Raw genomic sequence first — 54,484 nt, 5'->3', positions numbered from 1 at the left:
TGTTTGCCGGATAGCCGGGGTGCAGGGGCGGGGCGACTGCCGCCCCTGCTCGGGCTGCCTTCAGGCAGAACGAAATGGCCCTTGACCTGGCCTTATGCGGCGCACCGCCGCCACGTTCCTAAGCGGCGCACCGCCGCCATCCCCAATCCCCTGGTATTCTTCACTCTAAATGATTACTATTCTCAAAAAAGTCGTTATTTGTTCTCTTTCACGCGGTTGCAATGGAGTTAGTTAATGAGCAGCGCTGCAATCCCGCAGCGGCTTTTGCCATGGAGAAGTTATGAACGCTGTGCAAAAAACAGCTCAGTGGGCGCTACGTCCGCTGGTGCTCGCTTCCTTATTACTGTCGACGGCCGCGTTAGCGCAGCCCGGTGAAACCCTGAATCAGCCGGTGGCGAAGGGCGCTTACGAGCTCGCTTTTAGCGGCAGCGACAATGCGCTGTTCCTGGCGACGTCGCAAAGTCGCAGCCTCGATAAAGGCGGCGTGGTCTATCGCCTTGATCCACAAACGCTGGCGATTACCCAGATTATCCACAACGATCTTAAACCCTTTGGCGCCGCCATCAATCCGCAGACCAACACGCTGTATGTCGGTAACTCGGTAGAAGGTGCGGTGACCGCGATCGATGCCAGCAGCGGTGAAGTGCGCGGTCGGCTGGTGCTGGATGCGCGTAAACGATCCAAAGAGGTTAAGCCGCTGCAGCCGCGTGAGCTGGTGGTCGATGCGGCTACCGACCGCGTCTATATCAGCGGCGTCGGTGCGCCGAGCGTGGTGTGGGTGGTGGAGGGTAAAACCATGCAGCTGATCAGCACCGTGCCAGATACCGGCAAAGGCGGCACGGGTCTGGCGCTGGATGCAGCGGCGCAGAAGCTTTACGTCACCAACGGTGAGGGTGAACTGATCACCATCAACACGCGCACCAACGCGGTTGAGAAACGGCAGAAGCTGGAGGAAGGCCAGGAGCATTTCTTCCTGAATATCAGTCTGGATACCGCGACCCATCGTGCCTTTATCACCGATTCAAAACAGGCGGCGGTGTGGGTAGTGGACACCCGCAGCGGCAAGGTCGTACACAAAATTGCCGTGCCTGAATCGCTGGCGGTACTGTTTAATCCGCAACGTCAGGAGCTTTATGTCACGCACCGCAAAGCGGGCACGGTCAGCATTATTAATGCGCGTAACTACAACGTATTGCAGACCATTACCGCACCGGGTATGCCTAACAGCCTGGCGCTGTCGGCCGATGGTCAGGCGCTCTATGTCAGCGTGAAACAGGCCAGCTCGCCGAAAAAAGAAGCCACCGCGCCTGACAGCGTGATGCGCATCGCCCTCAAATAAACCCTGGCCGGGACGGCACGCCGTCCCGCATTTGCGCACTCATCCATCACTTTACCTCGCACGATCAACTACATTTAACCCTTTCTGCCGCCATTTCTGGCGCGCTCAACACCATCGGAGAGGATGTTATGAGCCAGTTTTTTTTCAACGATAAACAGCACGTGGTTAATGAAGCGATCGAAGGCGCACTGCTGAGCACGCCGTGGGCCAACCTCAGTCGGCTTGAGGTGGGCGAAGAGATTCGCGTTGTGGTACGCAATGACTGGGATAAGAACAAGGTCGCGCTGATTTCTGGCGGCGGATCCGGTCATGAGCCCGCGCACGTTGGTTTTGTCGGTAAAGGCATGCTGACGGCGGCGGTGTGCGGCGATATTTTCGCTTCGCCCAGCGTCGATGCGGTACTCAGCGCGATCATTAACGTCACCGGTGAAGCTGGCTGCCTGCTGATTGTGAAAAACTACACCGGCGACCGCCTCAACTTTGGCCTGGCGGCCGAAAAAGCGAAAAACCTCGGTTACAAGGTCGAGCTGGTCATGGTGAAAGATGATATCGCGCTGCCGGATAATCCGCAGCCGCGTGGCCTTGCCGGTACGGCGCTGATTCACAAAATCGCCGGTGCCGCCGCAGAAGCGGGCAAATCGCTGACCGACGTTACGGCGATCGCCAATCGCGCCATCAACGCCACGTCGAGCATCGGGCTGGCATTTGCCACCTGCCATCTGCCGGGCGAAGACCGTGATGAGCGGGTGAAGGCGGGCGAAAGCGAGTTAGGCATGGGCATTCACGGCGAGCCTGGTGTCAGCACGCTACCGACGCAGAACAGCCGTGAGATTGTCGACACCATGACCGGCAAACTGCTGGAAAACCTGCCAGCAGAGAAAAAGGTGCTGTTGCTGATCAATAACCTCGGCGGCTTCTCCATGCTGGAGATGGGCGTGCTAACGCGCGAGGTGATGGCCTCTGCGCTCGGCGACCGCATTACTCATCTGGTCGGCCCGGCGACGCTGGTCAGCGCGCTGGATATGAAAGGCTTTTCGCTGACCACGCTGCAGCTGGAAGCGGACTTTCTCGATGCGCTGCAGGCGCCGGTAGAAACCAGTGGCTGGCAGCCGCTGCGTGTCGCTGGCGCGGCGCAGACGATTAAAGGTGAGCGCGTGGCGCGCCTGCCGGACGCCACGCCATCAGAAAACGCGGCGGTGGGCGCGGTGGTGAGCAGCGTCAGCCAGACATTGGTGGATCTGGAAAAGGCGCTTAACGATCTCGATGCCAAAGTGGGTGACGGTGATACCGGCTCCACGTTTGCGGCGGGTGCGCGCAAGGTGCAGCAGGAACTGAAGGCGAACCGTTTGCCGCTGAACCAACCGGCAGCGCTGCTGGCGCTGGTGGGCGAACAGCTGGCCACGGTAATGGGCGGCTCAAGCGGCGTGTTGATGTCGATTCTGTTTACCGCTGCCGGACAACAGCTTGAGCAGGGCGAAAAGTTACCGCAGGCGCTGCTGGCCGGGCTGGAGCAGATGAAACATTACGGTGGCGCACAGCCGGGCGATCGCACGCTGGTCGACGCGTTGCAGCCTGCACTGGAAGCGTTGGTCGCAGGGAAAAGCCTGAAAGAAGCGGCAGAGGCGGCGAAGCAGGGCGCTGATGCCACGACGCAGATGAACGCAGCGAAAGCGGGTCGCTCATCCTATCTTAATCAGGAGAGCCTGCACGGGGTGAAAGATCCGGGGGCGTACGCGGTAGAACAGGTTTTTGCTAACCTCGTCTGATCGTAGTGGCTTCCGCCCTTAAGCGGGCGGAAGCTGCACAACTACTTTGAATCCAGCAGCTTTTCGTGGTGCGGCACATCGTCAAGAATCTGCTCAAAACTGCGCAGACGCTTGTAGATCGACATCAGTTCAATCAGCGTCGACCACGAGTTGATCAGATACTGGAAGGAACTGCGCACCTGGTCAAACACGTTGCTGATTTGGCTGAGCAATCCCAGCGTAATAGTGCCAGCAATGATCGACGGAAACAGCACAAACAGCCCGAACAGGCTATCCACCTGCAGGTAGAGGATGCGCGTCATATTGAAGTAGAGATAGTGAAAGTAGAGACGAAAATAGTTACGACGCACACGGCTGAACAGCTCAGCCACCGTGGGCGGCGTGGCACGATTAGGATCATCTTCGCCATACACCAGCTCTTTACGGTAGGCCGCTTCCACCCGCTGATTACGAAATTCCAGCCCCGGTAATTTTATCCCCACTATCGCCAGCAGCGAGGTACCAAACAACGACCAGGCCACGGCAATAATCACCAGTGCGTAGGGCATTGAGCCAAGCAGAGGCACCGTGGGCACATGTTTTGATAAAACAATCAGCACCGGCAAAAATGCCACCAGCGTCATCACGGCGCGAATTAAGTTAACGCCCCAGCTCTCCAGCGTGGTGGAAAAGCGCATGGTGTCTTCCTGCACACGCTGCGAGGCGCCTTCCACATGGCGCAGGCGCTGCCAGTGCGCCATATAGAAGTTATTCATCGCCGTACGCCAACGGAAAATCCAGTGACTGATAAAAAAAGCGTTAAAGATGCCAATGATCACGGCGACCAGCGCAATGCCCAAAAATCCCCACATTTGGTGATAGAGATCTTCAATTGGGACAGAGCCCGTTTTATTGAGCGCTTTTTGAATCAGATCGTAAAAGGGGGCATACCAGGCGTTAATCGCCACATTCACCTGCACATCAAACCAGGTAAAGAAGATGATCAGCGCGGAGCCAAGCACCGACCAGCGCTGCCATGGATGTGGGCTGCACACCGACCAGACGCCAGCGAACAGCGCTACCGCCATGACAAAATAGGCATAAAACCAGAGCTGTGACGGCTGCACAAAACGCAGCACGCTATTCGGCAGCGGCTTGTTGGCGTACTCCGCCAGCGCAGGCAGGTGAAAAATGATCTCATTACCACCGGCGAACCAGAATAAGATAACCAGCAAACTCCAGATAGCGGCGGAGCTGAAAAACAGGCCCGGACGCGGAAAAAAAGACGTAAACATAAGCACTCCACAGTTGTGACTGCACTGTTATAACGTCAAACCGCGTTGCCGTCTTCAGAAGGTTATGAAAGAAGGTTACAAACCCAGCGTAGGCCTCTGTGCTAATGTGCTCATTATGTTAATGAATTTGTGCGATTTTGAAAAAGTCGTCCTATTTTTGCGAAAAAAGAGTGTTACAATCGCGCTTTGTTACCAGTAACATTTGCGATTACCCTATAATTTACCCCTCATAACAAAGATAAATCGCTAACACCCAATTTTGTGCCGCTTCGCAGTGGTGCTAAGGCAATGTCATGTCAAAAGAGAAACAGGGCCATTCGCGTCGGGATTTCCTGCTGCGTACCATCACGCTGGCGCCCGCTATGGCGATCGGCAGTTCCGCCGTGGGCTCGCTGGCCATTACGCCAGCCGTTGCGGCCGACGTACGTCCGGTTGAGGATCAGGAAGCGCGGGCGTATCAGCCGAGCTGGTTTACTCCCGAAGAGTATGCCTTTGTTGCCGCCGCGGTTGGCCGTTTAATCCCGAAAGACGATCGGGGGCCAGGCGCCGTGGAAGCGGGCGTGCCGGAGTTTATCGATCGCCAGATGAATACGCCGTGGGGCACCGGCTCGAACTGGTATATGCAGGGACCCTTCCATCCCGATTCGATCAAAGAGCTGGGTTATCAGCTGCCGCTGGTGCCGCAACAGCTCTATCGGCTGGGCATTGCCGATACCGATGAAGCAGCCAAAGCGCAGTACGGCAAAATTTTTGCGCAGCTCGACGCCAGCCAGCAGGATGCGCTGCTACAGGCGATGGAAGCGGGCAAAGTTGAATTTAAACAGGTGCCTGCCGCAACATTTTTTACCTATCTGCTGCAAAACACCCGCGAAGGCTTTTTCTGCGATCCGGTACACGGTGGCAATCAAAATATGGTCGGCTGGAAGCTGGTCGGTTTTCCAGGCGCACGCGCTGATTTCATGGACTGGGTTGAACGGGACGTTAGCTATCCTCTGCCGCCAGTTTCCATTCGCGGAGAGAGAGCATAATCATGGCAAACGTAATGAAAAAAGTAGACGCGGTGGTGGTTGGCTTCGGCTGGGCTGGCGCGATCATGGCCAAAGAGCTGACCGAAGCGGGCCTCAACGTGGTGGCGCTGGAGCGCGGCCCACGTCGCGATACGTATCCTGATGGATCCTATCCACAGGTGATTGACGAGCTGACCTACAACATCCGCAAAAAGCTGTTTCAGGATCTCTCTAAAAGTACCGTAACCATTCGTCATAACGCCTCGCAAACCGCTCAGCCTTATCGCCAGCTGGCGGCATTTCTACCGGGCAACGGCACCGGCGGCGCCGGTTTGCACTGGTCTGGGGTGCATTTTCGCGTCGATCCGATTGAGCTGAAAATGCGCAGTCACTATGAAGAGCGCTACGGCAAGCAGTTCATCCCGGAAGGCATGACCATTCAGGATTTCGGCGTCAGCTATGACGAACTGGAGCCGTTTTTCGACAAGGCGGAAAAAGTGTTTGGCACCTCCGGCACGCCGTACACCGTGAAGGGCAAGCTGGTCGGCGACGGCAAGTTTGGCAACCGCTTTGCGCCCGATCGCTCCAGTCCGTTTCCGCTGCCCGCACAGAAGCGCACTTATTCCGGCCAGTTGTTCGCCAAAGCGGCGGAATCACTGGGCTACCATCCTTACGATCTGCCTTCCGCCAACACCTCGGGCCGCTACACCAACCCCTATGGCGCGCAGATGGGCCCGTGCAACTTCTGCGGTTACTGCAGCGGCTATGTCTGCTACATGTATTCCAAGGCATCGCCAAACGTTAATATCTGGCCAGCGCTGCGCCAGGAGCCGAAGTTTGAGCTGCGCGACAACGCTTACGTGTTGCGGGTTAACCTCAACGATGAGAAAAATCGCGCCACCGGCGTGACCTACGTTGATTCGCAGGGCCGTGAAGTGGAACAGCCCGCGGATATCGTTATCCTCTCAGCGTTCCAGTTCCACAACGTGCACCTGATGCTGCTTTCCGGCATCGGCAAACCGTACAACCCGATCACCAACGAAGGCACCGTTGGCCGTAACTTCGCCTACCAGAATATCTCTACGCTGAAGGTGCTGTTAAAAGGCGACGAGCACACCAATAACTTTATCGGTGCCGGCGGCGCGGGCATCGCCATCGATGAATTCAACGCCGATAACTTCGACCACTCGAAGGTTGGCTTTGTTGGTGGTTCACCGATCTGGGTGAATCAGGGCGGTACCAAGCCGATCTCCGGCATGCCGACGCCAACCGGTACGCCAGCCTGGGGGAGCAAGTGGAAAGCTGCGGTGGCCGATCACTATACGCACCACGTTTCCATGGATGCGCACGGTGCGCACCAGTCGTATCGCGCCAACTATCTCGATCTCGATCCCAACTACAAAGATTCGCACGGTCAGCCGCTGCTGCGTATGACCTTTGACTGGCAGCCAAACGACATCAAGATGTCGCAGTTTATGTTTGCGCGTCAGCAGGAGTTAGGGCGGGCGATGAATCCGGTCGGCATGACCGGCTCGGCCAAAAATGCCAACAGCCATTTCGACACCACGTCCTATCAGACCACGCACCTTAACGGCGGCGCGATCATGGGAGAAGATCCAAAAACCAGTGCGCTGAACCGTTATCTGCAGAGCTGGGATGTGCACAACGTCTTTGTGCCTGGCGCGTCCGCCTTCCCGCAGGGGCTGGGCTACAACCCAACCGGCATGGTGGCGGCACTGACTTACTGGGCGGCGAAAGCGATCCGTGAGCAGTACCTGAAAAACCCCGGTCCGATGGTGCAGGCATAAGGAAAATGGTGATGAAAAAAAGCGTAATGGCTCTGCTGCTGAGCACCGTTGCCTTCACGGCGCTGGCCGAAGACAACAGCGGTGCCGAGCAGATTAAACGCGGTGAATACCTGGCGCGCGCCGGGGATTGCATCGCCTGTCATACCACCACCGGCGGCAAGCCGTTTGCCGGTGGTCTGTCGATGGACACGCCAATCGGCACCATTTACACCACCAACATCACGCCGGATAAGAAAACCGGCATTGGTGATTACAGCTATGACGACTTCCAGCAGGCGGTGCGGCATGGCGTGGCGAAAAATGGCGATACGCTCTATCCGGCGATGCCTTATCCGTCGTATGCCGTGGTCAACGATGAGGACATGAAGGCGCTGTACGCCTATTTCATGCACGGCGTGCAGCCGGTGGAGCAGGACAATCGCAAAAATGCTATTCCCTGGCCGCTCTCAATGCGCTGGCCGCTGGCGGTCTGGCGCGGCATCTTTGCACCGGACGTGAAGGCGTTCCAGCCTGCTGCGCAGCAGGATGCAGTGGTGGCTCGCGGCCAGTATCTGGTGGAAGGATTGGGGCACTGTGGCGCGTGTCATACGCCACGCAGTATCACCATGCAGGAAAAAGCGCTGAACAATGGCGAAGGCACCGACTTCCTGGCGGGCAGTAACGCACCGATTGATGGCTGGACCGCCACCAGTTTGCGCGGCGACAACCGTGATGGCCTTGGACGCTGGAGCGAAAGCGATCTGGCGCAGTTCCTGCGCTATGGCCGCAACGATCACACTGCGGTGTTTGGCGGCATGACCAACGTGGTTGAGCACAGCCTGCAATACCTGACCGATGAAGATATCACGGCGATTGCCCGTTATCTGAAGACGCTGGGCGCGAAAGATCCGAACCAGGTGGCCTTCAGCAAGGATGACACCGTGGCACGGGCGTTGTGGAACGGTGACGACAGCAAACCGGGCGCGTCGGTGTATATCGACAACTGTAACGCCTGTCACCGCTCAGACGGCATCGGCTATAAGCGCGTATTCCCGGCCCTGCAGGGCAATTCGGTGGTACTGGCGGATGATGCAACCTCGCTGATCCACATCGTGCTGACCGGTTCCACGCTGCCAGGCTTGCAAGGTGCGCCTTCAGATATCGTGATGCCCGGCTTTGGCTGGCGCCTGAACGATCAGCAGGTGGCGGATGTGGTGAACTTCATTCGTACCAGCTGGGGCAATACGGCGAAAACCAGCGTGACGGCGAAGGATGTTGCCAAAGTGCGCAAGCTCGAGTACGTGAAAGAGAACCAGGGGAACAGGAACCTGGAGAAGCTGCCGCAGCTGCATTAATAAATCAACCGGCGCAGGACGCGCCGGTTTTTTTGCTCAGAGAAAATCTTCCCGTTGCGGGGTAAACGTATCCAGCAGCGTGCCCGCCTCAAGACAGACACAGCCATGCACCACGTCGGGACGCTTATACAGCGTATCGCCCGCGCTGACCTCTTTGGTCTCACCATCAATCGTAAAGGCAAAGCGACCGGATAACACATAGGTAAGCTGCTCATGCGGATGATGATGCAGCGGACCCACCGCACCCTGTTCAAAGCTGACTTCCACCGCCATCATGGTGCCGCCGTGCGCCAGAATGCGTCGGGTCACGCCGTTGCCCAGATCGTCTGTTTGCGTCGTTTCTCTATAGATGAACATCGCTACCTCGCCTGTTATCCGATGAATTTGTGAAGGCATTCACATCTTTTAGTGCCTGGAAACCATGCACAATACAACTTTTTCGTTAAAATGAAACAACGTTTCAATTAAAAAGTGACAGGTGTGATATGAAAATTGCCTTAATGATGGAAAACAGCCAGGCCGCTAAAAATGCAGTGGTGCTGAAAGAGTTGCAGGGCGTTGCGGATCAGCAGGGTCACGCGGTGTTTAACGTCGGCATGAGCGACGAACAGGATCACCACCTTACCTACATTCACCTTGGCATCATCGCCAGCCTGCTGCTGAACAGCAAGGCGGTGGATTTCATTGTCGCGGGCTGCGGCACCGGGCAGGGCGCGCTGATGTCGTTGAACATCCATCCGGGCGTCAACTGCGGCTACTGTATCGATCCCGCCGACGCCTATCTGTTTGCGCAGATCAACAACGGCAATGCGCTGGCGCTGCCGTTTGCCAAAGGCTTTGGCTGGGGTGCGGAGCTGAACCTGCGCTTTATCTTTGAAAAAGCCTTTACCGGTGAAAAAGGCCAGGGCTATCCGCCGGAGCGTAAAGAGCCGCAGGTGCGCAACGCCGGGCTGCTCAATCAGGTGAAAGCCGCGGTGATCAAAGATAACTATCTTGATACGCTGCGCGCCATCGATCCTGAGCTGGTGAAAACCGCGGTCAGCGGTCAGCGGTTTCAGCAGTGCTTCTTTGAACAGTGTCAGGATAAAAACATCGAAGCCTTTGTGCGTGAGGTGCTGGCGGCCTGATGCTAACCGATGCGGGCGGTGCGCTGCCGCTCGCGCTTTTCCACATTCTGTTCCCCTGTTCTCAGCCTTGCCCATTCTCCTTCATTGCCCGTTTCTCTGCTGGCGATCTGACGCGTAATGCCATTCACATCTTGTTGCGAAGTGGGCTGAAAAATAAGCAATAGTGCGGCTTTTTGCGCTGTTTTGCCCGTCTGAAAGCAGCGGTTTCGGTTCATGGTCTACACTCTGTGCGAGACAAACAATTAACACAACCCACGTACGGAGGTGGCGATGAAAGTCAGTCCTTATCTGTTTTTATATGGTCGTTGTGAAGAGGCGATCGAATTTTATCTGCAGGCGACCGGCGGTGAGCAGCTGGAAAAAGTGACCTTTGGCGAGATGCCGGATCAGGACGAGCAGATTGGTGATAACGATGCGACGCCGCAGCCACCAGAAAAGATCATGCATGCTCGTCTGCGCATTGGCGAAGGCGAAATTATGCTGAGCGATGGCAACACCGATAAAGGCCCGGCTTCGTCACATGCTGGCTACGCAGTGAGCCTGGCGACACAAGATGAAGCGCAGGGTAAAGCCTGGTTTGAGAAACTGTCGGCCGGTGGTGAAGTGACCACGACCTGGCAGAAAACCTTCTGGGCCGAAGGTGGCTTTGCCATGTTTATCGATAAGTTCGGTATTCCATGGCGCATTAACGTACTGAAACCAGAGTAAGACGTGGTTTTCCTCACCCGCTTCCGCACTGGAAAGGGTGAGGAGTCTGAATCATCAACGCCGCTTTATCAGAAGTTGTATCCCACCACCAGGTAGTAACCCCAGCCGGTTGATTTCACTTCACGATTGTTGGCAAAGGCCAGTTCGCTGCCGTCTGCCCACTGTCCGCCATTGTGGAAATAACGTGCCACCGCCGAATAGTGCCAGTGATCGTATGCCAGCGAGAGAATGTGGCTGGAAGCGATAGAGTTGCTGGTGCGCGTCGAGTTGCCGTTGTCGTTGAGGTCAGAACCCCAGTCGAAGTTGGTAAAGCCAACGTAGCCAAGATTGCCGCCCCAGAGTTGGGTAATCGGCACAAAGTATTTCACCTTGAAGCGATAGCCATCCCAGCTGTTCTCGTTTGGCGCACCGTAGTTTTCCCACTGGTATTTGGCGTAGACGTTCAGGGAGAGGCCAATGTCGCTGTGGGTGTCGATATCGGTGCCGAGGCCCATAAACCAGGTGTTCTGGCGGTTATCGCTGTTGCGACCCATATCGTAAATATAGTTGTTGGCAAAGTACCACTCTTTGAACGGACCAAAGGCCAGGTTGGTGCCGGTCAGCTTGTCGATCGAGAAGCGCGGCTCAATCTCCATAAACATCGGCGAGCCGTGGTCAAATACGCCGTTGGCGTTGCTGTTGCCCGCGCCAAAGAAGTTGGTCAGATCGAGATAGCCGTAAAAATCGAACCAGTCTTTGTGAGCGAAGGCTTCATATTCCAGATAAACGTCGTTATTAAACTGCGGTCCAAAACGCGTGTGATAGCTGCCCACCACGTTGGCGCTCTGATGCCACCAGTCGGAAACATACTGCGGGTCAGAAGGCCCGGCAGCCAGAGAAACGCCGCTGTATGACATGCTCAACAGCGCGCCTGCAATCATCAGTTTATTTTTCATGAAAGTGACCACTTGCTATCGCTCTCGCTTATGGGTGCGGGAGTCAGTTTTAAAAGAAATCCCAGGGAGTTGGGAGGAGGCTGCTGCCATTTCCGCTGGCCGCGAGGGGGAGTTACGCCAGCGCTGACGTAGGGTGCCCCTATCCAGACGATAGAAAATAGATTTTGATCACGATTGTCAAAGTTTGTTTCATGATGATTTCGTTCAAATGTGACTCAACTCACAAAACTAACGCAAACGTTTCCCTTTTTGCATCCAAAGCCAAATTGCAGGCGAAAAAAAAGGGGCGAATCATCGCCCCTTATTACCGTTGGAAAGGTTACTTATTGTCTGGCAGTGCGTAGGCGATAATGTGGTCGCCCATGGTGGTACCAAACGAACCGTGACCGCCAGCAGAGATAACAACGTACTGCTTGCCATCCACTTCATAGGTCATCGGCGTTGCCTGGCCGCCTGCTGGCAGACGTCCCTGCCACAGCAGTTCACCGGTGTTGGTGCTGAATGCGCGCAGGTAATTATCGGCGGTAGCCGCGATAAAGAAGACGTTACCGGCGGTAGTTACCGGGCCACCCAGCATTGGCATGCCGAGTTTAAACGGCATCGGCACAGGTGCGCTGTCGCGAACGGTACCGATACGTTTTTTCCAGACAACCTGATTGGTTTTCAGGTCAACCGCAGAGACATAGCCCCAGGCAGGTTGCTTACACGGCAGGCCAAACGGCGACAGGAACGGGTTCAGTTCAACGCCAAACGGCACGCCGTACTGTGGCTGAATACCTGACTCGGTACCGGAACCGCCTTTACTGCCTTCTGGTGGCTCAATCGGATTGCCCGGACCACGTGGAATCAGCTTGGAGACGAACGGCAGCGCCATTGGGTTAGCAATTGCGATCTGACGATCGGTATCTACGGCAATACCGCCCCATTCAAACATGCCGAGGTTGCCAGGGAAGACCAGCGTACCCTGCTCAGATGGCGGGGTGAACGGACCTTCATAGCGCAGACGGTGGAAGATCACGCGGCAGACCAGCTGGTCAAACATCGTGGCGCCCCACATATCTTTGCCGCTCAGGTTCTGCTTCGGACGGTAGGTCAGCTCAGAGTAAGGCTGGGTTGGAGAAAGGCGATCGCCTTTAGCCGGACCCTGCGGTACTGGCGTTTCCGGCGCCGGTACAACCAGCTTGCCATCACGACGGTCGAGCACAAAAATGTTACCGGTTTTCGCCGGGGCGTAAACCACCGGTACGGTGTTGCCATTTTTGTCGGTGATGTCAGCCAGCGTGGGCTGTGAAGGCAGGTCCATATCCCACAGATCGTGGTGAACGGTTTGATAAGACCATACCAGCTTACCGGTTGACGCATTCAGCGCCAGCAGGCTGTTAGCATAACGCTCCTGCTCTGGCGTACGGTTGCCACCCCAGATATCGGGTGTAGACACGCCCATAGGCAGATAAACGATATCCAGCTTCGCATCATAGACAGCCGGTGCCCATGAGTTTGGCGAGTTGAAGGTGTAGTGCTCGCCTTCGCCTGGGATCTTGTTCGGCTCTTTCGCGCCGGGATCAAATGCCCACAGCAGTTCACCGGTGTTCACATCAAAACCACGGATAACGCCTGACGGCTCGCGAGTTGAATAGTTATCGGTAACCGCACCCGCAATCACAATCACTTTATCGGTGATGATTGGCGGCGAGGTTGGCTCATAGGCGCCAGGGGTCTGGTCTGGCTGTTTGTGCTGCAGATCCAGTTCGCCGTTGTTAGCGAAGTCCGGGCAGCGCTCGCCGGTAGCGGCATCCAGAGAATAGAGACGACCATCGTTCACCGGCAGAATAATGCGGCGAGCACACAGTGCTGGCTGCGTACCTGCTGGCGTAGCGGCCGCTGCTGGGGTTTCATGATACGAAACGCCGCGGCAGGTGATGTGCTGGAAAGTCGGGTTCTGCTTCAGCTGTGGATCGAATTTCCACTTCTGCTTACCGGTTTTCGCATCCAGAGCAAACAGAATCTGGTGAGCGGTACACAGATAAAGCGTGTCGTTGACTTTGATCGGCGTCACTTCGTTGGTGATTTCACCCGGATCGTTAGGTGTCTTCAGATCGCCGGTCTGGAAGCTCCACGCCTGCTGCAAATCCTTGACGTTTTTCTCGTTGATCTGCGTCAGTGGGGAATAGCGGGTGCCTTCCTGCGTGCGGCCATAGGCTGGCCAGTCACCGGCAGGGACGGTGCCCTGAGCGGGCGCCTGCGCAGCGGATGGCAGCGTACCGTTGATTTCCTGTGGATCGTTAAACACCGCATAGGCCAGCACGCCAGCGCTGATCACCAGGCTGACAACCATCGCCATCACCGGCGTTTTGCTGGTGGCGATAAAGCCACGGTAAACAAAAGGCAGAATCAGCCAGATGCCAAAGATCACGATAACGTCAGAACGCGGTGCCAGTGCCCAGAAGTCGAAACCAACTTCCCAGACGGCCCATGCCATGGTGCCAAGCAGGAACAGCGCATAAAGCAGCAGCGCGTTGCTGTTACGCCGCCAGATCAGTCCCGCTACGATCAGCATAATAATGCCGCTGATAATGTAGTACCAGGAGCCTCCGATGGCGGTGAGCCAGATTCCACCGATCAGCAAATACGCGCCGCACAGTGCCGCAAAGAGCACGGTAAGCACGCGAATAATGCCGAGTGATGAGGAGCTTTTCCCCATAATATTAACCTCGTTTGAGTTGCCATAATAACTTTGAAAACAACCGATTAGATTGTTTGCGATGTATAAAGTACGGGTGTTCTGTCAGGTGTTTATTTTTCTCTTCCGGTGAGAAAACATTCCAGTTAGGGTTATTTTATATTAAGACAATTTTTATGGTTTGTTTTTTTTAGCGAAAATGTCCGCTGTTAGTAATTAGCGCAACATTTTGTAGGGAGAACCAGCTGATATGGCGCTGTCTCAGGGGCTACAAGCCCAACGACAAAGCGTTTAAATCGGTGAGTGTTTAATTAAAAAGCGTATCGGCAACCTGTTGCTGCCAGCCGGTTAAATTCAGCGCAGCACAATCAACCTGATTTAACGGTAATTCCCGACTGCGAATAATAACCTCCGCTTGTTGATCGCGAAAGTGTTCCAGTAAATAAGGAAAGCTGAACTTACGATAATTATCCGCAAAGAACGCGTGGTTAATTACCACGCCGGTAAAAGGAAAGGCTTTTATCTGATCCCAGTCCGTTTCCCGTTCGGCAAAATCATAGAGCCAAAACGAGTGCGCCTGCACCAGCTGCTGAAGCTGCTGGGGTTGATGGTGAAGGTGTTGATAATTAACGGCGAAATTAACCCGTAACGAGGCGGCAGCCATTTCGCTGGCAATGGCACTTATCCAGTGAAGATGCTGAAGATTGACCGGCAGAATAATTATGCCCGCCGGGGAAACCGCATCATGCGGCTGCGTCATAATATCCCGTGCCACATTAACGGCATCGTCAATGGCCTGACAACGCTGCAACCACCCGGGAAAGCACAGGCTGGCCCTGTCGCTGCCGAAAGAGGTAACGACTTCGGTAATCAAAGAGGATGGCAAAATGGCACTCATCTAAAGTTATGAAAAAAGCGGAAAAATAAGGAAGTCAGGGTAGCGGCGGTATATGACGTTATGGCACGACCACGCATTTCTGGAGGAAATATAGAACAGTTTGCGCAACAAGATCACCCTTTTTTCTGACCGCTAAACATAATAATGGTTACCGGTATCACGCGTGAGTTTTTTTAGGGCCAGTCGAAACTAATGATTAATTTAATTTCACTTAAAACAATAACAACGCTTATCATTTTAGCCGTTATGCCAGCGACAATGTGCAGCACAATAAAAAGAAACGCTGCGCGCTGAGCACAACGCGCGGGCAACCACTTTGATGAGATGACGGGATACACTATGGCCTTACCTTCCACGTCGGGCGAGGAATCGCTACTACGCCACCGGGCGTTTGTGGCTTTCTGGCTGGCGCGCACCTGCTCTTCGTTTGCTTTTCAGATGCTCTCCGTGGCGGTGAGCTGGCAAATCTATGCCATCACTAACAGCGCGATGGCGCTGGGTTTGATTGGTTTAATGCAGTTTATGCCGTCGGTGATCCTGGCGCTACCGGCCGGTCACCTGGCCGATCAGCGCGATCGCCGTCGTATCGTGCTGGCGGCACAGCTGGTTGAGCTGACGGCAACGGCGGCGCTGGTGGCGGTGTCATTGCTGCACCATGCTGACCAGATCACGCTGCTGGCGCTGGTGTTTCTGTTTTCGGTAGCGAAAGCGCTGGAAGGGCCGTCGATGACCTCAATGCTGCCGTCGCTGGTGCCGCCCGCGATCCTTGCGCGCGCTACCGCCGCCAGCGCGCTCTCCACGCAAACGGCGGTGATTGCCGGACCGACGCTGGGCGGCCTGCTCTACGTCGCCGGGCCGCATGTGGTGTACAGCGTGGCGGCGCTGTTTTATCTCATCTCGATGGCAATGGTAAAAATCCTGCGTTATGAGCGGCCGCAGCAGCCTCGTTTACCGATGAATGTCACCACGCTGTTTGCTGGGGTGCGCTTTATCCGTGAGCGCCGTGATGTGCTGGGCGTCATCTCTCTTGATCTATTTGCGGTACTGCTCGGTGGTGCCACCGCGCTATTGCCTATTTTTGCTAAAGACATTTTGCACACCGGTCCATGGGGATTGGGCATGCTGCGCGGTGCGCCTTCGGTGGGCGCGCTGCTGGTGGGTTTCTGGCTCAGCCGTAATAAGCTCGATCGCCATGTGGGGATGATCATGTTTGGCTCGGTGGCGGGATTTGGCATCGCCACGCTGCTGTTTGCCTTGTCGACTCAGCTCTGGCTATCACTGCTGGCGCTGTTCGCGCTGGGCGGCTTTGATATGATCAGCATGGTGATTCGCGGTTCGCTGGTGCAGCTTGATACGCCGGACGACATGCGCGGTCGGGTCAACGCGGTTAACTCTATCTTTATTAATACGTCCAATCAGCTGGGCGAGTTCGAATCAGGCATGCTGGCGGCATGGATCGGGGCGGCACCCGCCGCGGCGATCGGCGGTATCGGCACGCTGGTAGTGGTTGGCGTCTGGATGGTGTTGTTCCCGCACCTGCGGCGGCGGCAGAAGCTGGAAAGCGCCGAATAACGGCGCACGGCGCTACTGATGAAAAAACAGCGTCGTCTCCAGCCCGGCCAGCGGTCCTACCTCAATCTCGCCATCGCGTTCGCGAAAGGCGATGTCGTTGTGCTTCAGCTGGGTGCGCACCGCCTCCCGCGAGTGGGTTTTTAGCCCGAGCGCGGTCATGCGCGGTGAGCCATCATAATGCGCTGGCAGCGCCACGCCGTCACGCTGCGCCTGGTTCGGCGTAATGAACTGAATCTCCGCCACGCCAGCCTGCAAACGCAGGCCGCCAGGTATTGGTTGCAGCCGCTGCGCAGAGAACAGTTGGCCGTACACCGTCGCCGCAGCATCAGGGCGATCGGCAACAATGACAAAGCGATCGATATCGGTAACGCCGTTGGCGTGCTGCTGCCAGGCGGGTTGCCATACCGCCTCTGCCGTCAGGTGCTGACAGAAAAAGCTGCGGCCGCCCGGCACCCGATCGGCGCGCAGCCGCGTGGTGCGGAAACGCGCTTCCTGTTGGCGACCATCCGGCAGCGTCACCGGACGAAAAAAGGCGGCAGGCGGATCGCCAGCCAGATCGGCCTGTTGTAAATGCTGCCAGACAGCGTCGGCATCGTTGGTTTTCCAGACCAGGCCGCTTAGCCCGCGCGGTGACTGCCACAGATCCTGGCGCAGCGTGCCGCGATCATTTTCCCAGCCGAGCAGCTCAAGATAATTTTGATTGAAAACGGCCAGATGATTGCTGCTGCCAAGCGAGTGATGGCCGCGCTCGCTGAGTTGGAAACCAAGGCGGCGAAACAGCGCACTGGCCTCATCAAGTTGCTCGGCAACGTTAATCACCACGTGATCAAGTACCGGTATCAGTTCTGACATGGGCAACTCCTCAATCATTCGGCATTGGCCAGCGCAGCGGCTGGCTCAACAATGGCCGCCAGCGCATCGCCCGCCAGGCGATCAAAATAGCGGGCCGCCGGGGCAAGCAATGCCTCACTGGGATCGAAGCCCGGATGGTGCAAGCCATACTCGCTGGCGCTGCCAATGCTAACAAAGGCGCCGGGGATGACCCGCAGATAGTCAGCAAAATCTTCACCGCCCATCTGTAGCGTGGCGTCTTCAACCTGATAGCCGCTGTGGCGCGCGACCTGCTGGCAGAACGTCGCCCAGTGCGGCGTGTTGATCAGCGCCGGTGGACCCGCCTGCCATTCCAGCACCGCCTGCGCACCGGACGCCGCGCTGATACCTTCGATCAACTGACGGATCCGCTGGGGAATGGTCTCGCGCAGCGCGCTGTTGTGGGTGCGCACGGTGCCTTCCAGTTCTACGGTGCCGGGCAGGACGTTCCAGGTGTTGCCACCGCTGATGCGCGTCACGCTGACCACCAGCGATTCCAGCGAGCTGACCTGACGGCTGGGCAGGGTTTGTAACGCCCCGACGATCTGGCTGGCAATCACGATAGCGTCAACGCCTTCCTGCGGCCGCGCGGCGTGCGCACCTTTGCCAGTCACCCGAATCACAAAGCGATCGACATTGGCATAAAAAGCGCCGCCGCGTGTTTTCAGCGTGCCGAGCGGGTAGTCAGGCGCGTTGTGCATGCCGAAAATAGCCTGCACGCCGTCCAGCGCCCCGGCATCGATCAGCTGCTGCGCACCGGTAAAAATCTCCTCGGCGGGCTGGAAAAGTATGCGCACCCGGCCTGGCAGGCTGTGCTCGCGCGCCTTGAGCAGCTGGGCCGCACCCAGCATGACTGACGTGTGCAGATCGTGGCCGCAGGCGTGCATTACGCCCGGCTGTTGCGAGGCAAAAGGCTGGCCGGTGGTTTCTTCAATCGGCAGGGCGTCAATATCGGCGCGCAGCGCGATCAGCGGCTCACCGGCACCGATTTCAGCTACCACGCCGGTTTTCAGGCCGTAATCAAGACGTTTAATGCCTGCTGCATCCAGCCAGCGCTGAATGCGTGCCGTGGTGGCAAACTCCTGATCGGACAGCTCCGGGTGCTGATGCAGTTCGCGCCGCCAGTGAATGAGTTGATTCTCCAGCGTAAGGCTCATAACAGATTCTCCTGCGTAAAGGGTTCACCGAGGGTCAACATCAGCCGATTTGCCCAGGCAAAAAAAGCGGTGGCCTGCACCAAATCAAGCAGCGCCAGCGTATCCAGACCCTGTTCGCGCAGCGCGTTAATCTGGGTGACATTCGCCACGGCTGGGGTTGCCGACAGCGCGGCGGCGAAAGCGATCTCCGCCTGCCAGCGTGGAGATTGTGCCTGCTCGAGGGGCTGACCGGGCGATACGGCCAGCAGCCGCTCCACCGCATCAGGCTGTTTTGCCAGCTGGCTGGCCTTGCGGGCATGCACGGATGCGCAATAAATACAGCCGTTAACCTTGCTGGCGACCGTGGCCGCCAGTTCGCGTTCAGCGCGCGGCAGGCCGCCCGGCGTATAAAAAATACCTTTATCGGTTAGCGTGCGCTGCTCCAGTACCGGCAGGTTACGACCCAGCAGACGAAAGTAATCCGAATCGGTGTGACCGAATCGCGCCAGTATTGCCTGCTGATCGGCGCTGAAGTCCGCCAGCGGTTTCGGGGCGATCCAGGGTTCCCAGCCCAGCGACGCCTGGGTAAAAACTACCGGCGCGGGTTTACCGCTGTGGGTATGCGGCTGCGTATGCCAGTGGCCCGCCACCGCCGGTGTTTGCTGTTCGGGCTGTGCCTGCGCCTGAATCAGGCGATACCCGCTAAGCAGGCGGCTCTGACAGGCGATAAACGCCACCAGCTGCGCCAGCGTGACGATCTCATCGTCGCGCCAGCCAGCCTGTTGTAGCGCAATGAGATGCTGCGGCGTGGCGCTTACCGGACGAAAGGTCAGGCGTTCCGCAAAGTCAGTGGCGTCCGCCAGGCGCGGATCGTCGCCCGCGTGGCGGGCATAATGCTTTGCCAGCTCCGGCTGTTGATGCCACTCGGCAACCTGTCTGGCGACGGCAAAGCGCAGGGCCCGCGGCAAAAGAGTTGCATCATTGCCGAACAGCGCCAGATAGCTGCCCTGAGTATGTTCGGTAGCGGCGTGGCGCTGTTGGCGAGCCTGCGCCAGCGCAGAGTCGGGGGCAATCTCTGCCAGCGTAGCTAACAGATCGTGGTTGTCGGTCATGCATATTCTCCTGTCAGCAGGCCGGATGCCGCGGGCGACCAGCCAAGGGCGGGCGCCACGTCAGTAGCCAGACGTGTAATAGAGTGCAAAATTTCCGCGTGCGGCGGATCGATAGAATGCACCTGAAACGAGATATCGGTGGCGCGTCTCAGTACGCTGTCGCGTTGCAGCGAGGCGATGACATCCTCTGGTGCGCCGAGATGCACATCGAACGCGGCGATCCAGGCATCCAGATTGTCGCCGGGCAGCCGGTGTCCCAGCGCCTGATGCTGTTGCGCCTGCTGTCGCAGTCCCGGCAGTGCGCGCTGACGCGCCTGCTCCCGACTGTCGGTCACAAAGGCGGTACGTGAAGCCAGAATGCGCGGTTCGATGCCGGCCGGCAGCGCCGCAAGATAGGCGTCAACGATCGGATTTTGTAGCGCATCCAGCGGCAGATCGGGCTGACTGGCAGGCCGCGGCTGCGTACGTGACAGCATTAAGCCATGGCCTGCCGCGCCAGCCCGTGCGGCGCCTTCCGCCGAAAAGGTGGCAATCCACAGGCGTGATGCCAGCTGGGGTGCTGGCGGGTAAAGCCGGTTGTCGGCATGGGCGAGGGTATCGCCGCGAAACGCCGACAACATCGTCTCAAGGTGGCGGGCAAAGACAGCGCCGCGCTGCTCGCTGGTCAGAGAGAAAGGCAAAAAGGAGGTGGGTGTGCCGCCCGATCCCAGTCCCAGTTCCAGCCTGCCATTCGCGAGCAAATCGAGCACGGCGGCATCCTCAGCCACCCGTAACGGATGTTCCAGCGGCAGGGTAATGATCGCAGTGCCGAGCCGAATGCGGCTGGTTTGCGCCGCAACCGAGGCCAGAAACAGCAGCGGCGCAGGCAGACCGCCTTCATGTTCGTGAAAATGGTGCTGCGCGATCCAGGCGGTGTCGAAGCCAGCGCGCTCCGCCTGCTGTATCTGTTCGATGGCCAGCTGATAGCGCCGCTGTGGCGAAGCCTTATCAAGCAGGCGAGTAAAAAAACCTAAACGTGGCGGGTTCATGCCGGAATCTCCCCGGGTTGCGTGATGGCAGGAATGGCGGCAAGCAGCGCGCGGGTATAGTCGTTCTGCGGAGCGGAAAACAGACGGGCAACGTCGCCGCTCTCCACCACTTCGCCTGCGCGTAATACCGTGGCGCTGTGTGCGATGCGCCGCACGGTCGCAAGATCGTGCGTGATAAACAGATAGGTCAAACCGAGCTGCTGTTGAAGCTCCAGCAGCAGCCGCAGGATTTGCGCCTGCACCGTGGCATCCAGCGCCGATGTCGCTTCATCGAGCACCAGAATGGCGGGCTGCAACACCAGCGCGCGAGCGATGGCCACCCGCTGCCGTTGTCCACCCGACAGCTCGCGCGGCTTGCGACGGAGCAGGGCCAGCGGCAGGGCGACGCGAGCGGCTACCGCTTCAACCCGTTCACGGCGTAGCGCGGCGGAGAGCGGGGCAAAGTTCAGCAACGGCTCTTCGATAATGTTGTAGAGGGTTTGTGAAGGATCCAGCGAAGCAAACGGGTTTTGGTAAACCAGCTGGATCCTTTGCCGCAACTGACGCCGGGCCTCGCCACTTAGCGCGGTGAGTTCAGCATCGTCAAGCCGCACAGAGCCGCTATCCGCCTGTTCAAATCCGAGCAGAATGCGTGCCAGCGTGGTTTTGCCGGAGCCGGATTCACCCACCAGCGCATGCGTGGTGCCGCGCGCGACCTGAAAGCTCACCTGGTTCAGCGCCTGTAGCCCGGATGCGCGGCTGTTGCCCAGCGCAAACCGCTTGCTGATGGCCTCAACCACGATAGCGGGCGGCGCACCGACGGCGGGCAGCGGCTGTGCAGCCAGCACGTTAACGTCGTTGAACAGCTGGCGCGTATAGTCGCTCTGCGGAGCGTGCACGATCTGCTGCGCCGTTCCCTGCTCCTGAATCTCACCGTGACGAAACACAATAATGCGATCGGCACGTTCGGCGGCAAGCGCCAGATCGTGGGTGACAAACAGCACGGCGGTGGTGAATTCATGACGCAGCGTATCGATCAGATCGAGAATCCGGCGCTGCACGGTGACATCCAGCGCGCTGGTTGGCTCATCAGCAACGATCAGCGCCGGTTGTAGCGCGATAGCGATGGCGATCAGCACGCGCTGCTTCATGCCGCCGGAGAGCTGGTGCGGATACTGCCGCATCCGCTCAGCGGGATGGCTGAGACCGACCCGTTCCAGCAGGGCGAGAACCTGTGCGTCGCGCGCCTTGCGGCTGAGCCGCTGATGCAGGCTGATTATTTCACCTACCTGATCGCCAATGGTTTTGATCGGATTGAGCGAGCTACCGGGATCCTGCGGAATCAGACTGATCTGCGCGCCGCGTAGCCGGTCAAGACGGCTTTGCGACCACTGACTGATATCCTCGCCGTTAAAGCGCAGCACGCCGGCATCCCGCACGCCATTTTCTGCCAGCAGGCCGATAATCGCCTGCGCGGTGGTGGTTTTGCCGGAGCCCGATTCGCCGACCAGCGCCACCATTTCACCCGGATGAATGTCAAAAGAGACATTGTGTACCACGCGCTGCAACCCATGGTCGCCACGGTAACTCAGCGAAAGCTGTTCAACCGCCAGTGCGGGCTGTGAGTTCATCGGCGACCTCCGGTCATCTGTTTGCTGATGCGATTGGTGGCGAGCACCACGGCCACCACCACCAGGCCAGGAAAGGTGGTGAGCCACCAGGCGGTGGAGATATAGTTGCGGCCTTCTGCAATCAGCAGCCCCCATTCCGGCGTGGGCGGCGGCGTGCCGTAACCGAGGAAACTCAGGGTGGAGAGGGCGAGGATCGCCTGGCCAAACTGCAGGGCGGAAAAGGCGATCACCGGCGAGAGCGAGTTGGGCAGGATATGCCGCCAGAGTACGGTCAAAAAGGTGCCGCCGCTGCCGTAAGCGGCTTCAACATAGTCGCTGTGGCGCACGCGAACCACTTCGGCGCGCGCCAGCCGCGCGAAGCTGGCGATGGAGGTGATACCGACCGCTACGGCGGCGTTAACCGTGCCAAAACCGAGCAGGATAATGACGCTTAGCGACAGCAGCAGGCCGGGAATTGCCAGTAATACATCCATCAGCCGCAGGATCGCACTCTCCGTTTTACCGCCGATGGCACCGGCCAGTACGCCGATCGTGCTGCCCGCCAGCAGGCCCACCGTGACCGCCATCAGCGCGCCCGACAAGGTATGCGACGCGCCATAAACCAGGCGGGCAAACAGATCGCGGCCGAGCTGGTCGGTGCCGAGCCAGTGCTCAGCCTGCGGTGCCAGCCGCTGCGCACCGGCAATGCCTTCGGTGGCGCTGTAGTCGGTAAACAGACCCGGCGCGATAGCGGCCAGCAGCGCACTCAACAGCACCAGCCAGGCGATAACGACGCCAGGCGGCCAGGCGCGCAGGCGCGGCCAGACGGTGGCGGTTTTTGCAAATGCAGAAGAGTCGACAAGGCTCATGATGCGGCTCCGGCGTAAAGATGCAGACGGGGATCGATCAGTGGCGTCAGGATATCCACTAACAGATTAATGGCGACGAAGCCGACCGCAGAAATCATCACTACCGCCTGTAGCACGCCGACGTCCTGATTATTGACCGCCTGCTGAATCAGCTGGCCAAGGCCGCTGAGGCCAAAAACCGTTTCGGTAATCAGCGCCCCGGCAATCAGTTCGCCGAGCAGCAGACCGGCGATGGTGAGCGTCGGTAAAATGGCGTTCAGCGTGACGTGGTGCCACAGCACATAACGCTGGCTGGCGCCTTTGGCGCGGGCAACGCTGACAAAAGGCTGGGTTTTTACCTCATCGAGACTGCGCAGCAGGATCTGCGTCAGCGGTGCGGATATCGGCACCGCCAGCGTGACGATCGGCAGGATCAGGCCCTGCCATTCACCGGGATTGATCACCGGGATCCAGCGCAGCTGAAACGAGAAGATCTGAATCAGCGCAATACCCAGCCAGAAGGTCGGCAGTGAGATAAACAGCGCCGGCACCGAGTGCAGACTATTTTTCAGCCAGCGAAAAGCGGTGAGGTTGGCGCTAAAGGCCACTGCGGCGGCAATCAGCGTGGCCAGCAGAAAGCCAGGCACGGCGAGGCGCAGCGTGGCGGGGAAGTTGCTGGCTATCAGCTCGCTAACCGGCACGCCCGCCTGCACCGAATAGCCGACGTCGCCGTGCAGCATCGCCGTCAGCGCGTGCAGATATTGCTGCCAGATCGGATTGCTGGCGCCGTAGGCGTCGCGCATCTCTTCAATCTGCGCCGGGCTAAGGCCAAGATCGGGATTCTGAAACTTAATCAGGATGGCGTCGCCGGGCAGCACCTGCAGCAGAATAAAAGAGAGGGTAAACGCCGCCCACAGCACCAGCAATGCCTGTCCGGCTCGTTGTATCAGATAACGCGTCATCACCGTTTCTCCTGCCTTAACGTTTTTCCAGCCAGGCGCCGTAGAAGCTTGGACGGCCCACCGCTTCAAAGCGCACGCCTTTCAGCCAGGGCGCACCGGCAAAAACCTGGGGCTCTTCAAACACCGGAATCACATAGGCGTTATCCAGCAGGTAACGCTGTGCCTCACCGGCCAGCTGCAAGCGCTTAGCCGGATCGATTTCCGTAGAGATGTTCACCAGCAACGCATTGAGCTTGTCATCACGAAACTGCTGCACCTTGCTGCTCGAACCGCCTTTTTGCAGCAGCGCATCACGATTCAGGGGATAGAACATACTTTTGATCACGTCAGGATCGGCCCGGCCCACTTCCGACACGGTAAGCGGCGTTTTCAGCGGATCCAGATTGTCGAGCGTCTTGCTGCCCGCATCGCCCGCTTTCACCGTGAGTTGCACGCCAACCTGTTTCCACTGCTGCGCAATCAGCTGCAGCACCTCTTTGTTCTGCGGTTGCGGCAGGGATTCGTAGATGGTCAGCGCCAGCTTTTTGCCCGCTTTTTCCCGAATACCGTCGCTGCCCGGCCTCCAGCCCGCCTCATCCAGCAGCGTTTTTGCCCGCGCCGGGTCATAGTTCAGGCTGGCGGAGAGATCGACATAACCCGCTGCCGATTTGGCGATCACCGAAGTGGCAACCGGGTAGTTTTCTGAGAAAAGGGTATCGACGATTTGTCTGGCATCGGTGGCGTGCAGCAACGCCTGGCGGACCTTTAACTCCGCCACCAGCGGGTTGTCCGGGCGAAAGCTCAGGCTGTCATTCACGCCGCGGGTGGGCGCTGCGTAGATCGGAAATTTTTGCTCGCTGGCCTGCTTCTCATCATAAGCCTGCACCTGACGAATAAAATCTGCCTGGCCTGCCAGCAGCGCGCCGATGCGCACGCTGTCTTCCGGCGTGACAATAATCTTGATGCCATCAAGGTTCGCTGGTCCCTGCTGCGTGAGGTTTTTCGGGCCCCATTGATAGCCTTTGCGCGCCACCAGATCGACTTCGCGGCCCAGCTTTTCATCGCTGACCACAAAAGGACCGGAGCCGATGATATGCCGCGCATCGCCCAGCTGATCAAAGTTGCGCGCCAGCGTGCTCAGCGATACCAGGCCTGACCCAATGGTGGCGGTGCCCTGCAGGAAACCGGGAGATGATTTTTTGAAGTAGAACTTCACCGTTTGCGCGTCGATCACTTCGCTGTGATCGTAATTATTGATCACTTCGGAAATTGGCAACCGACGCGCCTTATCACCGAGGCCATAAACATCGAAGTTTTTAGCCACCGCGTTAGCGTCCAGCGGCGTGCCGTCAGAAAAAGTGATGCCGGGCCGGATGTGGAAGGTGTACTCGGTTTTATCGGCGTTGCTGCTCCAGCTATCGGCAATCCAGGGTTCTACCTGCAGCGTTTCCGGGTTTTGCCAGGTGAGCTTATCGGTAATCTGGTTGAGCAGGCCGCCATTCGGATAGAAGCCGCCCGCCGGGGGATAGAGCGTGGTGTGCGCCTGCTGTTCCAGATAAATCAGCGTGCCGCCTTTCACCGCCGTCTCAGCAGCGGCCTGACCCGCAACAATAAAGGATAAGCCTGAGGCCAGAGCCAGGCTGGACAGGGTAAAAAGACGTCTCTGCGGCATGATCACGATTCACTCTTTCAGATGATGTTGTGTGACGAACATCATCAAATGCGGGGCGCATTTTTTTAAACAAGGAATAGTGCTAACCAATCCCTGAAATGTGCTTTGGCAGAGAGACGAGGCGGCATTCACACTACCGCAGTAATGACATGATGCCAGGCGGACGGCGGCGCGGCGGCAAGGGTAAAAGCATTACCCACAGCGCGGAACGAGACGGCAATATTAATGGTCATTGAGGCCAGCGGATGCTTTTCAGAATAAGGCGACTTCAATAAGCAAAAGCCATCTATGGGCGGGTGTATCGCTGAATAGTGGCATTCGCTGGCCTCTATTTTCCGGTGGTCCAACCCGCAATGGGTGATGAACACGCCAGTAGCCCAGCGCACCGATAGCGACATTGCGACCAGCGATATACAGAATAATCTGGTGCCGCGCTGTTTTTTTCATCAACCGCTCAGCGGGTTAACAATGATAAACCGCCGCGCAGTACCATTAAGAAATGGCGTGAAACGGTTCAGTCCGCCTTAACATTTATAACCTTTTCTGCGGCCTTATAATCTTCAGGAATAACCATAGCCAATAATCAACTATTGTTAGAAGTGTAGTTCACATACACTCGCCAAAATTGTTCTGTAAGGAAACGTCATGAAACTTTTCGCTCCGACCGTGCTGGCGTTAGCGCTTGGCACTGCTTTTGCTGCTCAGGCAGCTACACCGGCCGATACGCTGGTGATTGCCCAGTCTATCGATGACTCCAGCAGCTTTGATCCGGCGGAAGGCTTCGAACTGACCGCCGTTCAGGCGTTCACCAACCTCTATCAACGGCTGGTTCAGCCCGATCCGGCAAACCCCACCGATCTTAAGCCGACGCTGGCCAGCAGCTGGGAAGCGGGCAGCGATAACCGCAGCCTGACCGTAACGCTGCGCGACGGAGCAAAATTTGCCTCCGGCAATCCGCTGCGTGCCGAAGATGTGATTTTCTCGCTGTCACGCGTAGTGAAGCTAAACCTGGATCCTTCATTTATTTTGACGCAGCTCGGCTGGAGCAAAGAGAACGTTGACAGTCATCTGAAGAAAATTGATGACCAGCATGTGCAGATCAGCTGGGATGCCAACGTCAGCCCAACGTATGTGTTGAGCCTGCTGGCAGCGCCGGTCTCGTCGATTGTCGATGAGAAAACGGTGATGGCGAACGAGCAGAAAGGTGACTTGGGTAACAAATGGCTGGCCGCGCATTCAGCGGGTAGCGGTGCGTACCAGATCCGTCGCTTTGTGCCGCATGAAGTGGTGCTGCTCAGCGCCAACCCAACCTCACCGGGCGGCGCGCCGAAGCTGAAAAATGTGCTGATTAAAAACGTGCCGGAGCCAGCCGCGCGTCGTCTGCTGCTGGAGCAGGGCGATGCCGATATCGCACGTAACCTTGGTGCCGATCAGATGGCTGCGCTGAAGAGCAAAGCGGGCGTGAAAACCCTCGCCGTGCCGATGGCGTCTCTTTATTACATGCAGTTCAATATCGATGCCCAGCCCGCGCTGAAAAACCCGGCGCTGTGGGAAGCGTCGCGCTACCTGTTTGATTACAAAGGTATCGCTAACGATCTGCTGAAAGGTCAGTTCCAGGTGCACCAGTCTTTCCTGCCGGAAGGCTTCCTGGGCGCGCTGAACGACAATCCGTATCAGTACGATCCGGAAAAAGCGAAGGCGATCCTGAAGAAAGCGGGCCTGACCAACGTCAGCTTTAAGCTGGCAGTCAGCAACCAGCCGCCTTACCTCGATATCGCGCAGGCGTTGCAGGGCAGCTTTGCCCGCGGCGGCGTGAAGATCGAGCTGATTCCCGGCCTGAGCACCGAAGTGGCCACCAACGTGAAAGCGCACAAGTATGAAGCGACGCTTAACGCCTGGGGCGCGGACTATTTTGATCCGAACACCAACGCCGCGGCGTTCGCCTACAACCCGGAAGATGGCAGCAAAACGCTGGCCTGGCGCTCGAACTGGCACATTCCTGAGCTGAGCAAGCAGACGCTGGCGGCCACCGCCGAAAGCGATAAGGCGAAGCGCATTGAGCTGTATGAAAACATGCAGCGTGAAGTGCAGAAGCAGTCGCCGTATGTGATTGGCCTGCAGGCGCGCAACCTGATCGCCATGCGCGACAACCTCAAAGGCTACGTGCAGGGCATCAACCCGGATATGGTTTATTACAGCCAGGTTAGTAAGTAATGGCATCAACGTTAGCCGAAGCCGGGTTCGCCCGGCGTTTCTGGCGCAGCGGTGGCCGACTGCTCACCAGCGTTTTGTCGTTGCTGGTGACGCTGATCGGCCTGCTCGCCTTTACCTTCATGCTGTCGCATCTCTCGCCGGTCGATCCGGTGCTGCAGGTGGCGGGCGATCACGCCAGTGAATCGACCTATCAACAGGTGCGTCACGATTTAGGGCTGGATCAGCCGCTGCCGGTGCAGTTCTGGCGCTACCTTGAGCATCTTGCGCGTGGTGATCTTGGCATCTCGCATATCACCAATCAGCCGGTGCTCAGCGACCTGGCACGTACCTTTCCGGCCACCATTGAGCTAGCCAGCTGCGCGATGATCTTCGGCGCAGTATTTGGCATTACGCTGGCGCTGCTGGCGGCGTGGAAGCCGGGCAGCGTGCTGGATAATCTGGCGCGGCTGGTGTCGCTGCTGGGCTATTCGGTGCCGGTGTTCTGGCTTGGCCTGCTCGGACTGCTGCTGTTTTACGCGGTGCTGCACTGGTCAGCCGGACCGGGACGCCTGGACGACATCTGGATTTACACCATGGAGCCGAAAACCGGCTTTGTGCTGATCGACAGCTGGCTTTCCGGCGATCCGGAAATGTTCCGCAATGCGCTGGCGCATCTGTGGCTGCCGGTGGTGGTGTTGGGCATGCTGTCGATGGCGGGCATCACGCGTTTGCTGCGCGCTGCGCTGCTGGAAGAGAGCAACAAAGAGTATGTCACGCTGGCGCGGGCGAAAGGCGCGGGCCGGGTGCGTATTCTGTTGCTGCATATTTTTCCCAACGTGCTCGGTACGCTGATTACCGTGCTGGCGCTCTCCTACGCCACGCTGCTGGAAGGGTCGGTGCTGACCGAAACCGTGTTCGCCTGGCCGGGCGTGGGACGTTATCTGACCACCGCGCTGTTCTCTTCTGACGTTCCGGCTATCCTCGGCTCGACGCTGCTGATTGGCGGCTGCTTCGTGTTACTGAACACGCTGGCTGATGCGCTTACCTATTTAACCGATCCGAGAACCCGATGACGCAACATTTATCCGATGCTGAACCGGCAATGCCGGTTCGTCGCCGTCGCCGTCGGCGCAATGTCACGCTGATTATTGGCGTGACGCTGGTGGCGATTTTACTGCTTACCGCGCTGTTGGCACCGTTGCTGGCGCCTTATCAGCCCAACGCGCAGATGATGGCGTCGCGCCTGATGCCGCCAGATGCTGCGCACTGGTTTGGCACCGACGGCTTTGGTCGCGATCTGCTGTCGCGGGTGATTTACGGCACGCGGCCAACGCTGCTGCTGGTGTCGCTGATTCTGCTGCTGACCATTCCGGCCGGGCTGCTGATCGGCATCACTGCGGGTTACGTGGGTGGCTGGACCGAACGCGTGCTGATGCGCATTACCGATATCTTTCTTTCGCTGCCGAATCTGGTGATTGCGCTGGCGCTGGTGGCGATGCTCGGCCCTGGGCTGTTAAACGGCGCACTGGCGCTGGCATTAACCAGCTGGCCGCCGTTTGCCCGCCAGGCGCGCGCTGAAACGCTGGCGCTGCGTCGCAGCGATTATCTGGCCGCGGCCCGCATGCAGGGCATTACCGGCATCCGACTGATGTTCGGCCATATTTTGCCGCTTTGTATGCCGAGCGCAGTGGTGCGCGCGGCGTTAAGCCTCGGCGGGATTATTCTGTCGGCGGCGGGTCTCGGCTTTCTTGGCATGGGCGTTCAGCCGCCCACGGCGGAGTGGGGCGCAATGGTTGCCGAAGGCAGTAAAGTAATTTTTGATCAGTGGTGGGTCGCCGCCGCACCGGGTGGCGCGATTCTGTTTGCCAGCCTGGCGTTTAACCTCACCGGCGACGGCCTGCGTGATCGACTGGATACCCGTCATGGCAACTGAACATCAACCGCTGATCGTCGCGGATCGCCTGACGATTAACGACGGCGACACGCCGCTGGTGCACCCGCTGTCGTTTACGCTGGGTCGCGAGCGTGTGGCGCTGGTTGGCGAATCGGGATCGGGAAAATCCCTGACCGCCCGTACGCTGATGGGGTTGCTGGCGCCTTCGTTGCAGCTACAGGCGCGGACGCTGAACATCGCCGGTGAAAATGCGCTGAACCTCAGCGAAAAACGCTGGAGTCAGCTGCGCGGTAGCCAACTGGCGATGGTGATGCAGGATCCAAAATATGCCCTCAACCCAACGCGCACCATTGGCTGGCAGGTGGAAGAGCCATTGAAGCTGCATCAGCGTTTCAGCCGCGCCGAGCGCCGCGAAAAGGTGCTGGCGATGCTGGATGCCGTTGGCCTGCCGCAGCCTGCGCAGCTGATGACCCGTTATCCGCACCAGCTATCGGGCGGTATGGGTCAGCGCGTGATGCTGGCGATTGCGCTGGTGGCCGATCCGCAGTTCCTGATTGCCGATGAGCCGACTTCCGCGCTCGATCATGCCATGCGCGATCAGGTGCTGGCGCTGATTCGCCGTCTGGTAGAAGAGCGCAACATGGGCCTGCTGCTGATCAGTCACGATTTGCAGCAGGTGTCAGAACATTGTGAGCGGGTGATGGTGATGTACAAAGGACGAATCATCGATACGCTGCCGGCCGCTGAATTGCCGCGGGCGACGCATCCTTATACGCGCACGCTGTGGTCCTGTCGTCCGAGCAAAGCCACGCACGGGCAAACATTGCCGGTGCTGGATCGCGCCGCGCTGGAGGTGCTACCGCATGAGCATGATTAAGCTGCAGGACGTCAGCGTGTCGCATCGCCACGGCTATGAACTGCGCACCGTGGTGCACGATGTATCGCTGACTATCGAACCCGGCGAGTGCTTTGGCCTGGTCGGGCCGTCAGGCTGCGGCAAATCGTCGCTGCTGTGGGTGATGGCCGGACTGAATCCGCACTGGCAGGGCGACATGCAGCTGGCCGGTCACCAGGCGCAGCCGGGCAAAGATTTCACCGGCGATCTGCGTCGCGAAGTGCAGATGGTGTTTCAGGATCCCTATGCGTCGCTGCATCCGCGTCACCGCCTGCGCCGCACGCTGGCAGAACCGCTAAAGCTGCTGAAGCGCGATAACATCAACGAACGCATCGATCGCGGTTTCCAGCACGTCGGGCTGGACCCGGCGCTGGCCGATCGCTATCCGCATCAGCTTTCCGGCGGCCAGCGTCAGCGCGTGGCCATCGTGCGCGCGCTGCTGCTGGAGCCAAAAGTGCTGCTGCTGGATGAGCCTACCTCCGCGCTGGATATGTCGGTGCAGGCGGAAATTTTGAATCTGCTCAATGAACTGAAACAGCGCGATAAGCTGACGATGATTTTGGTGAGCCATGATCCAGATGTGATCGACCATATGTGCGATCGTGCAGCGCGCATGGCGGCTGGTCGAATTGTCAGCTAAGCCATGTGATTCTTCGCCCGCCGCGCATGTTTAGCGCGCGGGCGTGACGTTCATCCTGCACATCACAACAGGATCGCTCATGCAAACCATTAAGACCTTCACCGCCGGCGATCATCGCTGGATTAACCAACCGGCCGTGGTCGAGCAGCAGGCCGATCGGCTGGTGGTCACCACCGACGCCAACACCGATTTCTGGCTCAAAACCTATTATGGCTTTTCGCGGCACTCCGGCCACGCCTGCGGCTACGCGGTCAACGGCGATTTTACGTTGCAGGTGAAAATTCGCGCGGATTTCCGTCAGCTTTACGACCAGGCGGGCATTTTTATCCGTGATGATGAGCAGCACTGGGTCAAGGCGGGTATTGAGTTTAACGACGGCGCACCGGCGATCGGCTGCGTGGTGACCCGTGAGTTTTCCGACTGGTCCACCGGCATTTTTCCGGGCGATGCGCGGCAGTTCTGGATGCGGGTGACGCTGAAAGATGAGGCGCTGCGTATTCAATACTCCTGCGACGGCGTCAGCTGGCCGCTGCTGCGTCTGGCTCGCTGGCCAGGCAACGCGGCGCGTTTTGTCGGCGTAATGTGCTGCTCGCCGGAAAGGCAGGGGCTGGAGGTGGAATTCAGTGAATTGCAGCTCGGCGACCCGCTGCAAAAAGCGCTGCACAATCTCTCATAATTCCGCTTCGGGCCGCAGGCTTAGCCTGATTCTGGCATTCGATTGCTGAAAGACGCATTTCTGCGTTAGCCGCTTCCCTCTATAGTCGGGGAACATGGGCTGCCAGGACAGTGAATATGCGTAAAATTTTATCGTTTTTAGTGACTTCCGCGCTGTTAACCACCAGCGCAGTGCAGGCGGCAACGCCTGCTGATACGCTGGTGGTGGCCATTCCGCTGGATGGCATTATCAGTTTCGATCCGGCGGAAAGCTTCGAAACGGTCAGCACCGGCAGTTTGATTAATATCTATCAGCGGCTGGTGCAGGCCGATCGCCGCGATCAGCAAAAGCTCGCCGCCGAGCTGGCCACCTCATGGCAACCGGGCAACAGCGCGCACAGCCTGCGCATTCAGCTTAATCCTCAGGCGACCTTTGCCAGCGGCAATCCGGTGACCGCCAGCGATATCATTTTCTCACTCACGCGCGCTATCAAGCTCAACAAAACCCCGGCGTTTATCCTCGGCGAATTTGGCTGGACTGCCGATAACATCGACGCCCAGTTCACGCGCATTGACGATCATCAGCTGGAGATTCGCTGGGTGGCGCCGATTGGTCGCGATCTGGCGCTGCGTCTGCTGTCATCGCCGGTGGCGTCGATTGTTGATGCGAAGCTGGCGCAGCAGCATGCCAGCAACAACGACTACGGCAACGGCTGGCTGCGTACCCATTCGGCGGGCAGCGCCGCCTATGCCATTCGCAGCTTTGCGCCGCAGCAGGCGCTGGTGCTGGAGGCGAGCCCGCATGCGCAACCGAAGCCCGCGCTGAAACGCGTGATTCTGAAAGGCGTTAGCGATTCAGGCTCGCGACGTCTGTTGCTGGAGCAGGGCGATGCCGATGTGGCCTATGAACTGGGTGCCGATCAGTTTGATGCGCTGAGGCAGCGCCCCGGCGTCAGAATTGAGGCCTTTCCTTCCAGCCTGATCTATTATCTCGGGTTTAACACGCAGCAGGCGGGGCTGGGCAATCCTGCACTGTGGCAGGCGGCGCGCTGGCTGGTGGATTATGACAGCCTGTCAACGCAGTTGCTGAAAGGCCAGTATCAGGTGCATCAGGCTTTTCTGCCGCAGGGCTTTGATGGCGCGCTGACCACTACGCCATTTCATCTTGATGTGGCGAAAGCGAAAGCGATTCTGCAGCAGGCGGGTATCAAACCCGGCACGCATTTCAGCCTGACGGTCACCAATCAGCCGCCTTATACCGACGTAGCGCAGGCGCTGCAGGCGAGCTTTGCCCAGGCGGATATCCATATCGATATTCAACCGGTGGCGGAAGCGGATCTGTGGGGTAAAATGCGCGCCCGCAATTTCCAGGCAATCTTCACCTATTGGGGCGCGGACTATATCGATCCCAACACCAACGCCAGCACCTTTGCCTATAATGTGCCCAACGGGCCAAAAACCCTCGCCTGGCGTGTCGGCTGGACCATTCCTGCGCTCAGTCAGCAGACGCGTGCGGCGGCGGCAGAAAGCGACGTGGCACAGCGGCGTGAGCGTTATCGGGCGTTGCAAACTGAAGTGCAACAGAACTCACCTTATGTGGTGATGCTGCAAGGGAAAAAACTGGTGGCGTTGCGGGATAACGTGCAGGGAGCGGCGCAGGGCATTGGTGCCAGCATGCTCTATTACGATCAGGTGAGTAAAACGGCGGTGACGAAGGAGTAAAAGAGACCCGGCCGTAGCCGGGTAACCGGCTTATTTGCCGCGTTTATCTTCGGTGTTGGTATCGAAATCGGCAGCGTCATGACGTTCATGCAGCTGCTCTGACGGTTCGCCCCAGGTGCGGTTGACCTTACGGCCACGCTGAACCGCCGGACGATTTTCAATCTCTTCTGCCCAGCGCTGCACGTGCTGATAGCTGCCCACGTCGAGGAATTCAGCGGCGCCATACTGATCGTTGCGCACCAGGTTACCGTACCATGGCCAAATCGCAATATCGGCAATGGTGTATTCATCACCGGCAATAAAACGGTGCTCAGCCAGCTGGCGATCCAGCACGTCGAGCTGACGTTTGGTTTCCATGGTAAAGCGCTCAATGGCGTATTCAATTTTTACCGGCGCATAGTGATAGAAGTGGCCGAAACCGCCGCCGAGGTAGGGTGCCGATCCCTGCAGCCAGAAGAGCCAGTTCAGCGCTTCGGTGCGACCTGACCGATCTTCCGGCAGGAAATGCCCAAATTTGTCGGCCAGATAGAGCAGGATGGCGCCGGATTCAAAAACGCGCACCGGCGGCGTTTCCGAGACGTCAAGCAGCGCCGGAATTTTGGAGTTGGGGTTGATCTCAACAAAGCCGCTGGAGAACTGATCGCCTTCGCCGATACGAATCAGGTGCGCATCATATTCCGCCGCGGTAACGCCTACCGCCAGGAGCTCCTCCAGCAGAATAGTGACCTTCTGACCATTTGGTGTGCCCAGCGAATAGAGTTGCAGCGGATGCTCGCCCTGCGGCAGGCTTTTTTCATGGGTTGGGCCGGCAATCGGGCGGTTGGTTTTCGACCAGGCACTCGCATTATCCTGATTCCATTTCCATACTTTTGGTGGCTGGTAATCTTGTTCCGACATAGTGAGCCTTCTCCGCTAAACAAACAGGTGGTGAGAGAAGAGAGTGTAGCAGCCGCCGCCTGGCGAGCCATCCCCTGAATGCGCGATAGCCAGAACGGTTAAATGGTTATGCGTTAAACGGCAAAAGGGCGTTGGTCAGGGAAGGGTATGCGGCTTGATGAAGGTTCGGAGGAGAGTCAATCGAACGGCGTTCGATGAAGAGTTCTGCTCCGGAAAAGCAAAAACCCGCCTTTTGGGCGGGTTCTTTAATAAGTAGTGCCCGAACTCGGACAAAAACGTCAGGAACGTTTTTGACGGGCGCTTCAGCGTCCGCCCGCAGGGCGAGCCACAGGGAGGTGGCGAGTCAATCGAACGGCGTTCGATGAGGAGTTCGGCTCCTGAAAAGCAAAAACCCGCCTTTTGGGCGGGTTCTTTAATAAGTGGTGCCCGAACTCGGAATCGAACCAAGGACACGGGGATTTTCAATCCCCTGCTCTACCGACTGAGCTATTCGGGCAACGGGGCGCATTAAACCGTAAAGCCCGCAGGGCGTCAACGGCTTTATGCGAAAAAGTGCCCCTGAGCGCGTCAACTGCGCTTTTTTCAGGCAAAGTCAGGTTAGCGCGCCGTTTTTACGGCACATGGCAAAGCGCAACACATCTTCCGCCAGACGCTTTGCCGTCGCCACATCCTGCACGCTGTGTTTTACCAGCAGTTTGCTCAGGCAGCCTTCCAGAATCAGCTCCATCTGCTCCGCCACCAGTGTTGGGTTATCAGCCTGCAGCTGCACTAACAGATCGTGCGTGTATTGCCACGAAGCGCGTTTCTGCTGTTCGGCGATGCGATGAATCGGGTGATCGGCGTGCGGGTAGAAGGTACAGGCGGAGATAAACAGACAGCCGGGAAAACGACCATTATTAACCGACTGCTCCAGTACGTCGTAGCGCGCCAGCAGCTTCTGTTCGGCATCTAAGGTTTCATCAAGCAGTAACTGGCGGCGCCAGGTGTCGATTTGCTCGCCGTGAAAGCGCAGTGCGTCATAGAGCAGCGCATCACGATCGGGCCAGAAGCGCTGGAGTTGCTCCAGTGGAAACTCAATTTCTGTGGCCAGCATCGCCAGCGATGTGGTGGCGGATAAGCCGTGTCGTTCAAGCACATTAAGCGCATGTTCGAGTACCTGTTCACGTTGCAAGTGACGCTCCTCACTAATGCGTTTACCGGTTTTTCCGGCTGGTTCAAATTAACGTTCAGTGTCGTTTAATGACTTAATTTCTGCAAATGCGCCGTAAAATCAGCGGCATTCAGAAAGCCGGTGATGCGTGAGCCGGGGATCTCTTTGCCGTCGGCAAAAAACAGAATGGTCGGCAGCCCCAGCACATTCAGCTGTTGCAACAGCGCGCTTTGCTGCGCGGTGTTGGCGGTAACGTCGGCCTGCAACAGCTGCACGTTGCTCAGCGCCTGCTGCACGCTGGCATCGCTAAAGGTATATTTTTCAAACTCTTTGCAGGCTACGCACCAGTCAGCATAGAGATCGAGCATCGTGATTTTACCCGATGATTGTTGCAGCGTCTGCGTTAGCGCAGCCTGATTGTCGATACGCGTGAAGGTAAGGTGTGCAGCATTGCTGCTTGCAGTCGGCGTGCCAAACACCCAATCCTGCAGCGGACGGGCGGCGATCAGCGCAGCGGCGAAGAGCACGATCTGCACGATGCGCAGCCAGGGCTTCGATGCGCGCAGGCTGGTAATGAAAGCCCAGCCAAAGAAGGCGATGCCCAGCAGGCTCCAGAGCCGCAGGCCCCACGCCGCACCGATCACGCGCTCCAGCAGAAAAACCGGCAGCGCCAGAATCACAAAGCCAAAGCCGACTTTGACCGTTTCCATCCACGGTCCGCTGCGCGGCAACAGGCGGTTGCCAAATAACGTCACGATAATCAGCGGCAGGCCCATGCCAAGCGCATAAAGATAGAGCGTACCAGCACCGGCCAGCAGGTTTCCGCTCTGCGCAATGTAAAGCAGAATGGCGCTCAGCGGCGCGGTGGTGCAGGGCGAACAGATCAGGCCAGCGAGCGCGCCCATGAAAAAGACCCCTGGCAGCGAGCCGCCCTGCTGGCGGTTGCTCCACAGCGTCAGCCGCGTTTGCAGCGAGGCGGGAAGCTGCAGCGTAAACAGGCCAAACATCGACAGCGCCAGCACGATAAACAGCGCCGACAGGCCGATCAGCACATAAGGATGCTGTAAGGCCGCCTGAAAGCGCAGGCCCGCCGCCGCGACCACCATGCCCATCAGCGTATAGGTCAGCGCCATGCCCTGTACGTAAACCATCGCCAGTGCGAACAGGCGCGCCATGGAGAATTGTCGGCTTCCACCAAGAATAATGCCGGATATCAGCGGATACATCGGCAGAACGCAGGGCGTAAAGGCGACACCGATGCCAATCAGCAGCGCCCAGAATGGCGAAAAAGGTAGCGGGGCGCTGACCGGCGTAGGTGGTGCACTGGCGGCAGAGGCTGGTTGGGCAGCAGGCGGCGGCACGGCGCTGGCCGTTACCGCGCTGAGCGGAAGGGTGCGCGTTTCCGGCGGATAGCAGAAGCCCGCCGCGGCGCAGCCTTGCCAGGTGACGCGCACGCTGGCGTCGGCACCGGCCTGCTGAATGGTCAGCGCCAGCTGCAGATCCTTGGGGTAAATCTCTGACTTGCCGTAGAACTCATCTTCGTGCGGCTGGCCTGCGGGCAGCGTAAACGGCGCGAAGGTGGCGTGTTCGGTTTCCAGCGAAATTTGCTGGCGATAGAGATAATAGCCCGGCTTGACCTGCCAGCTTAGCGTCAGTTGCTGCTGGTTCTGGCGAAAATCAAAAGCAAATGCCTGATTGACCGGCACAAAGCGGTCGGCGGTGGTTTTCGGTGCAAACAGCGAGGCCTGCGCGGGCAGGCTGAACACGGAAAACAGGATAAAAATTAACGTAGCGATGCGCTGAGCCATGACAGGTATTCACTCTCTCCATGTGTAACCGGCAGCACTAATAGTTCCGGCGTGTCGTAAGGATGCGCTGCTTTTAGCAGCTCAATCAGCGCCTGCTGATGCGCTTCGCTGCTTTTCAGCAACATTTGCACTTCAGCGGTGCGCTCCAGCTTCCCCTGCCAGATGTAAAGTGAGGTGGCACCTGGCAACAGCGTGACACAGGCGGCGAGCTGCGCGTCCAGTGCCCGTTGTGCCAGCGCATTTGCCGTGGCGTCATCGGGTGCGGTGCAGAGTACAACAACAGCAGACAGGGGATTCATTACGCCTCCTTTCCGGCGAAAGCGCAGATGATATCACGGGTGAAGCTACAGGGATTTGATCAGTTGTGACTCAAAGCCACAGGCCACCAAACAGAAAGCCAAACGCCACCGACAGCGCAATGGCGATAACGCCCGGAATCAGGAAGGAGTGGTTGAAGACAAGGCGGCCAATGCGGGTTGAACCGGTATCATCCATCTCTACCGCGGCGAGCAGCGTTGGATAGGTCGGCAGCACAAACAGCGCCGAGACGGCAGCAAACGAAGCCACTGCGGTCAGCGGCGATACGCCAAGCAGCAGCGCGGCAGGCATCAGCGCCTTGGTGGTGGCTGCCTGGGAATAGAGCAGCGTGGAGGCGAAAAACAGGATCAGCGCCAGCATCCACGGTGAGCTACGCAGCAGATCGCCAGCAATAGCCTGAATATCCTGCAGATGACCCTTGACGAAGGTATCGCCCAGCCAGGCGACACCGAGCACACATACGCAGGCGCTCATGCCTGACTTAAAGGTGCTGGCGTTGAGAATCTCACCGGTATCGATGCGACAGGTCAGGCAAATCAGCGTAGCCACCGTCAGCATAAAGACCACGATCGCTTCATTACGCGGCAGCAGTGGGTTGGTAATCAGCCCAACCGCATCGCTGGTGGCGGTGGCATAAAACACCACCGCGACGATACCGGCCAGAAACAGCAGCAGCGAGCGTTTGGCACCGGGCTTTTCCACAAAGCCGTTGCTGCCACGGCGTGATACTTCTCCTTTGGCCAGTCGGGCCTGATAAATCTCATCGTCAGCCAGTTCTTTACCCAGAAAGTTGGTGACGATCGCCGCGATAAAAATAGCCACCATGGTTGACGGAATGGCAACCGACAGCAGCGCCAGATAGCTGATGCCTTTGGGCTCAAGAATACCGGCGAAAAACACCACTGCCGCCGAAATCGGCGATGCGGTGATGGCGATCTGCGAGGCGACCACGGCGATAGAGAGCGGACGGGAAGGGCGGATGCCCTGCTCTTTGGCCACTTCGGCGATCACCGGCAGCGTGGAAAAAGCGGTATGACCGGTGCCTGCCAGCAGTGTCATGCCGTAAGTCACCAGCGGCGCGAGAAAGGTGACGTAACGCGGATGACGACGCAGCAGGCGTTCCGCCAGGCTTACCAGATAATCCATGCCGCCCGCCACCTGCATGGCGGCAATGGCGGCGATCACGCCCATGATAATTTCAATCACGTCAAAGGGGATGGCACCCGGCTTCATGCCGCACACCAGCGTCAACACCAGCACGCCAAGGCCACCGGCAAAACCGATACCGATACCGCCGAGGCGCGCGCCAAGGTAGATCGCCAGTAACACTACAACCAGTTCCATCGCAAACATTGGACGCTCCCGTCAGGCCAGTACAAATAAGGGGCAAAAAAAAAGCACGCCGCATTTTACTGTGGCGTGCCGTATACGATGAGTGACTATATCAAATTATTGTTCACTTTCGTCGGTATAGCGTTTGGCTTTGTAAGCCGGGAACATCAGGTTCTGCACGGAGAAAATATCATCCAGCTCCGCTTCGGTCAGCAGGCCGCGCTCCAACACCACTTCACGTACGCTTTTACCGGTTTCGGCACAAATCTTGCCGACAATATCGCCGTTGTGGTGGCCGATGTAGGGGTTGAGGTAAGTAACAATACCGATGGAGTTAAACACGTAAGCTTCACAAACCGCACGGTTGGCGGTGATGCCGTTAACGCATTTTTCCAGCAGGTTGTAGCAGGAGTTGGTCAGAATGCTGATCGATTCAAACAGCGCCTGGCCAATCACCGGCTCCATCACATTGAGCTGCAACTGACCCGCTTCTGACGCCATGGTGACCGTGATGTCATTGCCGATAACCTTGAAGCAAACCTGATTGACCACTTCCGGCACCACTGGATTGACCTTGGCTGGCATAATCGATGAGCCCGCCTGCAGTTCCGGCAGGTTGATTTCGTTCAGACCAGAGCGCGGGCCAGATGACAGCAGGCGCAGGTCGTTACAAATTTTCGACATTTTTACCGCAAGCCGCTTCAGCGCGGAGTGCACCATCACGTAGGCGCCGCAGTCTGAGGTTGCTTCGATCAAGTCTTCTGCTGGCACCACCGGCAAATTACTCACTTCTGCCAGTTTCTCCACCGCCAGCTGCTGATAGCCGTCGGGGGTGTTCAGGCGGGTGCCGATTGCCGTCGCGCCGAGGTTAACCTCAAGCAGCAGCTCCGCGGTGCGCAGAATATTTTTGATCTCTTCGTTGAGCAGCACGCTAAAGGCGTGAAACTCCTGGCCGAGCGTCATCGGCACCGCATCCTGAAGCTGGGTACGGCCCATTTTCAGGATGGTTTCAAATTCTACCGCTTTACGCTGAAAGCCTTCGCCAAGCTGACCAATCGCATCCAGCAGTTTCAGGATGGAAGAGTAAACGGCGATACGAAAGCCGGTGGGGTAGGCGTCATTGGTGGACTGACACTTGTTGACGTGATCGTTCGGGTTAAGGAACTGGTAGTCGCCTTTTTGATGACCCATTAATTCCAGGCCAATATTAGCCAGCACTTCATTGGTGTTCATGTTTACCGAGGTGCCCGCACCGCCCTGATAAACATCTACCGGAAACTGGTCCATGCATTTCCCGTTATTTAACACTTCATCACACGCCTGGATAATGACGTTGGCGATATTACGGGGAATGGTGTGCAGCTCTTTGTTGGCCATCGCCGCTGCCTTTTTCACCATCACCATACCGCGAACAAACTCCGGGATGTCGCTGATTTTGCTGCTACTAATATAGAAATTTTCAATCGCACGCAGAGTATGAACACCGTAGTAAGCATCAGCTGGAACTTCGCGCATGCCCAACAGGTCTTCTTCGATACGAATGTTATTTGCCATGGGAACCTTCTTGTTTGGCTGCCTGCCGGCAACCCATAATCTTTGCGTTATACATCACTGAGGATGTGTTTATGTTGTTCTGGAACGCCAGCACCGATATTTTATCCATCAACGGTGAAGCGAGCACGATCATATTCTGTTGTCATCAAATTGCATGAACATAGATCACCTTCCCAATATTTATCGGCGTAGGTATGTTAACAATATGTGATATTTGTCACGAAAGTAAGAGAGTGCCAAAAAAACGGCAGGTTCGGTTGAAAAGGCGCTTCGCTGTGCCCATCTCTGTTAATACGATCTTCGGGATCGTCCATTTCTGCTGCCTGGCAACGCGCCGGGCCGCTATAACCGCAAGGAGTATCCGGTGCGCTGGTTACCACTAATTGTTTTCTTTGTGCTGGCGTGGATTGAAATCACGCTGTTTATCCAGGTTGCTCACGTGCTGGGCGTCCTGATGACCATGTTGCTGGTGGTGTTCACCTCGCTGATTGGTATTTCACTGGTTAAAAATCAGGGTGTTAAAAACTTTATGCTCATGCAGCAGAAGCTGAATCAGGGCGAAAGCCCGGCGAAAGAGATGATCAAAAGTGTATCGTTGATCATCTCTGGCGTGCTGCTGCTGCTGCCAGGCTTCTTTACCGATTTCCTCGGCCTGCTGCTGCTGTTACCGCCGGTGCAGAAACACCTGACGCTGAAGCTGATGCCGCATCTGCGCGTCTGGCGCGGACCAGGTGCCGGACCCGATAGCGGATATACCGTCGACGGCGAGTTTGAACGCAAAGATGTGAAACAAATTGAGCATGACGATCGCCCCGATCGTTGATCACAGCATCAAGCGCCTGCGGGCGCTTTTTTGTTATTTAGCGCCGCATTTCTTCCGCCGTTACGCTTGGCGAAAAAAACAGCAAACGCCCTTTTCGTGAAAAAATTTTTGTTAGTGGCCCTTGAAAGGGCCCCTGACTGGCCCTATCTCTTTGGTCACGAGGCCGGAAGCCTGTAAGCCCGGCGTTCATCCCAAAAATGACTGATTGGACTTCTCAAAGGAGAGCTATCAAATGAATATTCGTCCATTGCACGATCGCGTCATCGTCAAGCGTAAAGAAGTTGAATCCAAATCTGCTGGCGGCATCGTTCTGACCGGCTCCGCTGCGGGCAAATCGACCCGTGGTGAAGTGCTGGCCGTAGGCAATGGCCGTATCCTGGAAAGTGGTGATGTGAAGCCGCTGGACGTGAAAGTTGGCGATGTCGTCATTTTCAGCGAAGGCTACGGCGCGAAAACCGAAAAAATCGACAATGAGGAAGTGCTGATCATTTCCGAGAGCGACATCCTCGCCGTTGTTGAAGCGTAATTAGTACGGTATTCACTGAACGAAACGAATTTAAGGGAAATTTCAAATGGCAGCTAAAGACGTAAAATTCGGTAACGACGCCCGTGTGAAAATGCTGCGCGGCGTAAACGTACTGGCAGATGCAGTAAAAGTTACCCTGGGCCCAAAAGGCCGTAACGTAGTACTGGATAAATCTTTCGGTGCACCGACCATCACTAAAGATGGCGTTTCCGTAGCACGTGAAATCGAACTGGAAGACAAGTTTGAGAACATGGGCGCGCAGATGGTGAAAGAAGTTGCCTCTAAAGCGAACGACGCTGCAGGCGACGGTACCACCACCGCGACCGTGCTGGCACAGTCCATTATCACCGAAGGCCTGAAAGCCGTTGCGGCGGGCATGAACCCGATGGATCTGAAACGCGGTATCGACCAGGCGGTTATCGCTGCGGTTGAACAGCTGAAAAACCTTTCTGTTCCTTGCTCCGACTCTAAAGCGATTGCTCAGGTGGGTACCATCTCTGCAAACTCCGATGAAACCGTCGGTACGCTGATTGCGCAGGCAATGGAGAAAGTAGGTAAAGAAGGCGTTATCACCGTTGAAGAAGGCACCGGCCTGCAGGACGAGCTGGACGTGGTTGAAGGTATGCAGTTCGACCGTGGTTACCTCTCTCCTTACTTCATCAACAAGCCGGAAACTGGCGCTATCGAATTAGACAGCCCATTCATCCTGCTGGCTGATAAGAAAATCTCTAACATTCGCGAACTGCTGCCAGTACTGGAAGCGGTTGCTAAATCAAGCAAGCCTCTGCTGATCATCGCTGAAGATGTTGAAGGCGAAGCGCTGGCAACGCTGGTGGTTAACACCATGCGCGGCATCGTGAAAGTGGCTGCGGTTAAAGCACCTGGCTTTGGCGATCGTCGTAAGGCGATGCTGCAGGATATCGCTATCCTGACCGGCGGTACCGTGATCTCTGAAGAGATCGGTATGGAGCTGGAAAAAGCAACGCTGGAAGATATGGGCCAGGCGAAGCGCGTAGTGATCAACAAAGACACCACCATCATCATTGATGGCGTCGGCGAAGAAACTGCCATCAACGGTCGTGTCTCGCAGATCCGTCAGCAGATGGAAGAAGCCACCTCTGATTACGACAAAGAAAAACTGCAGGAGCGCGTAGCGAAACTGGCAGGCGGCGTTGCCGTTCTGAAAGTAGGCGCAGCCACTGAAGTTGAAATGAAAGAGAAGAAAGCGCGCGTTGAAGATGCTCTGCATGCAACCCGTGCAGCGGTAGAAGAAGGTGTGGTAGCAGGCGGCGGCGTTGCGCTGGTTCGCGTAGCGTCTAAACTCTCTGAACTGCGTGGCCAGAACGAAGACCAGAACGTGGGTATCAAAGTTGCGCTGCGCGCGATGGAATCCCCACTGCGTCAGATCGTTTCTAACGCCGGTGAAGAACCTTCTGTAGTGACCAACAACGTGAAAGCGGGCGAAGGTAACTACGGCTATAACGCACAGACCGAAGAATATGGCGACATGATTGAGTTCGGTATCCTGGACCCAACCAAAGTGACCCGTTCTGCACTGCAGTACGCGGCATCTGTTGCTGGCCTGATGATCACCACCGAATGTATGGTGACTGACATGCCAAAAAGCGACGCGCCTGATTTAGGCGGCGCTGGCGGTATGGGTGGCATGGGCGGTATGGGCGGCATGATGTAATTGCCGTTGTAACGTTCGACCCGAACCCCCTGTCAGAAATGGCAGGGGGTTTTTCTTTTGGTGGCAAAAAGGTATAAGTAAGGGCGCGATATTTCAGCTACAGACATTTCCGGCAACGGATGTTCAGGAAATCCAACGGTTTTCTGGTACGCTTGCCGCACTCAGATGATAATAAATGGGGATTACAATGCGGATTAACCTTTTGCCTGGACTGGTATTTGGTAGCCTTTTACTGGCAGGTTGTAGCGGCACGCAGCAGCTCAGCTCGGCAGGACAGCGCGTGACCTTTACCGATCAGCAGCCAGGCAGCCAGTGCCAGCTTCTGGGCAACCTTACCGGCTCACAGAGCAACTGGCTGAATGGTGCGGGCGGCGAGGGCAGTTCACTACGCGGTGCGGCCAACGACCTGCGCAATCGCGCGGCTGAGATGGGCGGCAACGTGATTTATGGTGCCACCAGCCCAACGCAAAATATCTGGTCCAGCTTTGCCCCGCTCGACAGCAAAATGTCCGGCCAGGTGTATAAGTGCCCGTGATGTGATGCAACGGGCAGCGTTGCCGCTGCCCCGTTTCCCGCCCGCTATTCCTGCTTTAACTGCAAATCCAACGGCGTCTTACTCGGCTCACCGCCAATTTCACGCGCCAGCTTCGGCACCAGATAGCCCGACACCAAAGCCAGCAGCTCGCGTACCAGCCGGCGCGCCTCGCTGTCGCTGACGTGAAAATGCGCCGCGCCCTGAACCTTGTCCAGCACGTGCAGATAGTAGGGCAGGATGCCGGCATCAAATAACGCATTGCTCAGTGTGGCCAGCGTCTGCGCATCGTCATTCACATCGCGCAGCAGCACGCTCTGATTCAGCAGCGTGACGCCGGCCCGCTTCAACATCTGCATGCCATGACGCAGCTCATCATCAATTTCCTGCGCATGGTTAATGTGCGTCACCATCAGCACCTGCAGCCGCGTTTGCGCCAGCAGCTGACACAATCCTTCGGTGATGCGGGCCGGAATAACCACCGGCAAACGGCTGTGAATGCGCAGACGGCGCAGGTGCGGAATCGCTTCCAGCTGCTCGATCAGCCAGGCTAACTCGTGATCTTTCGCCATCAGCGGATCGCCGCCGGAGAAAATTATTTCATCGAGTTCCGGATGATGTCGGATATACTCCAGCGCGCTCAGCCAGTTGCGTTTATTGCCCTGGTTGTCCTGATAAGGGAAGTGGCGGCGGAAGCAGTAGCGGCAGTTGACCGCACAGCCGCCTTTGACCAGCAGCAGCGCGCGGTTCCTGTATTTATGCAGTAAGCCGGGCACCACACTGCTTTGCTCATCTAGCGGATCGGTGGTGTAACCTGGCGCCGTGGTGAACTCCTCACTGTCAGTGAGCACTTGCAGCAGCAAAGGGTCGCGCGCATCGCCCGATTTCATGCGGCGCACAAAAGAACGCGGTACGCGTAGGGCAAACAGCTTGCGCGCCCGGCCGCCTTCGACCAGATGCCGTTCAGCGTCCAGATTTAAAAGTTGTAGTAATTCATTTGGTTCAGTGATGACATCAGCAAGTTGCTGCAACCAATCTTCTCTGGACAGGGTGTTTAGGGTTACAATGTGTGCCATTTTTTTGGCTAAGTACCAGTATTAAATTGTAGAGGGCCTTTATGGCGACTTATTCTAGCAACGATTTCCGTCCCGGTCTTAAAATCATGTTCGAAGGCGAACCTTACGCCATCGAATCAAGCGAGTTTGTGAAGCCAGGTAAAGGCCAGGCATTTGCTCGCGTTAAAATGCGTCGCCTGCTGACCGGCAGCCGCGTTGAAAAGACCTTCAAATCTACTGACTCCGCTGAAGGCGCAGATGTGGTTGATACCAACCTCAACTACCTCTACAACGACGGTGAGTTCTACCACTTTATGCACCCGGAAACGTTTGAACAGCACCCGGTTGAAGAGAAAACCGTGGGCGATGCGGCCAAATGGCTGCTGGATAACGCGGAATGTATCGTAACGCTGTGGAATGGCAAACCGATTCAGGTGTTACCACCGAACTTCGTTGAGCTGGAAATCACCGATACCGATCCTGGCCTGAAAGGCGACACTGCCGGTACCGGCGGCAAGCCAGCGACCCTGTCTACGGGCGCAGTGGTGAAGGTTCCGTTGTTCGTACAGATCGGCGAAGTGATTCGCGTCGACACGCGCTCTGGCGAATACGTCTCTCGCGTTAAGTAAGTGGCTAAAAGGCGTATCGAACAGGTGCGCCTTTTTACTGAAGAGGCAGGCGTAATGATTAAGCTGCTTAAACTCGCCGCACTCGGTGCGCTTATGGTTGCCGCACTCAGCGGTTGCAACACCTTTCACGGCTTTGGTGAGGATGTCTCCCACCTTGGCGGCGCCATCTCCCGCGCGGCAAAATAAGTTCCTCTTATCTCCTTTCCTTTTCAACGCGTGCAGGCAAATTCGGTCTATGCTTAAAACGCTGTACGTTACTACAACTCATTAAAAGGAAAGGATCATGCTCAAGAAAAGTATTGCTGCAATCTTCTCAGTTCTGGTGCTTTCATCGCTACTGTCGGCGTGCAACACCACGCGCGGCGTCGGCGAAGATGTTGAAGCTGGCGGTCAGGCGATTCAGCGCACCACGCAATAATATTACCGTGCCGGTGCGCAGTAGCCTGCGGACCGGCCGCTTTTACCGCTGGTTAACCCAGATTAACGCATTCACCGCAAAGCCATTCTCCCGCGCTTTTTGCACCAGTTCCTCTTTAACCGCAGCGTCCAGCTGTGGCGTGCGCGACAGGATCCATAAATAGGATCGGTTTGGGCCGCATACCAGCGCATAACGGTAGTTTTCATCCAGCGCAATCACGTTATAGCCGCCATAAAACGGGCCAAAGAAGCTCACCTTTAGCGAGGCACGCTGCGGATCGCCGGTAAAATAGGCTTTGCCAGTACTTTCCTGCCAGCGCTGTTTTTGCGTATTAAAACCGCGATTCACCACTTTCAGACCGCCATCTTCGCGTGGGCTGTACGTCGCGGTGACCTGTTCAAGGCCGCGCTCAAAACGGTGATCCAGACGGGCAATCTCATACCACTGGCCGAGATAGCGCTCTGACTGAAAGTTTTCCACCACGCGCACATTGTCAGGCGGCGTGGTGGAACAGGCGACGGAGAGCAGCGAGCCGACAGCAGCGGTCAGCATTTTCCACAGGGACATAGCGATTTCCTTGTCTTGAGTCAGCAGCATTTGCTGGGGTTGATTCTGGCCTGAAACCGCGCGCTTAGCCAGCCAGAGTAAATTTTTCGCGCGGGTTTGTTTGCCGACAACGTTACGGGTAGACTGCTTCACCTTGTTTGACTAAGGAGTGAACACCATGAGCGAAACGGCAAGCTGGCAGCCGAGCGCACCCATTGCCAATTTGTTGAAACGCGCAGCAATTATGGCCGAAATTCGGCGATTTTTTGCCGATCGCGGCGTGCTGGAAGTGGAAACACCAGCAATGAGTCAGGCAACGGTTACCGATATCCACCTTGTTCCATTCCAGACGCGCTTTGTTGGCCCTGGTGCGGCGGCAGGACGCGATCTCTGGCTGATGACCAGCCCGGAATATCACATGAAACGCCTGCTGGCGGCAGGAAGCGGGCCGATTTATCAGATGGGCCGCAGCTTCCGTAACGAAGAGTCGGGGCGCCATCATAATCCTGAGTTCACCATGCTGGAGTGGTATCGTCCGCACTACGATATGTATCGGCTGATGAACGAGGTGGACGATCTGCTGCAACAGGTGTTGGAGTGCGATAACGCAGAATCGATCTCTTATCAGCAGGCGTTTATTCGCCACCTCGAGCTGGACCCGTTGTCGGCAGATAAAGCGCAGCTACGTGAGGCCGCGCTGAAGCTCGGCGCGGCCGAGTTTGCCGCCACGGAAGAGGATCGCGATACGCTGTTACAGCTGCTGTTTATGCTGGGCGTGGAGCCGAAGATTGGCCTGGAAAAGCCGGTGTTTGTGTACCATTTCCCCGCCAGCCAGGCAGCACTGGCGGAGATCAGCACCGAAGATCACCGCGTCGCTGAGCGGTTCGAGGTCTATTTCAAAGGCATCGAGCTGGCAAACGGTTTTCGTGAGCTCACCGACAGTCGCGAACAGCGGCAGCGTTTTGAGCAGGATAACCGCCGTCGCGTGGCACGCGGTCTGGCAGAGCATCCTGTTGATCACTATCTGCTGGATGCGCTGGCGCATGGCCTGCCTGCCTGCTCGGGCGTGGCGCTGGGCGTTGATCGCCTGATCATGCTGGCGTTGAACGCGGAATCGTTAAGCGATGTCATCGCCTTTCCGGTAGAGCGTTGCTAAACAAAAGGGCCGAATCAATCGGCCCTTTTGTTCATTACAATCCACCCGATCTGAAGTTTCTGGCGGCGGGCGCACCGTTGCTGGCGGGCACTTTACGGCCAACAGTTTCCATGCGCACCTGGAAAGGCGGGAAGGGCAGTTCAATACCGTGCTCGCGATAACCGGCCAGAATCAGCTGATGCAGTTCATGACGCAGCGGCATGCGATGCGCCATTTCTGCGGCGTGAATACGCAGTTCGAACAGCTGAATACCCTGCTGCAAATCGACCAGAAACACTTCCGGCTGCGGCATCTTCAACACATAGCTGCACTGCTCGGCGGCCTGCATCAGCAGGTTAGTCACTTCCTCACTGTTAACGCTGCCCGGCGCCGGCACGGTCAACACCACACGCGTGACCGAATCGGACAGTGACCAGTTAACGAACTGCTCGGTGATAAAGGCCTTATTCGGCACGATAATCTCTTTGCGATCCCAGTCGGTAATAGTGGTCGCGCGGGTATTAATGCGGGTGATGCTGCCGGTCAGATCGCGAATGGTGACCGTATCGCCAATGCGAATCGGCTTTTCAAACAGAATGATCAGGCCGGAAATAAAGTTGGCAAAAATTTCCTGCAAACCAAAACCCAAACCTACACCCAGCGCGGCGACCAACCATTGCAGTTTCGACCACTCAATACCAATCAGCGAGAAGCCTATCAGCCCGCCCACCAGCAGCAGCACATATTTGGTCAGCGTGGTAATGGCGTAACCGGTACCGGGCGTCAGGCTAAGATGCTGCAACAGCGCCAGTTCCAGCAGCGCAGGCATATTGCGTACCAGTTGGGTGGTGATAATAAACACCAGAATCGCGATCAGCACTGAGCCCAGCGTAATAGGCTGAATGCTTTCCACGCCCTGCACCGTGGTGCTGGCATCCCACAGCCGAATATTTTCCAGGAAGCCAAAAGCAGAGTGAATCTCTGACCAGAGCACAATCACCGAGACCAGCGCAATCAGCGTTAAAATCGACCGTACCAGGCGCAGCGACTGGGCGCTGATCGCATCAAGATCGATAATCGGCTCGTCGACTTCGCTGCCATCGGCGTTCAGTGTGGCACTCTCTTCTTCATTACGCGCGCGGTTAGCCAGCATGTCAGCCCGACGCTGGCGGGCACGATCAAAGGCGATGCGCCGCCGCTGAATCAGCATCCAGCGGCGAATAATGTGGTAAATCACCAGCAGCAGGAACCAGATGGCGACCGACGTTTCCAGTCGTGCCAGCAGCGCCTGCGCGGTGGCCAGATAACCGATGCAGGACGCCAGCGCGGCCACCAGCGGAATGGCGATCATCAGGTTCCACAGGATGCGGTTAATGAAGTTTTCACCGCTGCCTTCTTTATCGAGATAGAGCGGAATGCCGGCACGTTTCAGGCTGACGGTAACTATGCACAACGCGCCGCAAATCAGAATAAAGCAGACGCGCCCCAGCGTGCCGGAAAACTGCCGATCCTGCAGATTATCAAAGGTGATCAGCAGCATGATCAGCGGCACGATAAAGCCGATGGAGAGCGAATAGTAGCGCATGGCGCGCGCCACGCTGCGCTGCGGCCAGCGAAAATGAATAATGAACAGCCCGTTGGTGCGCGCAAACGCGGCGCTGATCATGAAGGCCCACAGCAGCGGTACGGTGACGGTAACGCCATCACCAATCGCCACCGCAATCGGGTAGGGCCAGGCATTGCGCAGGCCATAACCCAGCGCCGCCCACAGCACCGGTACCGGTATCGCCACCAGAATGGACCAGAACACCGTACGCAGTGTCAGGCGAAAGCGATCCTGAGTGACTTTGCCGACGCGATTGGCGGAACGTGCCAGCCACGCGCTGAAATGACGGCGCGAGCTAATGCTGAAACCGACCAGCAGCAGCGCACCGATGATCGGCAGCAGCGTTTCCCGGCTGGTAAACATCATTACTACCGCTTTGCCCAGTTGACTGAGCGAATCAAGCGACAGGAACAGGCTAAGATCGCGCGCCACATCAAGCGGGAAGCTCAGACTTAACGGGCTGACATCGGCGGTCCAGAACAGATAGCGGTGCGTCGCCTCTTTGATCTCGGTTAGGGCATCTTCCAGCTGGCTGTTGGCGACCTTGAGCTTGGTCACCTCCAGAATCAGCGTATCGGCACCCGAAAGCAGCGAGCTGAGCAGTTCGCGCTGGGTTTTAAGCTGAGCATCCAGCACGCGTTCCTGCGCCGCAGAGAGCGGGGCACCGTTGGCCTGCTTAAGCTGTTTGAGCTGCGGCTGACGATTCAGCAGATCTTCATAATGCAGGCGCTGCACGCGCAGCTGGCCCATTTCGCTGTCCAGCTGCTGTGATTTAGGCATCTCCGGCAGCCGTGCGACCTGCGCTCGTAGCGCTTCGCCCAATAAATTAGAGGCGCCCAGCCATTGTGACTGCTCGCGAATGGTGCTCAGCGCCTGACGAACCTGAATGGTGTGATTAGTGGCCTGGCGTTGTTGCGAGGCCACCAGGTCCATGCGCTGCGCCTGTTGATTCAGCGCAGCGGACAGCTCGCGGTTAACCCGGAACTGATCGGTGATGTTGGCTGGCAGATCGCCGCTGTTTTCAGCCAGCTGTTCGGTACGCGCCAGCGCCAGCTCTGCTTCCTGCTGCCGTTGGGTGTTTAGCTGATTGCGCAGCGCCTGCAGATAATCATCCAGCTGTTCGGCTTTGCGCTGATGCACTTCGCTGCGCATGCGCGCCAGTTCCTGGCGATTGTTGGCAGAGAGCTGCGCCAGTTCCAGCTCGTCGATGCGCGCTTTTTGCGCCGCGGATTCGGCCAGCCGTGCGTTGGTTTGCGCCTGAACCAGCGGCGTGGCCGCGGTGGGCTGATTTTGCAACCGGCGTTCGGTTTCGCTCATGGCGCGACGGGCGTCGGTTTGCTGTTGCGGCAGCTGAGCAAGCGAATCGCTGATATCGCGGGCGCGATCCTGCTCCTGCTGCGCCTGGCGGCTCTCTTCCAGCAGCTGGCTGCTGACCTGCAGGATCTCCTGATCCAGCTCGGCGCTGCTCATGTTGCTGCGAACGGTTTTAGTGCTGTCGGCGAGGCTGGCTATTTGCTGGCGCAGATCGCGCGCCAGGCGGGGAAAATCATCGATAACCTGTTGATACTGCTGCGCCTGCTGCAACGACGCATCACGTTCATCCAGAAAATTCAGCGTCGCTTCCAGACTCTGTACCAGCTCTGGCTGGGCAGTGCCGTTCTTTTCTGACTTCGCCTGCGCCAGATCCTGTTTAATTTGATCGGCATCAGGCAGCGCCGCAGCGAGAAGAGGCTGGCTGAGGCAGAGCCCCAGCAGCAGAGTGATCAGCAGACGCACAGCAGAGGCACCTACAGGTCAGTGGCGGAGGCAGCGACAACGACAGGCTGCTGCGGCAGGGAAATGGCCAGCGGCTGACCCAAACGCGTTGGGCTTTCCGCCTCAAGGCTTTCAGCCAGTTTCACTTTGCCTGGCGCAAACAGATTAACCACGGTCGAACCGAGCTTGAAGCGGCCCATTTCCTGACCTTTCAGCAGGACAACCGCACCTTCCGCATCAGCGGCAGGATAACGCCAGCGTTTAATCACCCCTTCACGCGGTGGCGTAATGGTGCCCGCCCAGGTGGTTTCGATGCTGCCAACAATGGTCGCGCCAACCAGAATCTGCACCATCGGGCCAAAATCGGTATCGAAATAGCAGATTACGCGTTCATTACGGGCAAACAGGTTGGGAATATTGCGTGCCGTCAACGGGTTGACGGAATAGAGATCGCCGGGCACGTAAATCATTTCGCGCAGAATACCGCTGCACGGCATATGTACACGGTGGTAGTCGCGCGGCGCCAGATAGGTGGTGACAAACTCACCGTTGCGGAATTGATCGGCCATGGCGGTATCGCCAGCCAGCAGCGCTTCCAGCGTGTAATAGTGGCCTTTGGCCTGAAAAATATTGTCGTCGTCGATGTGGCCAAGCTGGCTGATCGCGCCGTCGCACGGCAGCACCAGCAGATTGGGATCGGTATCAACCGGACGCGCATCATCTTTAAGCGGACGCACGAAGAAATCGTTAAAGGTGCGGTAGCTGGCGGTATCAGGCTTGCGCGCTTCAGCCATATTTACTTTGTAGAACCAGACGAAAATATCGATCACCAGTTTGGTGAACCAGCCAGCACGTTTGCTGGCTCCCCAGCCGGCCAGTTCAGTCAGCCATTTTTTAGGCAGAATATGATTCAGGCCGAGTTTTAAACGATCCAGCACGGTAGCCTCCAGGCTTACAAATATGAGGTTGCACAACAAAAAGATGGGGGCGAATTGTAGCAGCGGCGGGCTGCTAAGGCTATTTCGCCCCGCTGCTGTTACTCGTCGGCAGCAAAGTTTTTACGCGTTTTTACCTGCGACATGCTTTCCAGAATGCGATGGTAATTGTCAAAGCGCGACCGGTCGATTTGACCGTTTTCCACCGCTTCGCGAATGGCGCAGCCAGGATCGGTGTCGTGCTTACAGTCGCGGAATTTACAGTCGCCGAGGAACGGACGGAACTCAGCAAAACCGCGGGTAACCTGATCGGGTTCAAGGTGCCATAAGCCAAATTCGCGCACGCCGGGTGAGTCAATTACGTCGCCGCCGTGCGGGAAATGATAAAGGCGTGCGGCGGTGGTGGTGTGCTGGCCGAGCCCGGACACATCAGAAACATCGTTGGTGACGATCTCATTGCTGCTGAGATCGAGATCAAGCAACGCATTAAGCAGGCTCGATTTGCCCACGCCCGACTGGCCGGCAAAGATACTAACGCGGCCGGTGAGGGCGCTTTCCAGTTCGGCCAGGCCCTGTTTTTCATGGCTGGATACCATCAGCACGCGATAGCCAATCTTGCGGTAGATATCCATCTGCTTATCAACAAAGGCGCGCGCGTTACCATCCAACAGATCGGTTTTATTCAGGACCAGCAGCGGCTCAACGTCCAGTGTTTCACTGGCGACAAGATAGCGATCGATAATGTTCAGCGACAGCTCCGGCAGAATGGCCGAAACGATAATAATCTGGTCAATATTGGCGGCGATGGGTTTCACGCCATCGTAAAAATCGGGGCGGGTCAGCACTGACTTACGTTCGTGTACCGCTTCCACGATGCCTTTTGACGCGGTGCCCTGTTGCAGGCCCGGACGCCACACCACGCGGTCGCCGGTAACCAGCGAACGGATGGTACGACGGATATTACAGCGGTGAACGCTGCCATCAGCATCTTCCACGTCGGCATGCATGCCGAAACGGCTGATCACCACGCCATCACGCGCTTCGTCAAACAGGCTGTCATCCGGCTCGGGTTTATCCGCACGCTGCTTCAGACGGCGCTCATGATTAGCGCTGACGCGACGCTGTTGACCTTTCGACAGTTTATTTTTACTCACTCATCCTCTCAGGGTTCGGCAGGCTTCGCCCGACAGGGCAAAACGTCTATGATACACCTTAACAGAGACAATTATGGGACAAAGCATGAGCGGAAATGAAAACAATCTGATTTGGATCGACCTTGAAATGACCGGTCTCGATCCGGAGCGCGACCGCATTATCGAAATCGCGACGCTGATTACCGATGCCAATCTAAATATCCTGGCGGAAGGCCCGGTGATGGCGGTGCATCAGAGCGATGAGCAGCTGGCGCTGATGGATGACTGGAATGTGCGGACGCACACCAACAGTGGGCTGGTGACGCGGGTCAAAGCAAGTGAGTTTGACGATCGCGCAGCGGAACTGGCCACGTTAGCGTTCCTGCAGAAGTGGGTGCCCGCTAACACTTCGCCGATCTGTGGCAACAGCATCGGCCAGGATCGCCGTTTTCTGTTTAAATATATGCCGGAACTCGAAGCGTACTTCCACTATCGCTATCTTGATGTCAGCACGCTGAAAGAGCTGGCCCGCCGTTGGAAGCCGGACATTCTGCCGGGCTTTAAAAAAACCGGCAGTCATCAGGCAATGGATGACATTCGCGAATCGGTGGCTGAGCTGGCCTACTATCGCGAACATTTTATTCAGCTGTAATGCCCTTGCCAGCAGCAGGTTGCCGCCGATCTGCTGGCATTTTCGCCGCTTTGTTGATAAAAGCAGCAGTCGCACAAAAATCGCAAAAAAAATGTCAAACAGGCTTGCGGGAGAACTTTTTCCTCGTATAATGCGCTCCCCGTACCGATGAAGATTTTATATCGTTGCGCAGAGCGGGAATAGCTCAGTTGGTAGAGCACGACCTTGCCAAGGTCGGGGTCGCGAGTTCGAGTCTCGTTTCCCGCTCCAAATTTTTACAGCAGTAAAGCAGTTGCAAAACGTAGTACCTATGCGGGAATAGCTCAGTTGGTAGAGCACGACCTTGCCAAGGTCGGGGTCGCGAGT

Annotated in this window: 50 protein-coding genes and 2 tRNA genes; 26 read left to right on the top strand and 26 right to left on the bottom strand. The window is 57.2% G+C overall.

Annotation, left to right across the window (positions count from 1 at the left end; all coding sequences use genetic code 11):
• From ACJY2L_RS18595 to ACJY2L_RS18585, 3 genes are all read left to right on the top strand, one after another.
• Positions 1-231: hypothetical protein (locus tag ACJY2L_RS18595; protein ID WP_439351302.1), on the top strand; the 231-nt coding region annotated here is incomplete at its 5' end.
• Positions 232-280: 49 nt separating this feature from the next.
• Entirely contained in the window at positions 281-1,339 is a 1,059-nt protein-coding gene (locus ACJY2L_RS18590) for a 7-bladed beta-propeller protein YncE (RefSeq protein WP_439214033.1), read from the top strand.
• A 128-nt stretch (positions 1,340-1,467) separates the two neighbouring features.
• Positions 1,468-3,105, top strand: a complete 1,638-nt coding sequence (locus tag ACJY2L_RS18585) for a dihydroxyacetone kinase subunit DhaK (protein ID WP_067434138.1) — start codon at positions 1,468-1,470, stop codon at positions 3,103-3,105.
• A gap of 41 nt (positions 3,106-3,146) precedes the next feature.
• Here ACJY2L_RS18585 and sbmA read toward each other — a convergent pair whose 3' ends face one another.
• Entirely contained in the window at positions 3,147-4,379 is a 1,233-nt protein-coding gene (gene sbmA / locus ACJY2L_RS18580) for a peptide antibiotic transporter SbmA (RefSeq protein ID WP_439214034.1), read from the bottom strand.
• A 293-nt stretch (positions 4,380-4,672) separates the two neighbouring features.
• On the opposite strand from sbmA, the gene ACJY2L_RS18575 reads away from it, so the two are divergent.
• From ACJY2L_RS18575 to ACJY2L_RS18565, 3 genes are read left to right on the top strand one after another with little or no spacing between them, the layout of a single operon-like run.
• Positions 4,673-5,407, top strand: a complete 735-nt coding sequence (locus ACJY2L_RS18575; protein WP_187486473.1) for a gluconate 2-dehydrogenase subunit 3 family protein — start codon at positions 4,673-4,675, stop codon at positions 5,405-5,407.
• Between the two features lie 2 nt (positions 5,408-5,409).
• Positions 5,410-7,194 carry a GMC family oxidoreductase gene (locus ACJY2L_RS18570; protein WP_439214035.1) on the top strand — a complete coding sequence of 595 codons (1,785 nt, stop codon included), beginning with the start codon at positions 5,410-5,412 and terminating at the stop codon, positions 7,192-7,194.
• Between the two features lie 11 nt (positions 7,195-7,205).
• The gene (locus ACJY2L_RS18565) at positions 7,206-8,528 is read left to right on the top strand and encodes a c-type cytochrome (RefSeq protein WP_439214036.1); all 1,323 of its coding nucleotides are present in this window, start codon (positions 7,206-7,208) and stop codon (positions 8,526-8,528) included.
• Between the two features lie 36 nt (positions 8,529-8,564).
• On the opposite strand, the gene ACJY2L_RS18560 is transcribed toward ACJY2L_RS18565, so the two are convergent.
• Positions 8,565-8,885: a cupin domain-containing protein gene (locus ACJY2L_RS18560; RefSeq protein WP_067434124.1), complete on the bottom strand. Its 321-nt coding sequence runs from the start codon at positions 8,883-8,885 to the stop codon at positions 8,565-8,567.
• 128 nt (positions 8,886-9,013) lie between these two features.
• Between ACJY2L_RS18560 and ACJY2L_RS18555 the strand changes: the two genes are divergently transcribed.
• Positions 9,014-9,655 (top strand): RpiB/LacA/LacB family sugar-phosphate isomerase, encoded by a 642-nt coding sequence (locus ACJY2L_RS18555; RefSeq protein ID WP_067434122.1) that lies wholly within the window; start codon positions 9,014-9,016, stop codon positions 9,653-9,655.
• Positions 9,656-9,657: 2 nt separating this feature from the next.
• Here ACJY2L_RS18555 and ACJY2L_RS18550 read toward each other — a convergent pair whose 3' ends face one another.
• The gene (locus tag ACJY2L_RS18550; protein ID WP_439214037.1) at positions 9,658-9,870 is read right to left on the bottom strand and encodes a hypothetical protein; all 213 of its coding nucleotides are present in this window, start codon (positions 9,868-9,870) and stop codon (positions 9,658-9,660) included.
• A 55-nt stretch (positions 9,871-9,925) separates the two neighbouring features.
• Here ACJY2L_RS18550 and yjdN point away from each other — a divergent pair, with 55 nt between their 5' ends.
• Positions 9,926-10,363, top strand: coding sequence for a VOC family metalloprotein YjdN (gene yjdN, locus ACJY2L_RS18545; protein WP_439214038.1), 438 nt, complete (start codon positions 9,926-9,928; stop codon positions 10,361-10,363).
• A gap of 68 nt (positions 10,364-10,431) precedes the next feature.
• Here yjdN and ACJY2L_RS18540 read toward each other — a convergent pair whose 3' ends face one another.
• The 3 genes from ACJY2L_RS18540 to ACJY2L_RS18530 form a co-directional block, all read right to left on the bottom strand.
• Positions 10,432-11,298, bottom strand: a complete 867-nt coding sequence (locus tag ACJY2L_RS18540) for a nucleoside-specific channel-forming protein Tsx (RefSeq protein ID WP_439214039.1) — start codon at positions 11,296-11,298, stop codon at positions 10,432-10,434.
• Positions 11,299-11,617: 319 nt separating this feature from the next.
• On the bottom strand, positions 11,618-13,999 hold the full coding sequence (locus tag ACJY2L_RS18535) for a glucose/quinate/shikimate family membrane-bound PQQ-dependent dehydrogenase (protein WP_067434117.1): 2,382 nt from the start codon (positions 13,997-13,999) through the stop codon (positions 11,618-11,620).
• 286 nt (positions 14,000-14,285) lie between these two features.
• Positions 14,286-14,864, bottom strand: coding sequence for a hypothetical protein (locus ACJY2L_RS18530; RefSeq protein WP_439214040.1), 579 nt, complete (start codon positions 14,862-14,864; stop codon positions 14,286-14,288).
• 351 nt (positions 14,865-15,215) lie between these two features.
• Between ACJY2L_RS18530 and ACJY2L_RS18525 the strand changes: the two genes are divergently transcribed.
• On the top strand, positions 15,216-16,448 hold the full coding sequence (locus ACJY2L_RS18525) for an MFS transporter (protein WP_439214041.1): 1,233 nt from the start codon (positions 15,216-15,218) through the stop codon (positions 16,446-16,448).
• 12 nt (positions 16,449-16,460) lie between these two features.
• Here ACJY2L_RS18525 and ACJY2L_RS18520 read toward each other — a convergent pair whose 3' ends face one another.
• The 8 genes from ACJY2L_RS18520 to ACJY2L_RS18485 are packed head-to-tail and all read right to left on the bottom strand — an operon-like array spanning position 16,461 to position 25,644.
• Positions 16,461-17,300, bottom strand: a complete 840-nt coding sequence (locus ACJY2L_RS18520; RefSeq protein WP_439214042.1) for a VOC family protein — start codon at positions 17,298-17,300, stop codon at positions 16,461-16,463.
• Between the two features lie 14 nt (positions 17,301-17,314).
• On the bottom strand, positions 17,315-18,475 hold the full coding sequence (locus ACJY2L_RS18515; RefSeq protein WP_439214043.1) for an amidohydrolase: 1,161 nt from the start codon (positions 18,473-18,475) through the stop codon (positions 17,315-17,317).
• The gene (locus ACJY2L_RS18510; RefSeq protein WP_439214044.1) at positions 18,472-19,566 is read right to left on the bottom strand and encodes an alkylhydroperoxidase domain protein; all 1,095 of its coding nucleotides are present in this window, start codon (positions 19,564-19,566) and stop codon (positions 18,472-18,474) included. The genes ACJY2L_RS18515 and ACJY2L_RS18510 overlap by 4 nt, the downstream gene beginning before the upstream one ends.
• On the bottom strand, positions 19,563-20,594 hold the full coding sequence (locus ACJY2L_RS18505; RefSeq protein WP_439214045.1) for a putative FMN-dependent luciferase-like monooxygenase: 1,032 nt from the start codon (positions 20,592-20,594) through the stop codon (positions 19,563-19,565). Before ACJY2L_RS18505 ends, ACJY2L_RS18510 begins: the two co-directional genes overlap by 4 nt.
• A complete protein-coding gene (locus tag ACJY2L_RS18500; RefSeq protein WP_439214046.1) occupies positions 20,591-22,204 on the bottom strand; it encodes a dipeptide ABC transporter ATP-binding protein in 1,614 nt (537 codons plus the stop codon). Before ACJY2L_RS18500 ends, ACJY2L_RS18505 begins: the two co-directional genes overlap by 4 nt.
• Positions 22,201-23,052 carry an ABC transporter permease gene (locus tag ACJY2L_RS18495; RefSeq protein WP_439214047.1) on the bottom strand — a complete coding sequence of 284 codons (852 nt, stop codon included), beginning with the start codon at positions 23,050-23,052 and terminating at the stop codon, positions 22,201-22,203. Before ACJY2L_RS18495 ends, ACJY2L_RS18500 begins: the two co-directional genes overlap by 4 nt.
• Positions 23,049-23,993, bottom strand: a complete 945-nt coding sequence (locus ACJY2L_RS18490; RefSeq protein WP_439214117.1) for an ABC transporter permease — start codon at positions 23,991-23,993, stop codon at positions 23,049-23,051. Before ACJY2L_RS18490 ends, ACJY2L_RS18495 begins: the two co-directional genes overlap by 4 nt.
• 16 nt (positions 23,994-24,009) lie before the next feature.
• Positions 24,010-25,644 (bottom strand): TIGR04028 family ABC transporter substrate-binding protein, encoded by a 1,635-nt coding sequence (locus ACJY2L_RS18485; RefSeq protein ID WP_439214048.1) that lies wholly within the window; start codon positions 25,642-25,644, stop codon positions 24,010-24,012.
• A 645-nt stretch (positions 25,645-26,289) separates the two neighbouring features.
• Between ACJY2L_RS18485 and ACJY2L_RS18480 the strand changes: the two genes are divergently transcribed.
• From ACJY2L_RS18480 to ACJY2L_RS18450, 7 genes are all read left to right on the top strand, one after another.
• A complete protein-coding gene (locus ACJY2L_RS18480; RefSeq protein WP_067434087.1) occupies positions 26,290-27,858 on the top strand; it encodes an ABC transporter substrate-binding protein in 1,569 nt (522 codons plus the stop codon).
• Positions 27,858-28,910 carry an ABC transporter permease gene (locus ACJY2L_RS18475; RefSeq protein ID WP_187486485.1) on the top strand — a complete coding sequence of 351 codons (1,053 nt, stop codon included), beginning with the start codon at positions 27,858-27,860 and terminating at the stop codon, positions 28,908-28,910. Before ACJY2L_RS18480 ends, ACJY2L_RS18475 begins: the two co-directional genes overlap by 1 nt.
• Positions 28,907-29,770, top strand: a complete 864-nt coding sequence (locus ACJY2L_RS18470; protein WP_067434081.1) for an ABC transporter permease — start codon at positions 28,907-28,909, stop codon at positions 29,768-29,770. The genes ACJY2L_RS18475 and ACJY2L_RS18470 overlap by 4 nt, the downstream gene beginning before the upstream one ends.
• Positions 29,760-30,608 (top strand): ABC transporter ATP-binding protein, encoded by an 849-nt coding sequence (locus ACJY2L_RS18465; RefSeq protein ID WP_067434078.1) that lies wholly within the window; start codon positions 29,760-29,762, stop codon positions 30,606-30,608. Before ACJY2L_RS18470 ends, ACJY2L_RS18465 begins: the two co-directional genes overlap by 11 nt.
• Positions 30,601-31,266 carry an ABC transporter ATP-binding protein gene (locus ACJY2L_RS18460; protein ID WP_439214118.1) on the top strand — a complete coding sequence of 222 codons (666 nt, stop codon included), beginning with the start codon at positions 30,601-30,603 and terminating at the stop codon, positions 31,264-31,266. The genes ACJY2L_RS18465 and ACJY2L_RS18460 overlap by 8 nt, the downstream gene beginning before the upstream one ends.
• Before the next feature lie 79 nt (positions 31,267-31,345).
• Positions 31,346-31,942, top strand: coding sequence for a DUF1349 domain-containing protein (locus ACJY2L_RS18455; protein ID WP_439214050.1), 597 nt, complete (start codon positions 31,346-31,348; stop codon positions 31,940-31,942).
• Positions 31,943-32,058: 116 nt separating this feature from the next.
• Positions 32,059-33,642 (top strand): ABC transporter substrate-binding protein, encoded by a 1,584-nt coding sequence (locus ACJY2L_RS18450; RefSeq protein ID WP_439214051.1) that lies wholly within the window; start codon positions 32,059-32,061, stop codon positions 33,640-33,642.
• A 30-nt stretch (positions 33,643-33,672) separates the two neighbouring features.
• Here the strand turns inward: ACJY2L_RS18450 and yghU are convergent, their stop codons facing one another.
• From yghU to aspA, 7 genes are all read right to left on the bottom strand, one after another.
• On the bottom strand, positions 33,673-34,539 hold the full coding sequence (yghU, locus tag ACJY2L_RS18445) for a glutathione-dependent disulfide-bond oxidoreductase (protein ID WP_439214052.1): 867 nt from the start codon (positions 34,537-34,539) through the stop codon (positions 33,673-33,675).
• A gap of 420 nt (positions 34,540-34,959) precedes the next feature.
• A tRNA-Phe gene (locus ACJY2L_RS18440) sits at positions 34,960-35,035 on the bottom strand.
• 96 nt (positions 35,036-35,131) lie between these two features.
• Positions 35,132-35,710: a division control transcriptional repressor DicD gene (gene dicD / locus ACJY2L_RS18435; protein ID WP_439214053.1), complete on the bottom strand. Its 579-nt coding sequence runs from the start codon at positions 35,708-35,710 to the stop codon at positions 35,132-35,134.
• 65 nt (positions 35,711-35,775) lie between these two features.
• Complete coding sequence (locus tag ACJY2L_RS18430; protein WP_439214054.1) at positions 35,776-37,497, bottom strand: protein-disulfide reductase DsbD; 1,722 nt, start codon at positions 37,495-37,497, stop codon at positions 35,776-35,778.
• A complete protein-coding gene (cutA, locus tag ACJY2L_RS18425) occupies positions 37,473-37,796 on the bottom strand; it encodes a divalent cation tolerance protein CutA (protein ID WP_439214055.1) in 324 nt (107 codons plus the stop codon). Before cutA ends, ACJY2L_RS18430 begins: the two co-directional genes overlap by 25 nt.
• Positions 37,797-37,866: 70 nt before the next feature.
• Complete coding sequence (locus ACJY2L_RS18420; RefSeq protein ID WP_439214056.1) at positions 37,867-39,168, bottom strand: anaerobic C4-dicarboxylate transporter; 1,302 nt, start codon at positions 39,166-39,168, stop codon at positions 37,867-37,869.
• 96 nt (positions 39,169-39,264) lie between these two features.
• Entirely contained in the window at positions 39,265-40,701 is a 1,437-nt protein-coding gene (gene aspA, locus ACJY2L_RS18415; protein WP_067434054.1) for an aspartate ammonia-lyase, read from the bottom strand.
• A 364-nt stretch (positions 40,702-41,065) separates the two neighbouring features.
• Between aspA and ACJY2L_RS18410 the strand changes: the two genes are divergently transcribed.
• The 4 genes from ACJY2L_RS18410 to ACJY2L_RS18395 all read left to right on the top strand — a co-directional run bounded on the left by ACJY2L_RS18410 (position 41,066) and on the right by ACJY2L_RS18395 (position 44,278).
• Complete coding sequence (locus ACJY2L_RS18410) at positions 41,066-41,524, top strand: FxsA family protein (protein ID WP_067434051.1); 459 nt, start codon at positions 41,066-41,068, stop codon at positions 41,522-41,524.
• A gap of 232 nt (positions 41,525-41,756) precedes the next feature.
• On the top strand, positions 41,757-42,050 hold the full coding sequence (locus tag ACJY2L_RS18405; protein WP_067434048.1) for a co-chaperone GroES: 294 nt from the start codon (positions 41,757-41,759) through the stop codon (positions 42,048-42,050).
• A 46-nt stretch (positions 42,051-42,096) separates the two neighbouring features.
• Entirely contained in the window at positions 42,097-43,743 is a 1,647-nt protein-coding gene (gene groL / locus ACJY2L_RS18400; protein WP_439214057.1) for a chaperonin GroEL, read from the top strand.
• Between the two features lie 187 nt (positions 43,744-43,930).
• Entirely contained in the window at positions 43,931-44,278 is a 348-nt protein-coding gene (locus ACJY2L_RS18395) for a DUF4156 domain-containing protein (RefSeq protein ID WP_067434042.1), read from the top strand.
• A gap of 44 nt (positions 44,279-44,322) precedes the next feature.
• On the opposite strand, the gene epmB is transcribed toward ACJY2L_RS18395, so the two are convergent.
• On the bottom strand, positions 44,323-45,351 hold the full coding sequence (gene epmB, locus ACJY2L_RS18390) for an EF-P beta-lysylation protein EpmB (RefSeq protein ID WP_264273286.1): 1,029 nt from the start codon (positions 45,349-45,351) through the stop codon (positions 44,323-44,325).
• 41 nt (positions 45,352-45,392) lie between these two features.
• On the opposite strand from epmB, the gene efp reads away from it, so the two are divergent.
• The 3 genes from efp to ACJY2L_RS18375 all read left to right on the top strand — a co-directional run bounded on the left by efp (position 45,393) and on the right by ACJY2L_RS18375 (position 46,377).
• On the top strand, positions 45,393-45,959 hold the full coding sequence (efp, locus tag ACJY2L_RS18385; protein ID WP_034891518.1) for an elongation factor P: 567 nt from the start codon (positions 45,393-45,395) through the stop codon (positions 45,957-45,959).
• Positions 45,960-46,013: 54 nt separating this feature from the next.
• Entirely contained in the window at positions 46,014-46,145 is a 132-nt protein-coding gene (locus ACJY2L_RS18380) for an entericidin A/B family lipoprotein (protein WP_187486491.1), read from the top strand.
• A 97-nt stretch (positions 46,146-46,242) separates the two neighbouring features.
• Positions 46,243-46,377: an entericidin A/B family lipoprotein gene (locus tag ACJY2L_RS18375; RefSeq protein WP_067434036.1), complete on the top strand. Its 135-nt coding sequence runs from the start codon at positions 46,243-46,245 to the stop codon at positions 46,375-46,377.
• Between the two features lie 42 nt (positions 46,378-46,419).
• On the opposite strand, the gene ACJY2L_RS18370 is transcribed toward ACJY2L_RS18375, so the two are convergent.
• Positions 46,420-46,944, bottom strand: coding sequence for a lipocalin family protein (locus tag ACJY2L_RS18370; RefSeq protein ID WP_439214058.1), 525 nt, complete (start codon positions 46,942-46,944; stop codon positions 46,420-46,422).
• 157 nt (positions 46,945-47,101) lie between these two features.
• Here ACJY2L_RS18370 and epmA point away from each other — a divergent pair, with 157 nt between their 5' ends.
• On the top strand, positions 47,102-48,079 hold the full coding sequence (gene epmA / locus ACJY2L_RS18365; RefSeq protein WP_439214059.1) for an elongation factor P--(R)-beta-lysine ligase: 978 nt from the start codon (positions 47,102-47,104) through the stop codon (positions 48,077-48,079).
• 34 nt (positions 48,080-48,113) lie between these two features.
• On the opposite strand, the gene mscM is transcribed toward epmA, so the two are convergent.
• From mscM to rsgA, 3 genes are all read right to left on the bottom strand, one after another.
• Positions 48,114-51,440, bottom strand: a complete 3,327-nt coding sequence (gene mscM, locus ACJY2L_RS18360; protein ID WP_439214060.1) for a miniconductance mechanosensitive channel MscM — start codon at positions 51,438-51,440, stop codon at positions 48,114-48,116.
• 11 nt (positions 51,441-51,451) lie between these two features.
• Positions 51,452-52,357, bottom strand: coding sequence for an archaetidylserine decarboxylase (gene asd, locus ACJY2L_RS18355; RefSeq protein ID WP_439214061.1), 906 nt, complete (start codon positions 52,355-52,357; stop codon positions 51,452-51,454).
• A 98-nt stretch (positions 52,358-52,455) separates the two neighbouring features.
• Complete coding sequence (rsgA, locus tag ACJY2L_RS18350; protein ID WP_067434024.1) at positions 52,456-53,508, bottom strand: small ribosomal subunit biogenesis GTPase RsgA; 1,053 nt, start codon at positions 53,506-53,508, stop codon at positions 52,456-52,458.
• A gap of 85 nt (positions 53,509-53,593) precedes the next feature.
• Between rsgA and orn the strand changes: the two genes are divergently transcribed.
• Together orn and ACJY2L_RS18340 are read left to right on the top strand one after the other, a co-directional pair.
• The gene (gene orn, locus ACJY2L_RS18345) at positions 53,594-54,139 is read left to right on the top strand and encodes an oligoribonuclease (RefSeq protein WP_439214062.1); all 546 of its coding nucleotides are present in this window, start codon (positions 53,594-53,596) and stop codon (positions 54,137-54,139) included.
• Positions 54,140-54,312: 173 nt separating this feature from the next.
• Positions 54,313-54,388, top strand: a tRNA-Gly gene (locus ACJY2L_RS18340).
• The last annotated feature ends 96 nt before the right edge of the window (positions 54,389-54,484 follow it).

This window comes from Duffyella sp. Ts4, from assembly GCF_051851875.1.
Lineage (GTDB): Bacteria > Pseudomonadota > Gammaproteobacteria > Enterobacterales > Enterobacteriaceae > Duffyella > Duffyella gerundensis.
The sequence above is the reverse complement of the archived record's forward strand: the minus strand, read 5'-3'. Positions and strand labels throughout refer to the sequence as shown.

Excerpts from the sequence above, each read along its gene's own strand:
- ACJY2L_RS18370 (WP_439214058.1), bottom strand. The coding sequence starts at position 46,944 with ATGTCCCTGTGGAAAATGCTGACCGCTGCTGTCGGCTCGCTGCTCTCC.
- ACJY2L_RS18375 (WP_067434036.1), top strand. The coding sequence starts at position 46,243 with ATGCTCAAGAAAAGTATTGCTGCAATCTTCTCAGTTCTGGTGCTTTCA.
- epmA (WP_439214059.1), top strand. The coding sequence starts at position 47,102 with ATGAGCGAAACGGCAAGCTGGCAGCCGAGCGCACCCATTGCCAATTTG.
- ACJY2L_RS18465 (WP_067434078.1), top strand. The coding sequence starts at position 29,760 with ATGGCAACTGAACATCAACCGCTGATCGTCGCGGATCGCCTGACGATT.
- ACJY2L_RS18470 (WP_067434081.1), top strand. The coding sequence starts at position 28,907 with ATGACGCAACATTTATCCGATGCTGAACCGGCAATGCCGGTTCGTCGC.
- ACJY2L_RS18585 (WP_067434138.1), top strand. The coding sequence starts at position 1,468 with ATGAGCCAGTTTTTTTTCAACGATAAACAGCACGTGGTTAATGAAGCG.
- yjdN (WP_439214038.1), top strand. The coding sequence starts at position 9,926 with ATGAAAGTCAGTCCTTATCTGTTTTTATATGGTCGTTGTGAAGAGGCG.
- ACJY2L_RS18575 (WP_187486473.1), top strand. The coding sequence starts at position 4,673 with ATGTCAAAAGAGAAACAGGGCCATTCGCGTCGGGATTTCCTGCTGCGT.
- sbmA (WP_439214034.1), bottom strand. The coding sequence starts at position 4,379 with ATGTTTACGTCTTTTTTTCCGCGTCCGGGCCTGTTTTTCAGCTCCGCC.
- ACJY2L_RS18490 (WP_439214117.1), bottom strand. The coding sequence starts at position 23,993 with ATGACGCGTTATCTGATACAACGAGCCGGACAGGCATTGCTGGTGCTG.
- ACJY2L_RS18540 (WP_439214039.1), bottom strand. The coding sequence starts at position 11,298 with ATGAAAAATAAACTGATGATTGCAGGCGCGCTGTTGAGCATGTCATAC.
- ACJY2L_RS18550 (WP_439214037.1), bottom strand. The coding sequence starts at position 9,870 with ATGAACCGAAACCGCTGCTTTCAGACGGGCAAAACAGCGCAAAAAGCC.
- ACJY2L_RS18505 (WP_439214045.1), bottom strand. The coding sequence starts at position 20,594 with ATGAACCCGCCACGTTTAGGTTTTTTTACTCGCCTGCTTGATAAGGCT.
- ACJY2L_RS18525 (WP_439214041.1), top strand. The coding sequence starts at position 15,216 with ATGGCCTTACCTTCCACGTCGGGCGAGGAATCGCTACTACGCCACCGG.
- ACJY2L_RS18475 (WP_187486485.1), top strand. The coding sequence starts at position 27,858 with ATGGCATCAACGTTAGCCGAAGCCGGGTTCGCCCGGCGTTTCTGGCGC.
- ACJY2L_RS18430 (WP_439214054.1), bottom strand. The coding sequence starts at position 37,497 with ATGGCTCAGCGCATCGCTACGTTAATTTTTATCCTGTTTTCCGTGTTC.
- epmB (WP_264273286.1), bottom strand. The coding sequence starts at position 45,351 with ATGGCACACATTGTAACCCTAAACACCCTGTCCAGAGAAGATTGGTTG.
- efp (WP_034891518.1), top strand. The coding sequence starts at position 45,393 with ATGGCGACTTATTCTAGCAACGATTTCCGTCCCGGTCTTAAAATCATG.
- ACJY2L_RS18420 (WP_439214056.1), bottom strand. The coding sequence starts at position 39,168 with ATGTTTGCGATGGAACTGGTTGTAGTGTTACTGGCGATCTACCTTGGC.
- groL (WP_439214057.1), top strand. The coding sequence starts at position 42,097 with ATGGCAGCTAAAGACGTAAAATTCGGTAACGACGCCCGTGTGAAAATG.
- ACJY2L_RS18565 (WP_439214036.1), top strand. The coding sequence starts at position 7,206 with ATGAAAAAAAGCGTAATGGCTCTGCTGCTGAGCACCGTTGCCTTCACG.
- yghU (WP_439214052.1), bottom strand. The coding sequence starts at position 34,539 with ATGTCGGAACAAGATTACCAGCCACCAAAAGTATGGAAATGGAATCAG.
- ACJY2L_RS18560 (WP_067434124.1), bottom strand. The coding sequence starts at position 8,885 with ATGTTCATCTATAGAGAAACGACGCAAACAGACGATCTGGGCAACGGC.
- orn (WP_439214062.1), top strand. The coding sequence starts at position 53,594 with ATGAGCGGAAATGAAAACAATCTGATTTGGATCGACCTTGAAATGACC.
- ACJY2L_RS18535 (WP_067434117.1), bottom strand. The coding sequence starts at position 13,999 with ATGGGGAAAAGCTCCTCATCACTCGGCATTATTCGCGTGCTTACCGTG.
- ACJY2L_RS18495 (WP_439214047.1), bottom strand. The coding sequence starts at position 23,052 with ATGAGCCTTGTCGACTCTTCTGCATTTGCAAAAACCGCCACCGTCTGG.
- ACJY2L_RS18460 (WP_439214118.1), top strand. The coding sequence starts at position 30,601 with ATGATTAAGCTGCAGGACGTCAGCGTGTCGCATCGCCACGGCTATGAA.
- ACJY2L_RS18480 (WP_067434087.1), top strand. The coding sequence starts at position 26,290 with ATGAAACTTTTCGCTCCGACCGTGCTGGCGTTAGCGCTTGGCACTGCT.
- ACJY2L_RS18590 (WP_439214033.1), top strand. The coding sequence starts at position 281 with ATGAACGCTGTGCAAAAAACAGCTCAGTGGGCGCTACGTCCGCTGGTG.
- ACJY2L_RS18520 (WP_439214042.1), bottom strand. The coding sequence starts at position 17,300 with ATGTCAGAACTGATACCGGTACTTGATCACGTGGTGATTAACGTTGCC.
- aspA (WP_067434054.1), bottom strand. The coding sequence starts at position 40,701 with ATGGCAAATAACATTCGTATCGAAGAAGACCTGTTGGGCATGCGCGAA.
- ACJY2L_RS18500 (WP_439214046.1), bottom strand. The coding sequence starts at position 22,204 with ATGAACTCACAGCCCGCACTGGCGGTTGAACAGCTTTCGCTGAGTTAC.
- ACJY2L_RS18395 (WP_067434042.1), top strand. The coding sequence starts at position 43,931 with ATGCGGATTAACCTTTTGCCTGGACTGGTATTTGGTAGCCTTTTACTG.
- ACJY2L_RS18515 (WP_439214043.1), bottom strand. The coding sequence starts at position 18,475 with ATGAGCCTTACGCTGGAGAATCAACTCATTCACTGGCGGCGCGAACTG.
- ACJY2L_RS18555 (WP_067434122.1), top strand. The coding sequence starts at position 9,014 with ATGAAAATTGCCTTAATGATGGAAAACAGCCAGGCCGCTAAAAATGCA.
- cutA (WP_439214055.1), bottom strand. The coding sequence starts at position 37,796 with ATGAATCCCCTGTCTGCTGTTGTTGTACTCTGCACCGCACCCGATGAC.
- ACJY2L_RS18570 (WP_439214035.1), top strand. The coding sequence starts at position 5,410 with ATGGCAAACGTAATGAAAAAAGTAGACGCGGTGGTGGTTGGCTTCGGC.
- ACJY2L_RS18455 (WP_439214050.1), top strand. The coding sequence starts at position 31,346 with ATGCAAACCATTAAGACCTTCACCGCCGGCGATCATCGCTGGATTAAC.
- ACJY2L_RS18450 (WP_439214051.1), top strand. The coding sequence starts at position 32,059 with ATGCGTAAAATTTTATCGTTTTTAGTGACTTCCGCGCTGTTAACCACC.
- ACJY2L_RS18380 (WP_187486491.1), top strand. The coding sequence starts at position 46,014 with ATGATTAAGCTGCTTAAACTCGCCGCACTCGGTGCGCTTATGGTTGCC.
- ACJY2L_RS18405 (WP_067434048.1), top strand. The coding sequence starts at position 41,757 with ATGAATATTCGTCCATTGCACGATCGCGTCATCGTCAAGCGTAAAGAA.
- ACJY2L_RS18485 (WP_439214048.1), bottom strand. The coding sequence starts at position 25,644 with ATGCCGCAGAGACGTCTTTTTACCCTGTCCAGCCTGGCTCTGGCCTCA.
- ACJY2L_RS18510 (WP_439214044.1), bottom strand. The coding sequence starts at position 19,566 with ATGACCGACAACCACGATCTGTTAGCTACGCTGGCAGAGATTGCCCCC.